This is a genomic window from Noviherbaspirillum autotrophicum (assembly GCF_000818395.1).
GTDB lineage: Bacteria > Pseudomonadota > Gammaproteobacteria > Burkholderiales > Burkholderiaceae_D > Noviherbaspirillum > Noviherbaspirillum autotrophicum.
Genome location: NZ_JWJG01000028.1, coordinates 406819 through 464489 on the forward strand (window position 1 = coordinate 406819; position 57671 = coordinate 464489).

The 57671-nt window shown below is 58.4% G+C and carries 39 protein-coding genes and 1 pseudogene (1 of these 40 running past the window's edge); 18 read left to right on the forward strand and 22 right to left on the reverse strand.

The genetic code is table 11. From position 1 onward, the window contains the following. Window positions 1-470 precede the first annotated feature (470 nt). Window positions 471-2825, reverse strand: a complete 2355-nt coding sequence (locus TSA66_RS03165) for a putative bifunctional diguanylate cyclase/phosphodiesterase (RefSeq protein ID WP_052452064.1) — start codon at window positions 2823-2825, stop codon at window positions 471-473. A 28-nt stretch (window positions 2826-2853) separates the two neighbouring features. Continuing rightward, entirely contained in the window at window positions 2854-4509 is a 1656-nt protein-coding gene (locus TSA66_RS27960) for a methyl-accepting chemotaxis protein (RefSeq protein ID WP_269748351.1), read from the reverse strand. A 294-nt stretch (window positions 4510-4803) separates the two neighbouring features. Here TSA66_RS27960 and TSA66_RS03175 point away from each other — a divergent pair, with 294 nt between their 5' ends. Then, on the forward strand, window positions 4804-8544 hold the full coding sequence (locus tag TSA66_RS03175; protein WP_157691580.1) for an AAA family ATPase: 3741 nt from the start codon (window positions 4804-4806) through the stop codon (window positions 8542-8544). A 44-nt stretch (window positions 8545-8588) separates the two neighbouring features. Here the strand turns inward: TSA66_RS03175 and TSA66_RS25320 are convergent, their stop codons facing one another. Continuing rightward, the gene (locus tag TSA66_RS25320; protein ID WP_084199240.1) at window positions 8589-8864 is read right to left on the reverse strand and encodes a nuclease-related domain-containing protein; all 276 of its coding nucleotides are present in this window, start codon (window positions 8862-8864) and stop codon (window positions 8589-8591) included. A gap of 419 nt (window positions 8865-9283) precedes the next feature. Here TSA66_RS25320 and TSA66_RS03185 point away from each other — a divergent pair, with 419 nt between their 5' ends. Next, window positions 9284-9736, forward strand: coding sequence for a bacteriohemerythrin (locus TSA66_RS03185; protein WP_157691581.1), 453 nt, complete (start codon window positions 9284-9286; stop codon window positions 9734-9736). A 66-nt stretch (window positions 9737-9802) separates the two neighbouring features. On the opposite strand, the gene TSA66_RS27560 is transcribed toward TSA66_RS03185, so the two are convergent. Beyond that, complete coding sequence (locus tag TSA66_RS27560; protein WP_232429600.1) at window positions 9803-9991, reverse strand: hypothetical protein; 189 nt, start codon at window positions 9989-9991, stop codon at window positions 9803-9805. Here TSA66_RS27560 and TSA66_RS25990 point away from each other — a divergent pair. Beyond that, a complete protein-coding gene (locus tag TSA66_RS25990; RefSeq protein ID WP_232429547.1) occupies window positions 9902-10222 on the forward strand; it encodes a tyrosine-type recombinase/integrase in 321 nt (106 codons plus the stop codon). The two genes, TSA66_RS27560 and TSA66_RS25990, sit on opposite strands and share 90 nt — an antisense overlap. A 26-nt stretch (window positions 10223-10248) precedes the next feature. On the opposite strand, the gene TSA66_RS03195 is transcribed toward TSA66_RS25990, so the two are convergent. Then, a complete protein-coding gene (locus TSA66_RS03195) occupies window positions 10249-11490 on the reverse strand; it encodes a type II toxin-antitoxin system HipA family toxin (protein ID WP_040038959.1) in 1242 nt (413 codons plus the stop codon). Next, the gene (locus tag TSA66_RS03200; protein ID WP_040038960.1) at window positions 11477-11806 is read right to left on the reverse strand and encodes a helix-turn-helix domain-containing protein; all 330 of its coding nucleotides are present in this window, start codon (window positions 11804-11806) and stop codon (window positions 11477-11479) included. Before TSA66_RS03200 ends, TSA66_RS03195 begins: the two co-directional genes overlap by 14 nt. 269 nt (window positions 11807-12075) lie before the next feature. Here TSA66_RS03200 and TSA66_RS03205 point away from each other — a divergent pair, with 269 nt between their 5' ends. Together TSA66_RS03205 and TSA66_RS26730 are read left to right on the forward strand one after the other, a co-directional pair. Continuing rightward, window positions 12076-12438, forward strand: a complete 363-nt coding sequence (locus tag TSA66_RS03205) for a hypothetical protein (protein WP_040038961.1) — start codon at window positions 12076-12078, stop codon at window positions 12436-12438. An 82-nt stretch (window positions 12439-12520) separates the two neighbouring features. Further along, the gene (locus TSA66_RS26730) at window positions 12521-12754 is read left to right on the forward strand and encodes a hypothetical protein (RefSeq protein ID WP_157691582.1); all 234 of its coding nucleotides are present in this window, start codon (window positions 12521-12523) and stop codon (window positions 12752-12754) included. A gap of 4 nt (window positions 12755-12758) precedes the next feature. Here TSA66_RS26730 and TSA66_RS03210 read toward each other — a convergent pair whose 3' ends face one another. Then, entirely contained in the window at window positions 12759-13094 is a 336-nt protein-coding gene (locus TSA66_RS03210) for a hypothetical protein (protein ID WP_052452067.1), read from the reverse strand. Between the two features lie 444 nt (window positions 13095-13538). Beyond that, window positions 13539-13859 carry a hypothetical protein gene (locus tag TSA66_RS03215; protein WP_040038962.1) on the reverse strand — a complete coding sequence of 107 codons (321 nt, stop codon included), beginning with the start codon at window positions 13857-13859 and terminating at the stop codon, window positions 13539-13541. A gap of 436 nt (window positions 13860-14295) precedes the next feature. Here TSA66_RS03215 and TSA66_RS03220 point away from each other — a divergent pair, with 436 nt between their 5' ends. The 3 genes from TSA66_RS03220 to TSA66_RS03230 are packed head-to-tail and all read left to right on the forward strand — an operon-like array spanning window position 14296 to window position 19271. Further along, complete coding sequence (locus TSA66_RS03220; protein ID WP_040038963.1) at window positions 14296-14499, forward strand: hypothetical protein; 204 nt, start codon at window positions 14296-14298, stop codon at window positions 14497-14499. 50 nt (window positions 14500-14549) lie between these two features. Further along, window positions 14550-15806: a metallophosphoesterase family protein gene (locus TSA66_RS03225; protein ID WP_040038964.1), complete on the forward strand. Its 1257-nt coding sequence runs from the start codon at window positions 14550-14552 to the stop codon at window positions 15804-15806. Between the two features lie 6 nt (window positions 15807-15812). Then, window positions 15813-19271, forward strand: coding sequence for an ATP-binding protein (locus tag TSA66_RS03230; RefSeq protein WP_040038965.1), 3459 nt, complete (start codon window positions 15813-15815; stop codon window positions 19269-19271). Window positions 19272-19762: 491 nt separating this feature from the next. On the opposite strand, the gene TSA66_RS25995 is transcribed toward TSA66_RS03230, so the two are convergent. From TSA66_RS25995 to TSA66_RS26000, 11 genes and pseudogenes are all read right to left on the reverse strand, one after another. Next, window positions 19763-20119 (reverse strand): PilZ domain-containing protein, encoded by a 357-nt coding sequence (locus TSA66_RS25995; protein ID WP_084199242.1) that lies wholly within the window; start codon window positions 20117-20119, stop codon window positions 19763-19765. A gap of 311 nt (window positions 20120-20430) precedes the next feature. After that, entirely contained in the window at window positions 20431-22257 is a 1827-nt protein-coding gene (locus TSA66_RS03235; protein WP_040038966.1) for a hypothetical protein, read from the reverse strand. Beyond that, on the reverse strand, window positions 22254-22748 hold the full coding sequence (locus TSA66_RS03240) for an ABC-three component system middle component 2 (protein ID WP_232429394.1): 495 nt from the start codon (window positions 22746-22748) through the stop codon (window positions 22254-22256). Before TSA66_RS03240 ends, TSA66_RS03235 begins: the two co-directional genes overlap by 4 nt. Continuing rightward, entirely contained in the window at window positions 22736-23803 is a 1068-nt protein-coding gene (locus tag TSA66_RS03245; RefSeq protein WP_040038967.1) for an ABC-three component system protein, read from the reverse strand. The genes TSA66_RS03240 and TSA66_RS03245 overlap by 13 nt, the downstream gene beginning before the upstream one ends. A gap of 240 nt (window positions 23804-24043) precedes the next feature. Next, the gene (locus tag TSA66_RS03250; protein WP_040038968.1) at window positions 24044-25243 is read right to left on the reverse strand and encodes a hypothetical protein; all 1200 of its coding nucleotides are present in this window, start codon (window positions 25241-25243) and stop codon (window positions 24044-24046) included. Window positions 25244-25250: 7 nt separating this feature from the next. Further along, window positions 25251-34928 carry an RNaseH domain-containing protein gene (locus TSA66_RS03255; protein ID WP_040038969.1) on the reverse strand — a complete coding sequence of 3226 codons (9678 nt, stop codon included), beginning with the start codon at window positions 34926-34928 and terminating at the stop codon, window positions 25251-25253. Next, complete coding sequence (locus TSA66_RS03260) at window positions 34925-38311, reverse strand: hypothetical protein (RefSeq protein WP_040038970.1); 3387 nt, start codon at window positions 38309-38311, stop codon at window positions 34925-34927. Before TSA66_RS03260 ends, TSA66_RS03255 begins: the two co-directional genes overlap by 4 nt. Further along, entirely contained in the window at window positions 38304-39248 is a 945-nt protein-coding gene (locus TSA66_RS03265; RefSeq protein ID WP_157691583.1) for a restriction endonuclease-related protein, read from the reverse strand. Before TSA66_RS03265 ends, TSA66_RS03260 begins: the two co-directional genes overlap by 8 nt. Window positions 39249-39901: 653 nt before the next feature. Continuing rightward, window positions 39902-40108, reverse strand: a complete 207-nt coding sequence (locus tag TSA66_RS27565; RefSeq protein ID WP_232429395.1) for a DUF1998 domain-containing protein — start codon at window positions 40106-40108, stop codon at window positions 39902-39904. 416 nt (window positions 40109-40524) lie between these two features. Beyond that, window positions 40525-41807, reverse strand: a pseudogene (locus tag TSA66_RS03280) (tyrosine-type recombinase/integrase). A 227-nt stretch (window positions 41808-42034) separates the two neighbouring features. Beyond that, window positions 42035-43096: a DNA-binding protein gene (locus TSA66_RS26000; RefSeq protein WP_084199243.1), complete on the reverse strand. Its 1062-nt coding sequence runs from the start codon at window positions 43094-43096 to the stop codon at window positions 42035-42037. Window positions 43097-43242: 146 nt separating this feature from the next. On the opposite strand from TSA66_RS26000, the gene TSA66_RS03300 reads away from it, so the two are divergent. Next, window positions 43243-44439: a tyrosine-type recombinase/integrase gene (locus TSA66_RS03300; protein WP_052452068.1), complete on the forward strand. Its 1197-nt coding sequence runs from the start codon at window positions 43243-43245 to the stop codon at window positions 44437-44439. 1329 nt (window positions 44440-45768) lie between these two features. Here the strand turns inward: TSA66_RS03300 and TSA66_RS03310 are convergent. From TSA66_RS03310 to TSA66_RS26735, 3 genes are all read right to left on the reverse strand, one after another. Continuing rightward, window positions 45769-46671 (reverse strand): tetratricopeptide repeat protein, encoded by a 903-nt coding sequence (locus TSA66_RS03310; RefSeq protein ID WP_157691584.1) that lies wholly within the window; start codon window positions 46669-46671, stop codon window positions 45769-45771. A 409-nt stretch (window positions 46672-47080) separates the two neighbouring features. Then, a complete protein-coding gene (locus tag TSA66_RS26005) occupies window positions 47081-47323 on the reverse strand; it encodes a hypothetical protein (protein WP_084199244.1) in 243 nt (80 codons plus the stop codon). Window positions 47324-48030: 707 nt separating this feature from the next. Then, window positions 48031-48495, reverse strand: a complete 465-nt coding sequence (locus tag TSA66_RS26735) for a hypothetical protein (protein WP_040038975.1) — start codon at window positions 48493-48495, stop codon at window positions 48031-48033. 383 nt (window positions 48496-48878) lie between these two features. Between TSA66_RS26735 and TSA66_RS03320 the strand changes: the two genes are divergently transcribed. The 9 genes from TSA66_RS03320 to TSA66_RS03360 all read left to right on the forward strand — a co-directional run. Beyond that, window positions 48879-49430: a cation transporter gene (locus TSA66_RS03320; RefSeq protein ID WP_052452072.1), complete on the forward strand. Its 552-nt coding sequence runs from the start codon at window positions 48879-48881 to the stop codon at window positions 49428-49430. 621 nt (window positions 49431-50051) lie between these two features. Further along, window positions 50052-50999, forward strand: coding sequence for a cytochrome c oxidase subunit II (gene coxB / locus TSA66_RS03325; protein WP_052452073.1), 948 nt, complete (start codon window positions 50052-50054; stop codon window positions 50997-50999). Window positions 51000-51052: 53 nt separating this feature from the next. Then, window positions 51053-52969 (forward strand): cytochrome c oxidase subunit I, encoded by a 1917-nt coding sequence (gene ctaD, locus TSA66_RS03330; RefSeq protein WP_052452608.1) that lies wholly within the window; start codon window positions 51053-51055, stop codon window positions 52967-52969. After that, window positions 52966-53562: a cytochrome c oxidase subunit 3 gene (locus TSA66_RS03335; RefSeq protein WP_040038978.1), complete on the forward strand. Its 597-nt coding sequence runs from the start codon at window positions 52966-52968 to the stop codon at window positions 53560-53562. The genes ctaD and TSA66_RS03335 overlap by 4 nt, the downstream gene beginning before the upstream one ends. Window positions 53563-53566: 4 nt before the next feature. Next, window positions 53567-53998: a hypothetical protein gene (locus TSA66_RS03340; protein WP_040038979.1), complete on the forward strand. Its 432-nt coding sequence runs from the start codon at window positions 53567-53569 to the stop codon at window positions 53996-53998. 26 nt (window positions 53999-54024) lie between these two features. Further along, window positions 54025-54900 (forward strand): cytochrome c oxidase assembly protein, encoded by an 876-nt coding sequence (locus TSA66_RS03345; protein WP_052452074.1) that lies wholly within the window; start codon window positions 54025-54027, stop codon window positions 54898-54900. A 67-nt stretch (window positions 54901-54967) separates the two neighbouring features. Then, window positions 54968-55315, forward strand: a complete 348-nt coding sequence (locus TSA66_RS03350; protein WP_040038980.1) for a c-type cytochrome — start codon at window positions 54968-54970, stop codon at window positions 55313-55315. A gap of 38 nt (window positions 55316-55353) precedes the next feature. Then, window positions 55354-56220, forward strand: coding sequence for a c-type cytochrome (locus TSA66_RS03355; protein WP_040038981.1), 867 nt, complete (start codon window positions 55354-55356; stop codon window positions 56218-56220). After that, window positions 56217-57671 carry the 5' portion of an amylo-alpha-1,6-glucosidase gene (locus TSA66_RS03360; RefSeq protein WP_084199252.1) on the forward strand. It continues 864 nt past the right edge of the window, so the window shows 1455 of its 2319 coding nt (coding positions 1-1455); it begins with the start codon at window positions 56217-56219; its stop codon lies off the right edge, out of view. The genes TSA66_RS03355 and TSA66_RS03360 overlap by 4 nt, the downstream gene beginning before the upstream one ends.

Consider the following 57671-nt stretch of genomic DNA (forward strand, 5'->3'; position numbering starts at 1 on the left):
GGATTGCCCAGGCTCGAGACGCTACAGGGAGAGAAGTCCATCCAAACGCCCAGTTTAACTATCCTAGAATTGGAATCGGGAGTGAGAGGCAGTTGTTAGAAGTTTTGAGTAAGTGGAAAGCTTTTTGCGAGAAGAAGTTGTGAGATTCTAAACCCGGCAATACAAGCGAATGAGCTTCAAGGCTATAACTCGGTTAATGGCTGCTGTGAGGTACGAGAGGCCAAACACGGTCAATGGCCGTATCCGGACAGCAGCAGCGCATCATATGGAACCAAGGTTGGGACGGGGGACTCGGAAAGTACTTGGAAGCCGGTTACCAAAATTTATGTACGATTACCGAAATTCCAATGGACTGACAAGCGATAAATGCAAATTAAGTAGTGGTCAAATAAAGTTTACATAACGTAATTTATGCGAATTTCTTCAGTTTCAGTTGTAGCGGCTCGATTAGTTTCGGTTTGCACTTCCGATCATCGCAGTACAAGGACATCTTCCAGCAGATCCCTCTTGAAAGGGCTATCGCACCAGGAGGGCCGCACGCAATCCGCGCAATTCCGCGAGGGATTTGCAGCGAGCCATTTGGCGAGTTCGGGCAAGGGCAGCGGCCTGCTGTAATAATAGCCTTGCCCGATATTGCAGCCCTGCCCTTTCAAGTAGGAGAGCTGCGCGTCGGTTTCTATGCCTTCCGCCACCACGTCAAAATTCAAGTTTTTTGCAAGCCCGATGATAGTGCTGCAAATAACGGCGCCATCTTCGCTGCGGTCCGCTTCCATGACAAACGAGCGATCAATTTTCAGCGTGTCGATCGGCAGTCGCTTTAAATATGACAAGCTGGAATAGCCGGTGCCAAAATCATCAATCGCAATTTTGACGCCGAGCGCACGAATGGCTTTCATGCTTTCGATCGCCTGGGCAGGATCGTTCATCACAGCGCTTTCCGTCAATTCGATTTCCAATGCATTACCCGGCAGATCATATCGAATTAATAACTCCCTTACCTGGTCTGCAAGCACGCCATGCCGCAATTGAATCGCGGACACATTGACGGCGAGACTGGAGAGCATCGTACCGCTTTTCCGCCACGCGCTCAGTTGTCGGCATGCCTCTTCCAGCACCCAGTTCCCGATCGGTTCAATGAGCCCGGTTTCCTCGGCAATCGGAATAAACATCATTGGCGAAATGAGGCCTCGGCCCGGATGGTGCCACCGAGTCAACACCTCAGCGCCGCATGGTACGCCGAAATGCAAACAAATCTTCGGCTGGTAATGCAGTTCCAGCTCGTCGTGTTCCAGCGCCCGGCGCAGATCCATTTCCAGGTGCAGGCGGGCGTGTGCGCGGTCGGTCATGGCCGTGCTGAAAAAGCGATAGATGCTCGTGCCATTGGCCTTCGCATCGTACATCGCGGCATCCGCATTTTTCAGCAGGCTACTCGCGTCACGCCCGTCATTCGGGAACACGGCAATACCGATGGAAGTGCCGACGCGCAAGGAAAGACCGCCGACTTCAATCGGGCATGCAATGCCTTCGATAATGCGCGTTGCAATTGCGGCAATTTCCTCCGGGCGTCCCGGGTTCGGCAGGATCATGACAAATTCGTCGCCGCCGACCCGGGCGACCGTGTCCGTTTCACGCGCGACAACTTGCAGGCGGGCTGCCACCACACGCAACAATTCGTCGCCCTTGTCGTGACCAAAGCCGTCATTCACATTCTTGAAGCGGTCAAGGTCGATGGCGATGACCGCAAGCGTATCCCCTGTGCGCTCCCCGAGCGCAATCGCATGGCGCAGGCGGTCGCCAAGCAAGGAACGATTGGCCAGGCCGGTCAATGAATCGTGAAATGCCAGATGCTCGATACGCTGGTCCTTACGCCATTGTTCTGTTATGTCGTTGAAGACGGCAACGTAATGGATGGCGCCCTCTTCGCCATTGACACGCCGGATACATTGCGACTCAAGGAAAACCTCTCCCCCCTTGCGCCGATTCCATACCTCTCCCTTCCATTCACCGGTCGCTTCGATGGACTGCCACATCGCCCGGTAAAACGCCTCGTCATGATGATTGGATTTCAACAAGCGTGGATTTTTTCCGACAGCTTCGTCGGCGCTGTAGCCAGTGATTTGCGTAAAGGCGGGATTGACAGAGAGGATGATTCCTTTCGCATCGGTGATCACGATACCTTCAATCGCGTTATGAAAGACGCTGGCTGCAAACTGCTGCTCGGTAGATGCGCGCAGCAGCTCAATATCGTCTTTTTCCATTCTCGCCGCGATGTAGCCGAGCAGCGAACATTGGCCCACAGCGGCAAGCGTATGGATGAACAAAGCATTTCGATCGAGGCAGGAAAACGCCACGACCGGAACACCCAATCCTTGCAGCGTAAAGAAACCAAGATGGTGCGAAACGATCACGCCGCACGCAATGGCGATCGGCCAGATGGCGCGGTAGTAGAGCAACAGCGAGGTGAATATAAAGAACGGTAAATGCGCTTCGCCATACCCGCCGCCAAAATGCATGAACAATGCCGAGAAAACCATTGCTGCTGTGGCGTTGTAGATACCGCCTATCGTCTCTCCGGGACGATGGCGCCAGATCAGCACCGATCCGCATGCAACGACACCGGCAATCAGAAAGGCGGCCAGCCAATTGCCGCCCATGATCGCTGGAGGGAACGTGGCAACGGAACAGGCGACAGCGGACGCTGCACCTGTTTTGTCAAAATAGGCAAGCCCAACGAGCGCCGGCGTCATGGCAGCAAACAAGACGGCAAAAAGCTTGTCCGCATGCGTACGAGTCTGCCGTAGAGAAGGCGATCGGTTGATCTTCATGGATAATTCCGGATAGTGCGGAATCGCGTCAGCAGTTTGGAGCGACGCGAATCGAGACAAGAGTCGAATCGCCCCTATATTCCGACAAGAGCTTGAAGGTGTCCACCAGGCCCACCAGCCTGGCCGCCTGTTCCTGCAAGCTGCCCGATGCGGCGGCGGCTTGCTCGACCAGGGCCGCATTTTGCTGCGTCACTTCGTCCATGTGCGTTACCGCCACGTTGACCTGTTCAATCCCTGCGCTCTGTTCAAGGCTGGCCTGGCTGATATCGCCCATGATGGTGGCCGCCTGCTTCACGGCATTTACAATTTCATTCATGGTCCGGCCAGCATCACCGACTGTCCTGCTGCCAGCCTCGACCTTGTTCACCGAGTCCGTAATGAGCTCCTGAATTTGTTTTGCGGCCGCAGCCGACCGCTGGGCAAGATGACGTACTTCGCTGGCGACAACTGCAAAGCCTCGCCCTTGTTCTCCGGCACGTGCCGCTTCGACTGCCGCATTGAGAGCAAGGATATTCGTCTGGAACGCGATGCCGTCGATGACACCGATAATGTCGACAATCTTGCGCGAGCTTTCATTAATCGAATCCATCATGTCGATCATCTGGGTGACGGCTTCGCCGCCGGCGACGGCAATATGCGCTGCCTGCGCAACCATATTGTTGGCGTCCCTTGCGTTTTCTGCGTTGTTTTTTACTGTGCTGGTGAGTTCTTCCATCGAGGACGCCGTCTCTTCCAGCGAGCTGGCCTGCGATTCGGTTCTCGCCGACAAATCTGCATTGCCTGACGCAATTTCGCGGGATCCGGTGCTGACGACTTCAGCCGATTCCTTGATCTGGCCAACAAGGAGCTTTACGTTGGTTTGCAATATGCGCAGCGATTGCACGACCTCGCCCAGTTCATCATTGCCGTGGTTGGCAATATGCCCGGACAAGTCGCCTGCGCTCATGCGCTCAACATTGCGGCGGACGAGGCCCAGCGCGTAAATAATGTCGCGGTATGACTTCATGCAGAACGCCATTGTCAGAACAACGCCTAGCACGGATATGCATGTGCCAAAATTGGCGAATGGACTAAAAACCCCGGCATTGGCGAGGGCACTGATGATGAACAGCCCGGCCAGAATGCCCGACGAGCCCAGCATCTTCGTTTTGATTGACATTGCGCGCAGAACGTTGAGTCGCGCAAGACTGCTTCGCTTGACTGCCGCGCCGTCGCGGATCAGGTACTCCTTGCTACCTGCCTTGATGGCCCGGTAAACCGCATCTGCCGCTGCGACGTTGTCTCTGCCCGGCCTGGTGCGAATGGACGTGAATCCAATAACCTGGCGCTCATTGAGAATCGGTGCCACCGTCGCCTCTACCCAATAATAATCGCCGTTCTTGCACCGGTTCTTGACTAAGCCAGTCCAGGATTTTCCGCGCTTGAGTGCCTGCCAGAGATCGTCGAACGCCTCTTCCGGCATATCGGGATGGCGCACGATGTTATGCGGCGCGCCAATCACTTCCCGTTCCGAAAATCCGCTAACCTTCAAAAATGCCTGATTAACGTATGTGATTTTTCCTTTTAAGTCGGTCTTCGTGACAATAATTTCATCATCATTCAGCACATATTCATTGACAGTAACGGGAAGGTTTGTACGCATCTTGGTTATTTTTTTGGTACGGGATAACTGGATGGAGGGCATGCTGGCCATTCCACACAACCACATCATGCTTGGGCGATATGGCAGCCTGATGACAACAGCAACTTACGTGCCTAGAAAAAATTGTTTTTCTTCACATTGTTACGCGCTTCTCATTCCCAAATGCTCGATTTTTGGTCACACTGCGCCATTGCAGTGCTTGCTTTCGTTGCGTTGTTGCTATGAGTTAAAATCCATGAAAACTTGATAACTATGAATTATTGGGCGCACTGTACTAACGCACCGTCAAAAAAACGCAAAACCGGGTAATGAGTACTTCTTGAAGGTGTGCTTAAGGTGATCGCCAGAACTGAACAAGCCAAGGGCTCGCTCGCCCTACTGGGCGGATGGGAACTGACGCAGGCCAATGGCGATGGCGTCAACTTTCCCGCCCATGAAAAAGGGCGGGCGCTGCTGGCCTACCTTGCCACGGAAGATCGTTGGCACTACCGTGAGAAGCTCGGCGAACTGCTCTGGCCAGACTCGTCCACCCCGCGCGCCAATTTGCGCCAGGCCGTATCGGTTCTACGTGCTGTCCTGAATGACGCCGCCGCCGCTTATCCTTGCCTGCTAACCCAGCGCAACATGCTGCGGTTTGCCCCCAATGCCTCTTTCGTGCCAGATGTCGCCGGGTTTATCAGGTCGTCTCCTGGCTGTGCCGCACATGACGCATCCGAGCAATGCAGTGCCTGCATCACCGTTCTCGAACAGACGGCCGCCCGCTACCGGGGGGAATTTATGGCCGGCTTCTCCTTGCCGGACTGTCCGGAGTTTGAGGCCTGGCTGCAGGTTAAGCGGGAAGTCTTCCGGCGCCATGCGTTATCCCTATTTGCGCAGATAGCGCGCTGGCACGAAAAAAACAGCGCACCCGGTACTGCCCTGATCCACGCCCGGCGTTATACCGAGCTGGAACCTTGGGATGAATCCGGGCAACGCCGCTTAATGACGCTTTACGACACAGCCGGCAATAGCAGTGCTGCAATTCAGCAGTTCGAGAGATATCGCCGACTGCTGAGCACCGAACTAGGTGCGCTTCCCGATGAAACGACCTGCGCGCTTTACGAGAACCTCTGTAAAACAAGTAGTGCGAAGGCAAGGCCGTTCGCCCCGCCGCCCGCACACAACGCGCCCGAACGACGGCAGGTGACAGTGTTGCACGTCGAATTAAGCGCTGCCGAAAGCGACCCAGAGGAAATCGTCGCGTTGCTGCAAGCACCCAGGCAACTGGCTATCGAACTCATTCGCGACGGTGGCGGCTATCATGTCCAGAGCCATGGCGCAGGCCTGCTCGCTTATTTCGGCTATCCTCGCTCGATCGAAGGTGCCGCCGTACTGGCGGCACGTACAGCACTGGCTATCTCCCGAAACATGCCCGATAAAGTGAATGCGCGACTCGGCTTGCATACTGGATTGATCGTCACCGGCACAGACTTGGCGATACCGGATGCTGCCGGTCAGAGTTCGGCGGCTGCCATCCGGCTGTGCCACGGCGCCAAGCGCAGTGAGATACGCCTGAGCGGGGCGACCCATGCGTTGATTACGGGCTACTTCCACTGCGAAGCGCTGGATGCGCATGCCCTGAACAGAGCCGAATTTCCAGGTACAGGATTCCGATTGCTGGGGGAAACCGGTGCCGTAGCGCGCCTGCAAGCTGCGGCATGGCTGGCGCCCTTGGTGGGGCGCGTGAATGAGGTGGCGTGCCTGACGGCTTCTTGGCGCAAAGTTACGGGTGGAGCAGGACAACACACCATCCTATTACGCGGCGACCCGGGCATCGGCAAATCCCGCCTGGTCCGACACTTCACAGAACTCGTCGATATCCAGCCATCCATCGTGCGGGAAATGTACTGCCGGCCCGAATACCAAAGCACCGCATTCCATCCGCTGATCGGCTACTTGGTAAAAGCCAGCGAGTTTTTTCCCGGGGACAGCGACGACGTTAAACTGGACAAGCTGGAACGCCTTCTCGCCGCCAGCCACACTGAATTTGGGCGAGATGCGTATCCTCTCCTCGCCAGCCTGCTCGCCATCCCGAGCGAAGGCCGTTATGTAGCACCCTCTTTGTCTCCGCAACAGGAAAAAGAAAAAATCATCGAGCTACTGCAGCAGATGGTCGCCTGTCCGACGGCGCAACAACCGCTCGTGCTCATTGTGGAAGACCTGCATTGGGCCGATCCCTCCACATTAGAATTGCTGGAAACGCTGGCGACACAACGCCGCACGCTCCCTTTGTTCTTGCTGCTGACGAGCAGGCCGGAATTTCGGCCGCTCTGGCAAGATAAAGTGCAACAGATCGACCTGCCGCCACTCTCCGACCAAGAGGCAACTGCGCTGGTCGGTTTGGTCGATACGCAGAACAGTGTTCCTGCCGCCACGGTGGCGCGCATAGTAGCGGCGACTGATGGAATCCCCCTGTTCATCGAGGAAACGACGAGAATGCTGGCGACGGACGAAAAATGCTCGTCCATCGATTCGGCCGTCATTCCGGCTACCTTGCGCGAACTGCTAGCTGCCCGACTCGACCGGATCGGCGATGCCACGCGCCTGGTGCAGATATGCGCAGCGATCGGCCGCGAGTTTCGCAGCGACCTGCTCGATGCAGTGACGCCGCTGACACAGGCCGAAACGGCCGCGGCCCTATGCAAGCTGGAGGAATCGGGACTGATAGGGCGCTCCGGTGCCCCGGGTATACCTGCTTACCAGTTCAAGCACGCGCTGATTCAAGAAGCCGCTTACCAATCGCAGACCCGCGCGGCACGACGCGAAGCTCACCGTCGAATTGCACATGTGCTCAAGGAGCATGCAGCGGACCGGCTCGAAGCGCCTGAAGTGCTGGCCAGTCATTTCTTTGAAGCGGGAGAAGCGCAAGAGGCGATTGAATGGTGGCGCAAGGCCGGCACGGGAGCGGCTAGTCACGGCGCCGTTTCCGAAGCCATCGAACACTTCCGTCGCGCGCTGAGCGCGACGCCTGAATTGCCGAACGACGGCGAGAGGGACAAGCTCGAATTGTCTCTTCTGGTGGAACTGGGCAACGCGCTCATTTCCAGCAAAGGTTACGGATCACCTGAGTCCGACGAGGTTTATTCGAGCGCCCTCGCGTTAAGCGAGAAGTGCGGCGTGTCCCTGGACCTATTCCGTTCGATCTGGGGCCTCTATCTCGGGTGTAGCTCCCGCAGCACGCACAGTGACGCCATGCACCTGGCGGAACGACTCCTGCAACTGGCTCGTCAGGACGGAGATCCTGCCCTGCTGATTACGGCGCATTATGCCTGCGCCAACTCCTCCTACTCTCTCGCGCGCTTTGCGAATAGCTACGAGTCTATGGAAGAAGCGCGCCGGTTATACCGCCCCGAGCTGGATACAAGACTGCTCTCGTTGTTCGGCGAGCACACCTTCGTTTCGGCACTATTGTTTGGGGCGTGGGCGCTCTGGACGCTCGGCCGCTCGACAGAGGCACTGGAAACTGCCAAGCTCGCGATTTCGATTGCACGGCGCGTCAATCATCCGCAGACATTAGGATTTGCATACTGTTGCACCGGTATTTTGCATCGTTTGCGGGGAGAATCCGGCAAGGCCAAGGAGTTCGCCGGCGCGCTCTCCGATTTGGCAACAAAGCATAACTTCGCGTTTTGGCAAGTGACGAGCGATTGCCTGCTTGGATGGGCTCAAGCCGCCGACGGCGATACGCAAGGGGTGGATCGCATTGCGATCGCCATCCAAGCAATGCGATCCGGAATTTTTGACGGTGCTGTCATGTATTTTCTTGAGATGCTGATCGAAGCGTACAAGATGTTGAACCGTCATGAAGATCAGCTACGGACGATCGACGAGGCATTAAACATCATGCAAGACATCCACGACCGTCATTTTGAAGCCGAGCTTTACCGACTGAAGGGGGAATGTTTGCTGAGCTTATCTGGCGACACGCGGCTTGCCCGGGAATGGCTGCAGCGTGCGCAGGCCGTTGCCCGTTCTCAAGGTGCGGCCGAGCTCGAACGCCGTGTCGCCGCAAGCATAGGTGTTTTGCAGGAAAATTAGCGTGACACGAGCCTATCAATAGAGGCTGTAACCTGCTTGCCCCGCTAAGAATCGTGTCGCCACCCGTTGGATGAGTCTTCATGTGGTTCGATAGCCTTGCGCGGTAAGGCCGCGTGCCGCTCGTTTTGCTGCAGCGGCGACGGCATGCCTTCGTAGGACTTCTTCCAGTCATTCCAGCGCATGAATTCGACGGATTCAGTGATTTTCAGACCATGGGAGACATGCTTTGGTTCTAGAACAAAAAACCGGTACGTGCGGTGAATGGACAGGTGATCGATCTGCGCGACCCCGCCCATCGGCCAGTTCCAGCCCCAAGTCATGAATGATGGCGGTCTTTGTTGAGTCTTTCAGGTGAAAATCAATGAGATAGGCCGCTTTCCGTTCACCCTTGAGTCCTGCTGAGCGCATGCTGAGTTCACGTTCGATCAGCGGTCTCTTGTCGGCCCCGGCTCTTTGCAGCAGCGCCTCGAGCTGGACGATGATTCCTCCCTTATCGTCACTTGGCAACTGCCCTTCTTCTTGACGCTTGGTTCCGGGGACGCCGGCACAATGCGCCAGCTAAAGCGATGCCGTGCAGCGTACTGAGGTGAACTGGCCCACCGTCGTGAGGTGGTCCCACCCCCGCACGGTGCATTTCACCCTGTTCATGGGAAGTCGCCGGAGTGCCAGCATGTTTTAATAATTGGTGCCTTGTAAATCGCGTTCCCCTTTGAACAGGTTCCACAATCGAATGAATGCCATGTCGGCCGCACTCGCTTCGTCTCGCAGACCCATCAATTCCTGGAAAAGCACTCTATCTGTCGGCAACGAAAATATCGACAACGATCACCGGTATCTTTTTTATCTCGCGGCGAAGGTTCGTGCTGAAGTTCTGGGAGCCAACAACCCCAACGCGGTGCGCTTTGTGCTCGACGCGCTGTTGACGGACGCGCAGGAGCACTTCCAGCGTGAAGAAGCACTGATGAAAGAAATACGCTACGCCGATCAGGACGAACATGTCATGGAACACCGGCTGCTTACCTACCATTTGCGCAAGTTGTATTACCGCAGTGCCGGCGGCGACCGTGTAACAAACGAGGACCTCGACATATTTTTGGACCGGTGGATGGCACGTCACATCCTGACCGCGGATCTTGACTTGGCCAAGTCCATCCATGAAGCGCATCCGCATCCCGCGCAAATGCTTGCCTGAGTCAGCGGGAACCACCTTCATGACCGCACCCTCTACGCTCGCGGATGGCGTTGCCACGGCACCGGTTTACCTATAGGCGCCGGCCGGTTCGTACATCGTCTTCAGTTGGGCCGTGTTACCGTGGCGCATGCCGGCTTCCAGGTCCTGCGTGACATGGTCAGGCGTATGGTGTACCGTGCATTCGTGTATACCCGCAACGTGGACGGCCAGTTCCAGGAAGCGGGATTCGACGCGTCGCGAGTCGTTGCATGCCATGGCGCCATCCATTGGCTGCGGCATACCGCAGGATCGCACATGGCTAACCAAGACATCGATCTGCGCCATGTCCGCGACAACCTCGGACATGAATCGATGGCACGACCAGCCATGACCTGCACGCATCCGACGATGAGCGACACCGGGAAACCGAGCAACGGCATCAGCTCCGGTGGTAATTCCCTCTCTTCCCCTCTGCGAACCGTCCGCAGCGGGCAATCCTGCCTGTAGCCAAGCGAAACGCGTGCCTGTTGCGCTCAAGCACGAAGCCGATCCAGGTTTCGGCGCATACGGACAGCCATCAGTTCCCGCAAGGCCTCGGTCAGCTCGTGCGCCGCCGTGACGAAACTGTGTTCAATTTTGTGCAGTAGGTTGTCGAGGAAAGCGGACGCTGCCTCACGGTTGTCGAAACCGAAGCGCACTGCGTCCGCCAGAACCGCATCGCGACAAATATCGGTGCGCCCGATCGACACCTGCATCGACAGTACCGGCAGCAGGTCGGCATCCGGATTGGGCACGACATCAAAGGCGGGCGACAGGCGCCAGCGGTTCTCCTGCGGCTGGAAAACCACCGCATGGTTGCGCGGATGGTCGTCGTCGTTGCCGCAGACGGCATTGAAGACCATGCGGCCAAACAGTTCAATCCTGTCCTGGTCCGGCGCGCCGATCATGCGCAATTCCTCGGCCAGGCGCGGATAACTCCACTGGGCCGCGGCTGTTTGGCCGGGATATTCGGTCTGCAGCAGCGTGGCGCCGCTTAACGTCATCAGTCGGCGCTCGCCCTGGCGATCGAAGCGGCGCACTCGCACCGCCCCCAGGCCGCTGCCGATCGGGTGATAGATGGTGTGCGCGCAATTGAGTCCGGCCAGGCGCCCCCAGGTCTGCGCAACATGCTCCAGCAATGGGATGTTTGCGAGGTCCGACGGCAGATACGGCTTGACCAGCCAGTAATCGTGGCCATCGCGTATCGTTGCCTTGGGGCGTGCCCCGCCCATGCTCGGCGTCGCTACCAGCCGTTGGCGCAGTTTGGCATCGACAGGCGGCGCGTGCTGGGAGAGGGCAACCAGTTCCTGCGCCAGCACCGCCAATTGCGGCAGCCTGGGGCTGGCAATGTGCGCCACCGATGCTTTGGGGGTACGGCCAACGGCCAGTGCGCCCCAACGTTCCGCATTGCTGCTCGCTTCCAGAAAACGCCAGTCGGCTGCCTCGTCGGGAAGGTGATGCTGCCGGCGCAACAGTGCTCTGCCCCATGCGTCTGGACAGGCATCACGCAATGCGTCATGCAAGCCGCGATAGCGCGGGGCTCCCCAGTCATGATCGATGCGAAACGGCAGGTTGACCGGATCGATGCTCCAGGCCAGCCCCGCCTCTGCGTAGCTGGGCGCATAGCGGAACAATCCGGTGCGCAGCGTTTCGTCGAACCGGTAGCGGCCGACGGTGACCCATTCGCCATTGTCCGGACGCTGCAGGTAGACGAACAGCGGCTTAGAAGTAGTCATCGGCGTGTTCTTTCGTGGACAGCCTGACACGCCGTTGACCGCTGTCGTGCTGCCAGAGTGCGCTGGGGGGCTCAGGCGCTGCGTCCTCGAACAAGCCGAGGATGTGGAAGGCAATCAGGTACAGGCCGGCGCCGGCACCAGCATCTCCCTGCTCGAGCCGGCGCAAGGTGGCTTCGGAAATCCCCATCCGGCGACATAAGTCGGCCACACGCAGCTTCTGCATCAGACGCTGTTTGCGTATGGCCATGCCCCAGATGCGTAGCCGCTCCTGGACCAGCGTCGGCACGGCAGCGGCAGAAAGGTTCTTTTTGGGCATATTATGGGCCGATCATAGATAGCAGTTTAATCTATTTAATCTATAGTCTATGATGGTTTATTGAATGAGGCAAGCATTCATAGATGATGGATTAAATTGCGCAATACGTCATCTATGATGGAATTGGCTAGCGCCGCCGCGGCGGTTAGTACGGTAAGTCCGGTGGCGCGCTCAGGCGCGGCTGGCGCGTAGGCTGTCCCCCATGTTGATGGGATGCACAAACGCCACGCAGACGTGGACAATGGCGGGTACTGAATCCACTAGCGTCTATGCTCATCCGTTTCCTGCGCGAGGCACTCGCCACATTCCACCATCGAGATACGCCGACGTTACGCGGACGGAAAATCCTGCTCGCCCATCTGCAACGGGCGAAGGTCGACTTGTCGCTCATTCCTGATGCGGCCATACACGAACTGGTGGACGACGCTTACCAAAAGTGCCGTTTTTTCAGCGCCGGTAGCCACAACAGCCCTGAAAAGGCGTTCAACGACATGCTGGAGTTGTATGCTTTTCAGATCCGCCAACTCGTGTGCAACCCGCTCTGCACGCCCTTGGAGCGCCAGTACTACAGCGGCACACGGGCAGTGCTGGAAAAGCACGGCGTCGCGCTATCCTCGTACGAAAGCCAGTGAACGCCATTCCGGACGCAGTTCCCGCGAACCGCTTTTCAATTGGCGACGTAATACGGCGCATTCCGCCAGAGCGCATGTCGGCGTGACCGAAAAAATCGAGATAGCCTTCCCTGTTTTGCGGCCGTACGATGAAATCCGGCTTCCCCTCTCCATCGAGATCCCCAACCCACACCCCAAATCGTCGATCGGAAATGGCGATCCCGGGTCGTTTCCGCTGCGTGTCGCGATCATCCTTGCCACCTCGCCAAAGCGAACCCGCCACGTCACTGAACGATATGTCGGGCAATCATCGCGCTTCGGTGACGGCGTCGGTTGACTGGTCAGTCAACCGCACCCTCGTCTTCCGGTGGACACCTCTCCCAAGGCGCATCGACCGAGTCACGCCAAGCCTGCCATCCGCGCGGGAGATCGGCGAGTTCACCGATGGTCCTGTCCCTCTCGTACGCGCATCCGAGGCAAATGAGCAAGCACTCGTCCGCCTCGGTCACGTCACCGCAAAGAAATTGCCAGTCGCCGTCTTGATCATGGCTCACGAACAGAATCGGCTCACCGTCTCGCAGCGCGCGAGACGTCGTATATGCGACGGTATTGTCCGGATCGGCGAACGGCCAGCTCGAGGGATCAAAACGGTGCGGGTGCTTTTCGACGGTATCCATGATGGTTAACGGCGAGTGTTCCAGCGCTGCCTGGCAGGATCGGCGTTGCGCGTCGAGTTAGCCATTTCTGATTCTCCTCCTCGCAAAAGAGCTGATGAAAGAGGTCACCCCCCACCACAGCACAGCCCAGAAAACGGCGACTGTCGCCCACCCGAGCAACGAAGGCGTCGCCTATCCGCCGGACTCGGCTGCTGCAAAAACGGGAAGCCCCATCCCTCGAAAGACCGCCAGCGGCAGATAGATCGACCCAGCGGCAGCAGGCGCAACAGCTTCGGGGGGAAACGCCACGACAAGCAGCTGCAGCATCAAGAGCAATCCCCAGACGGTCAAACGTAGTCGCATAGTCGCAAAGGTTAACGTTCAAGTTCACAGGCAGCCATGACCGCGAGCGCCGAACAGCAAGTGCCATTAGCGCTGGCCATGCCTGGCTTCACCGTAATCACGTCATTGCCAATCGTACGTCACCGCCAGCCCGTTGGCGCGGGCAATCTCTCTGATAACCCGGCGTGGCCCCTCTACACTGCCTTCCGTTGCGTTATCCCATTCGAGCTTGATTCGCGTGAAACGCCGGCGGAACGTGATGCGTCCATAATCAATCCAGGCATCCGGACCGGAATATTCGGAAGTCTTTTTCCAGCCATAGGTAGGGAGCCGGCCCGCCAGCTTCCAGAATTGCTCTGTTGGTATGTCCTTTATCGTGGCCAGCCCAAGCAGAGAAAACCGCAGTTTGGCAAATAATCGTAATGCTTTTGTCAGTTGTTTCATCGCCAAAGTATAACGGCTCCGCCGCCCGGCGAGCAGGCTCGCCGGTGTCGAACGACGAAGATGTCTCGCGCCCCCACTGGACGCGCTCCCACGATTAGGCGAAGCCGATCGCACAGCAGGGGCAAGCGCATCGTTTTGCCGTGGACTTGGCCGGTGCTTTGCGGACGTGCTCTTTTTGGTGTTGGCGTCGCCGCAAGCCTGACCCGCCCCACCGTGCACAAGTGACTGCACGCGGCGCACGCTGGCTGGCGCCACACGCCGAGACGATCCGCCATGACTGCCTGGCCAGGAGCGAATCTGCGCCGCTTCCGGTGTATCATCCATGCCAGTATTCCGATAGTGCGATGTACCACGCAGCGCGTTGGCCAACCTTCACGCGCAGTCCGCCTGACGCACGTTCCAACTTCAACCCTTGCCCTTCCGATTGAGGACAACGATGACTGCCACGCGACCAGGATGGACGCCCGTTAGCAACCCGCGCATCCGCGTGCACGTTGAACAGCTCACCGAACAACTGGGGCTTGCCGCCCGTGATCACTTCGAAGAGCGCGCCGGCATCCTGGAATACGAATCCGGCATGGACCGCGCCGCCGCCGAGGAATTGGCGTTGCAGCAGATACGGCTCGCCTTTTGCCGCTAAACGTTTCCCGTCCCGACACGCTCTGACCTTGCCCCTCTAACGACCGCCCCATGCGATTCATTCATGCCGCCGACATTCACCTGGACAGCCCGCTCACCGGCCTGAGCGCCTATCAGGACGCACCCGCCGACATGCTGCGCGGCGCCACGCGCGACGCCTTCTCCAACCTGATCAACGAAGCCATCGAGTTGCAGGTGGATTTCGTGGTGCTGGCAGGCGACCTGTACGACGGCGGCTGGAAAGATCACAACACCGGCATTTACTTTTGCCGGGAAATGGGGCGCCTGAAAAAAGCCGGCATCCCCGTGTTCGCGGTATTCGGCAATCATGATGCCGAAAGCGAAATGACCAAAAAACTGCAACTGCCCGACAACGTGGTCCTGTTCGACTCGCGCAAGGCCAGTACGGTCACCATTGATCACCTCAAGGTGGCGCTGCACGGGCGCAGCTTCAAGGAAGCCGCCACCACCGAAAACCTCGCCCGCAGCTACCCGGATCCCCGTCCGGGCATGTTCAATATCGGCGTGCTGCATACGGCGCTGGGAGTGCATTCCACGCACGCGAACTACGCGCCGTGCAGCATCGAGGAACTGTACGCAAAGGGTTACCAGTACTGGGCGCTGGGCCACGTCCACGACTTCCAGGTATGGCAAGGCACCTGCACCGTGGTGTTTCCGGGAAATCTGCAGGGCCGGCACATCCGGGAATCCGGAGCGCGTGGCGCGGTGCTGGTGACGGCCGACGAGACGGGCGTGCAGCAAATCGACCGGCTGTATGTCGACGTGCTGCGCTGGCATTGCCTGGAGGTCGATGCCGGCCCCTGCGGCACCCTCGCGGAGGTGGTGCGCGCCATCGGACGGGAACTGGAAGGCTTTATGGCGCACAACACCTGCACCCTGCCTACGGCGATGCGCATTATCGTGGCCGGCAAAACGGCGGCGCACGGCGAACTGTTCGGCATGGAGGCGCAATTGCGCGCGGAAGTGCTGGCGCTGGCCGCCGCACATGGCACGGACCGGCTCTGGATCGAAAAGGTCAAGACGACCACTACCGCCGCCGCCGACAGCGAGGTGATTCGCGCGCGCGGGGACGCCCTGTCGGACCTGGCGCAACTGCTGGAGCAGGCGGAACTCGATGATGACTTTATTAAGAGCCTGCAGACGGATCTGATGCAAATGGTGGGCAAGGTGCCGCTGGAGTTGCAGCAGGCCGTACCGTATTTCAAGGATATCCGTGCCGGCGAGCTGGCCGGCCTGGTTCACGAAATCCGACCGGGCTTGTTATCCCAACTGGCCAGCATGGAGTAACCCGCCATGCGACTGCATCGACTCGAGCTGATCAAGTACGGCAAGTTCACCGACCGCGCCATCGACTTCCCGGCGTCCAGGCGGGATTTCCATCTGATTATTGGCCCGAATGAAGCCGGCAAGTCAACGCTGCGCTCGTCCATCCTCGACCTGCTGTTCGGCATTCCCACCCGCTCGCCGTTGGCGTTCATCCATCCGCTCAACGAATTGCGCCTGGGTGCGCTGATCGGCCATGCGGGCGACGCGCTGGCGTTCCATCGTGCCAAGGCCGCCCGGCAGACGCTTCGCACACCCGCTGACGCCGTGCTACCCGACGCGGCGCTGGCGTCTTATCTGGGCGCGGCAGACCGCCATTTCTTCGACCAGATGTTCGGACTCGATCATGCCCGCCTGGTGGCCGGTGGCAACAGCATCCTGAACGCCGAGAACGACATTGGCCAGGTACTCTTCCAGTCGGCCGCTGGTGTGGCCAGCCTGGGCAAAATCCGCGACGCCTTGCTGGCGGAGGCGGAAAAGCTGTGGGCGCCCCGCAAAGCCGCCGACCGCGCCTATTACATTGCCGCCGACCTGCTCGACAAGGCCAATGCCGCACTGAAGGAATCGACGGTGCGCACCAAGGTGTGGACGGAAGCCCATGCGCGACTGGAAGCGGCTGCCGATGCGCTGGGTCAGGTAGGCGACCAGCTGCGCGAGCTCGACATCGCGCGCACCCGCCTGGAACGCATCCGGCGCACCGCCCCGTTCCTGCGCGCGGTGCGTGACATCGAGGCGCAACTGGCCGCACTCGCGCACGCAGCGGACCTGCCGGAAGACGCGGCCGTCATTGCGGCCCAGGCCGAGCGCGACCTGGCCACGGCCACGCAGTTGCTTGAATTGCGCAGCGATGACGTCCACCAGGCGAAGCAGGCGCTGGCCGCGGTTGAACGCGACGACAAGGCCCTCGGGTGCGCCGAGGAGATTGTCGCGCTGGATACGCTGCGCACGCGCCTGTCCAACCATGAACGCGATATCGGGCGGCGCCAGGAGGAAGTTGTCGCTTTGTTCAAGGAGATCCGGGCAGCCTGTCGCCAGTTGGGCTGGGACGACGAATCGGAAGAGACGCTGCGCGAGCGCCTGCCATCGCTATTGACCCGGCGCGAGCTGGGGCGCCTGTCGCGCGCCCGCAGCGGTCTGGCGCAGGCGCTGCGCACCGCCGAACAGGCCGAACAGGCCAAAGAAGCCGAAGTCACGCGACTGTCCGAGGAGCTCGGGAACCTTCCGGGCGTCGAGATCACCCCGGCGTTGCATGCGGCCCTGGCGGACGCGCGTGCGCTCGGCGACACGGAATTCGCCCTGCAAAAGCAGCGCAGGGCGCTGGCCAAGGCAACATCGGCGCTGGACGCGGCGCTGGCCGGGCTGGGCCAATGGCGCAAGTCGCCGACCGAACTGGCCGCCATGGCGGTGCCGGGCCAGCAAACTATCGCGCGGCGCGTCCACGAGCGCCAGACGCTGGCCGCCGAGCGGCGCTCGCTGGGCAAGCGGATCGACGAGCAGCAAGCGCACGTGGCGCAGCTCGAACTGGACATTACCCAATTCCATGAATTACACCAGCCGGTCACCCAGCTAGACGTTGCCGGCGCACGGGCGGAGCGCGACGCTTCCTGGCACGCGCTCAAGACGGGCACCAATTCGCTTGCACAGGGAGCGCAGCAATTCGAGACCCTGCTGTCGCAGGCCGATGCGCTGGCTGACCGCCGGCTCGACAACGTGGAGGCAGCGACCGAATTGCAAACCCTGCAGCACCAGCTGCAGCACGCGCGGTTGGGCGTTGCGGAACTGACCGGCCAGCTGGTCCGACTCGACGAGCAGATCCGGGCAGGCGATGCCCAATGGGAAACCATCGCGGCGGCGATGGGCTTGTCAGGCCTGGCGCTGGACGACGCGGCCGACTGGATGATCCAGCGCGACAAAGTGCTCGCGACGGCCGCCAGCTGCCGCGACGCGCAGGAAGACTTCGCGCAGCTCGAACGCACCGTCGACGCGGCGCGGCAAGCGCTGGCGCAGGCTCTGTGCGATGCCGGATTCGATCGCGGCGGCAGCAGCAGCGTCGCCGCGCTGCGCCTGGAAGCGGAACAGTGGATCCAGGCAGCCGACGCCGCCACCGTCAAGCGCGAAGCCACGACGGCGCAGCTGAACGCCGCGCAGACCATGGCAGTGACGCTGCAGCAAGCCACCGCAGCCGCGCACGCCGATATCGCTCAGTGGCAGCAGGAATGGTCGGCGGCGCTGTCGGCGGCAACGCTGGATCCGCAAAGCGCCATCGGCACGGTGGAAGGGGCGCTCGAACTGATCACGCAGATCGGCGACAAGCTGGACAAGGTGCACCAGATCCGCACCGAGCGCATCGATACCATGACGGTCGAGCTGCGCCAGTTCGAAGACACGGCGCGGCACCTGGCTGCCAGATTGGGGGAGCAACTGAGCGCATTGCCGGCCGTCGACATCGCTCAGGCATTGGCCGAGCGCCTGGCGCACGCGCAACAAGACCACACGGAAGCAGCGCGGCGGCAGGCGGCGCTGGAATCGGCCACGGCGCAGCGCAATGCCGCGCAGGAGATGCTGCAGGCCGCCAATGCCAGCCTGAAGCCCTTGATGACACGCGCCGGCGTCGACGATCCGGCCGCGCTGGCCGAAGCGATCGCCCGTTCCGACACCCGGCGGCGCTTGCTGCGGGAGCTGGACCAGGCCAAGGCCCAGGCGCTCGACGGCGGGGACGGGCTGACGCGCGAACAGCTGGAACAGGAAATCGACGCAGTGGACTTGTCGCAGCTGCCGGCCGAGCTGGTGCAGACGACCAGCGCGCATGCCGAGGCGGTGCAGCGCAAGGCGACCTTAACGGCGGAATACGACAAGGCAAGCAGCGCACTGGCCGCCATCGGCGGGTCCGACGCGGCCGCACGGGCCGAAGCGATGCGCCAGGAAGCACTGGCCCAGATGGCTGATGCGACGGAACGCTATGTGAAAGTCTTTACGGCGGGCCGCCTGTTGCGCTGGTCCATCGACCGCTACCGGGAAGAAAAGCAGGGGCCGATGCTCAGCCGGGCCGGGGCGATTTTTTCGGGCCTCACGCAGGGCGCCTACCAGCGCCTGGTAGTCGATTTCGATGCGCAGCCGATGACGCTGGAAGGCCAGCGCGCCGACGGCAAGCTGGTCGGCATCGGCGGCATGAGCGACGGCACGCGCGACCAGCTGTACCTGGCGCTGCGGCTGGCCGCGCTGGAACTGCACCTGGAACAGGCCACGCCCCTGCCGTTCATCGCGGACGATCTCTTCATCAACTACGACGACGGACGCGCCATGGCGGGATTCGAGGCGCTGGCCAGCTTGTCGGAGAAGACGCAGGTGATCTATCTCAGCCACCATGACCACCTGACCGAATCGGTGAGGAAAGTCTTCGGGGAGCAGGTATCGATCACCCGGTTATGACCAGCCGCGGCGTCGCGCCTGCCGCTCAAAATGAAAACAGCCCGCGTTCTTGCAAACGCGGGCCGCTGGAATTGACCCTGCCGCACGGTGCCAGCACCCCCGAACCCTGGGTCCAAGGAGGTCGGAATCGGCTTGGCTTTGGGATCATCGACAAGCGACAATCGCTCCCGCCAAGGCGCGTTTCCAACCAATGCGCGTAGATCGTCCAAAGGATGTTTTGGCACGGATGAGCGCGACAGGTGATTTACATACTACGCTCTTGACGCATGCTGTCAAGAAGCTGAAACCGCGTTGCGAACGAACATCGACGATAGCCGGGAATGACGCCTGGACGATCGCCTGCCGCGTTCCATCGTTCCAGTGCTCGCTGCGTCGACTTTCGCGCTGCGCGCAGGCGCCCCTGCAGCAGGATCTTCTTTTTCATTGCCGGTGATCGAGCGACGGACTGCGCATTGGACGCGGTGCAAAGACGGTGGCCGGCGAGCGTCAAGCTAGAGGCTTATTGGTTTATTGGCGCTAAATGTTCTGATGAGAAGGGCGCTGTACGGATCCATGTCCGTGAAGCGCACGCCGACCCGAAATCCCTGCGCAACACCAGCTCCCCGCGTATAAACAACTTCGCCCCATACATTAATTCGTTTTTTTCTGTTGTATGCGTCGACATCGAAGGCAATCACACAACGCGTCCCATCTCGTAGTGGCGCGCTCATATATAGCGCAGCTCCACCTTCGGATAAATCTACGACCGCGCAATCATGATGTTCTGTTCCAGAATACATGATGCGCCCTCCCTCGTTCAAATGCCTTCTCGGATGTTTTCGTACATCACGCTGCCCGCGTTCTTGCATGAGACTTTGTCGCTGTATTCAATAAGTCGGGGTATCTTCGTATCCCGGACAAAAATTTCCAACAGGAAAATATCTGCAAAATTGCTTTGGATCAAGAAGACTGGTCTCTTGTATAAAACAAAGGTCGCTTAAGCTCCCCCTTATCCGATGCACATCTTTTTACTGTAACGGTCCGCGCATGCCCGCAGGCAGGCCGATTCAGGCCTCGATTTGTCCTATTGACGCTGTTTGGACTGATCGGAAATGGTGCGATTTGCCGCCGCCAACAGTAGTGCGATGATTAGCGCTGCGAAGCGGCCGCCGTTAGCGTACTAGGCGGAAGCCTCATCGGTGTCCTTGGGCATTCCAGGGTAGAAGCCTCGACGACCCTCATCATCACCATCCCCGACGAACTCCAGTGGTTTCAACAACACCTTTGATTCCGTCTTGATCTCTTGATTCTCCAGGATGATGAGCTGGCCAGAGCCCTCCCACTGGGCAAGCCATGCGTAGAAACGATCCGTGACGGTCGACGCTTCGACCTCCCGCTGCTCCCTGCTCTTCGGGTCGGCATATGACTTAAGTGGTGAATCGATGACGACGAAGCCAAGGTGCGGGTAACCACTGCCGACAGCATGCTCCATGACAGCAATTGTCAACGCTGCTAGAAAGATCGCGCGCTTGCCAGCACCAAAGTCCAAGCGAGCACGGCTGTCGAGGATGAGGTCACAAGCATCGGCATCAAGCAGCACCGACTGGATGCTGGTGAAGCCCCAAGCATGCAGGTAGCGCTTGGCGTGCCCCGCGACCTGGGTTGCCGCATCGCCAATATTTCGGCTTAGCGGGATTTTCTTTTGCTTCTTGGCGTTGGTAAGGCGGGTAAGCTCAGCTATGAGCTGAGCTTCCTCATCGAACTTGGCCAGTTGCTCGGATAGGGCGCTGCGGCGCACGGCGAGGGATTTGGGATCGCCGGAGAATTCGTAGCGCGTTGTATTCACACGCGCCTTCTCAGTCGCCTCAAGCTCATTGAGCTCCGCATGGATATCCTGAACGGCCCGCTCTAAGCGAGCGGCACGCTCGTGCTCGCGAGCAAGCGCCACGGCGAGCCCTTGTCGCAGCACGACGATCTTCTCAAGCTCGGCCTTCAATGCCTTTCGGTAACTATCCTGAGCGCCCTGGCGCAGTTGCCACGGGTCGACCTGCGCCTCGGGAGGAGTCCCGCATAGCGGACATGGAACCTCCTCAAGCGCCTGGAACATGGCAACGCCTTCCCAAGTGGCGCCAAGACGTTCACTGTCGCTCTTGTACTTCGCATTGAGCAAATCAAACCGCTCGATCATGGAGAGGCTGTGGTTCTGTTCTTGCTCGGCAGCTTGGAGTTCGGCGATCTTTCTCAGGATGCCGTTGCGGACGTTTTTAAGCGAGCTGGCACGGGTCTCGTAGTGACTCGTCATCGCGCCCAGCGCGACATCTACGCGCTCGAGAGCATCGGCAACCTCTTCCTTGGTCTGGTCGTCGGGCAGATCTGCACGGACGCGACGCAGTGCTTCTTCGACTCCGAGAATCTGTCCAGCGATGCGATCCAACTCCTTGGACGTTTTGACCAGCTCGATGGCGGAGTCGTCCGTGCCGGTGAGGAACATGTGGAAAGCCGCGATCCGCTGCGTGGCATTGGCGACCGGACCGGCAGTTGGGTCTTCGCTGATCATAGCTGGCTGGGACAGCAAGAACCAATGGCGTAGATCCCCCCCGGTGACAACGCCGCGCTTGGAACGTGACCTAAGCAGTTGCTTGCCAGCCGCACCGGCGTGACGCACAAGAAAGTCCCCGATGTCTTCCTCAAGGATCTCGCACACCGACTCGCCGTCATTACCCGCGCGGATCTTGATCAGACTCGAATCGCCTCCCGCATGAGCGCGACGCACTTCGTATTTGCCGTCATCGGCTTCAAGCTCCAGCGTGAGCAGGTCGTAGCCGGATGCCTCGGGAATCTTCTTTGGCAGCTTGTCTCCACCAAGGAGGTACCACAGACAGTCTCGGATATATGACTTGCCCGTGTCGCTTGCACCGCGTACGAGCATTGCAGGATCACGAAAATCCACCCGAGCCTCGGGCTTGTCAGGGCTGGTAGCCACCAGCGAAACGAGCTTGACTGTCATAGGAGATACGGCTGCTTAACGGTTTCCAATTCCGCGCCCCAAAGGTGCCCGCTTTCGGAAAAGAGCTTCAGAAGCTCAGTCGAGCTGGCGCCGCCGAACTGCTCGGCCACCCAAGCGCAGCGCTCTTGCAAGTCGCGCCAGTACTTCGACGACAAAGATCCGACCATGGTGAAGCTGCTCGAGCCAGCGATGTACGTCATGCCTCTATCGTCGAGGACAACGTCGACCAGACCACGCGTGCTCATGATGTAAAGGCCCTGCTCAATCCGTTCACGCCTGCTAAACAGTTCTGCGTTTCGGTACGGCACCGGCGTGTGGAGGCTGGCAGGACCGCCAACGTCTTGGGAGTAGACGATCGCGTAGTCGAGCAGCACGAGCTTTTGTAGGTCTGAGCCGCCCGGCCTGAGCGCGAACAGCAGGTAGACCATGCGTAACCCGAGCTCGAACGGGGTATTGAACAGTTCCGGATGCTTGCGATTCATCGAACCCATGTGAAGCGTTTCTCGTTGACTAGATGATGGCAGGTGCCCGGCAAATCGCCGCCTCGCAGCCGGACGTGCAACACGCTGTCCGTCACGGTGAGCCCCTGGGCAGCGTCGATGGCCGCGTCATGCCTCTGAAGGCCTGTCTTCAAGAGCGGGCTATTGACCTTGAGCCGGATCCCTTTTCTGACCATCTCGAGCAGCTTCGCGAATTCGTCCTCAACATAAATGTCGCGGCTAAAGCGCTTAAGTCCTTCGGCCGCATAGAAGGCTTCGCGAGCTGCGTCGAGGTGCTCACGATAAACCTCATTTTCTAGCACCTTGGCCAGATCCGTTGGATCGCCTTCAGCCTCTGCGTATGCACGAACGAGCTCCTCGACGTAGGTCATCTCATAAGGCTGGGCCTGCGCCGGGACAGTCGGATCGTCGCCACGTTCCGGCTCGATCCCGAACAGTGCACAGTGAGCAATGGAGTCTTGTGCGTGCCAGTCCAGCAACTCCACAACCTGGCACTCCTCGAAACGTCTGAAGTCGAACGCATTGATGAACGCTTCCATTGCAGGGGTGAGCTTAGCGGCATGCTCTTTAAGGCCATGGGTGCCGCCCTTCCAGGCGCGGAGAAGGCCCGTACGCAGATTGTCAGGGTTGGCCAAGAGGTCGTGTAACTCGGGGCCGACGTTTTTCGGCGCACAGAAGTAGTATTTCCTGGGTACAGGAAAGCTCCCTGCCAGCAGATGGCCGAAGAACTTCACGAACTCAGGATAGGCGTTCCCTGGCGTCAGACGATGTTCATAGTGCTTGGCCTGATACAAGTCCCAGCCGTCCGCAATCAAAGCGGCTTGCAGCCGCGCTTCGACATCGCGCCCTTTGTCACCGGCGTTTCCAAGCACTTTGACGGAGATATACTTGGCGGTACCGAGCGTCCGCTGACGACATGCAGCTGCGATGAACTCCTCCCACTCCTTGTCGGAGACGGTGTGCAGAAAGACGGAGGGTGGAACCGTGCCTCGCTTCACTACCAAGCGATTGGTCTTTGGCTTTTTGAGCTTCGCTTGGACTGACATCCCGTTTCTGTTGGAGATTGGAGAAGAATTTGGAGCCTAGTGGGTCGGGTGGAGGCACGTTCCACTTAACTCATTGTATATAATTGCATCTTATTATATTTCTATTTAGCAATAAATACGATCGCACAAGGGGCTTTGCCTTCATCACAAGACGAAGTTCACGTCCGAACCAACATAGCGCCCCAAAACGACCGCTGCATCGAGCGTGCCGCAATTACCGTGCGTATACGTGTGGTCTATTTACACGCGACTAAGGCCTTTTAATAGAGTATCCATTTGATCCACCAAGTGGACTATGTCATCCTGCCGCGGTGGTCGCATGTGCGCCAGCTCGTTACGCACATCCTTGGCGTATTTGCATACCTGGAATGCGCGCTTGGAGATAGGATCGTCAGGAATCTCCAGCTTGTTCTCCCGAGCGAAGTACATGCCAACAATATTGTTGTATTCCAGGTCGCTACGCGATAGATGTATGGCTCCTTTTTCGGTGATCCGGTAGAAGCCACCATACTTCCTTTCATACTCGTCGAGTGGACGCTTGAAAATCTGCATGACTACATTCAGGCGCTCTTCCAGCCAAGGGGTCAGAGATTTGATACAGGCACGCCAGTACCTGCTGCGCAGGTTATCCCGCATCAGCTCGGCTTGCCTACCCCCTTGACGAACGAGGTACCATTCACGCAAGGGGTGGCATTGGGTCTTCCCGTCGCATAAGTGAATAGTGCCCTCTGCCCAGCTGTCCTTTGTCCAGCGAATGGCGTCGTGGTCAAGCAGTGGCGTCAATGATTCCGGCAGGCTCAGGAGCTCGCCATCCTTCAAGCGCATAAGCTGCTCGGCCATTATCGGATCGAAGCCAGAAAATTCGGTCACGAGAGACGCCAAGAGCGTTGTGGATCCGGGACCCGGCCGCTCGATCATGCGCAGGGTCACATAGGCATCCATCTCTGCGCGCGATAGGCCGCCATTAAAGGTAAGGACCTGCACTTGGTCGTTGCGCATGTCGGAAGTGCATGCGCCATCAGTCAAGGCGATGAACAACCGCGCACTGCCGATGGAATGTTCGAGATTTGTCATGTATTCCCGGAAGTACGCGTTGCACAGGACGGCCCCTTCTTCGTCAACAGGACGGAGGATAACAGCGGCAATACCATCATGTTTGAGGTGAGCGAGCTGCGCCGGAGTAATGGCCGCCCCGCCAAAGTGGGCGCCGATCTCGGATGGCAAGTTCGTGGAGCCATCTGCCTTGATCGTGACGTGCTTGTCGATATGGGCGTTAGTCAGGCCGTCTCGCACCTTATCCCAGAGGCCCGGCACGTCGTGACGCGTCAGGGAAAGCGCAGTGGCGCGTGCGCTCTTGGCTTGCATCGCAATCCGGTGCATGAAGCCCTTGGGGCCGGGAAGGCTCCAATAGAGCTGGGCGGAAAGATGTGGGGCGTTCATCAATGACTCACTTGAGCAGGCGCATATAGAGGGACGGCACATGCCAGGTATTTCCAGCTGATTGCAGGAGACCCATCCACTGAAGGAACTCGAACATCGCTTCGTCGATGTTCGAGTATGTCAACAGATCCTGGAATTCCTGCGAGGAGCGCACTGCCGTATGTGCCAGCGAGAGGAAATCTTCGGTTCTTTTGCGCAACGTGGTGTTGGTAATGAAGTCTTCCGGCATTCCGATGTGCTTGTAGAAGGTATCGAGATTGGGCGCAATGCTCTTGGTCGCGGCATCATATCCAGCCATGACGGTGTCGACCGTCGAGTTGCTACGGCAAAGCTTCTGGATATCCCCGCCGAATCCACAGGTTGCTTCCAGAATGGCGCGGCGAGCATCCGCGTTGTCGGCGAGTGCCGGATTATCTCGAAGGTAGTAGTACAGCGCGTCATCACTCCAGCACGGCACCGGCTCGATCCGAAAGCGCTTGCCGGGGGGCTGGTCGACCAGTGATAACGATCCTTGGGCAATTTCGCGCGAGAGTTTATAGGCAAGATCGGGCAGAGCAATAAGAACAAAGCGCACCCCTGGCTTGTGGTGCTTGGCCACCGTCTGAAATTCGCGTGCGGCCAAGGAAGCGTATTCGCCGATTTGCTGCACTGTCCAGCGGTTTGGCGTGACGGCAAGGAGACGGTGCTTGTCTTCATGGATTATGTCACGCCGATTTGCCAGAAGGTACTGGGATGCAGTGCGAGGTTGTGAGAAGGACACGGCAGAGTAGACGTAAGACTGCGATACGCTCCACTCGTCAGGCATGGAATACATGTTGACGAGGCCACTGGCGTTGTTGCCGGTGACGATGATGAGTTCATCATCCTTGCAGTCGGCATTGGCGCGCAGCCATCCCATTGGCATCGGGAACAGGCTGACTGGCCTCTGGTCGGACGACTTCGCTTTGACCATTGCGGGGCGAAGCTCGCCCTGGCTGCGCTGGTCGACTGGTTTTTCCAGCTCAAGCGCCGAGAGGAGGAACATGACGCGCTCACGGTCGCCGAGCATCATCGCGATGTTCTGGTTGCGCAGAACGTAGCGCGACCCAACCTTGTCCAGCACGTTCAGTTTCTGCATCTCGTCCAGGAGTGCCTCGTAAGCATTCTGGCTGGTCTTCTGGAAGAGGATCGGCGTGTATGTCTCGCAGCATTCACGAATTTGCGACGCCGTCATGCCCTTCATCGTCGTCGAATCAGAGTCGGCATAGTAGTCGTCCGCAAGGATGAGTGCGATGGCCTTGTAGCGCTTGTCGAGCTCCAGATTCAAGCCGAATTTGTGTTGCATGTCCTGCAATAGCTTGTCGCTGCGCTCGATTGTATCGAGATCGTGTTCTGTGATGTACGTGATTGGCTCACCTTCGCCTCGCTTGTTGTAGAGCGAATTCAGCAGCTTCTGACAATAGATTTGGATGAAGGCCGGGTAGAAGTTGCAGACCGAGAGAATCCGGTACGGAAGTTCGTCGGAATCCTTGTCGAAGAAGAAGCCCAGAGCGTTCAGTGGCCGTGTGATCAGTTGTATACCACGGCGGATGTCGCTGTCGCTATTGAACGGCTCCAGGGCAATTTCCTTGGCTTTGCCCAACGGGGAGTTCTCTTCGCTGGCCATGCGCGTCATGTTGTGAAGACCGGCGATGACATAGCGCACCTTGCAGTTGTCCTTGACCCGCTCGCACATTTGCTGCAGTCCGCGGACAAAGCTTGCATCTGTACGTGTCAGTTGCAGCTCAAGCCCCATCAGATCGTCTGCTTCGTCAATTAGGAGGAAGCAGGAGCGGCAGGTCTTGCTCGTGGACAGCTGAGTTTCGATCCATTCCTGGATCTGTTCACCTGACCGGATGTCCGTCGAAATCTTCTGAATGATGTTGTTGTTGGTAAGGGCGTTGTAGATCGTCCGCCACGCAAAGAGCACATGGTCTTCTGTCGATGCGGCGCCTTGCATTTGAATGTAGACCACCGATTCGCCTGGAAGGCCGCGTGAACGGCGCAAAATTTGGTCGAGCAGTGAGCTCTTGCCAAGACGTCGGCCGCCGTACAGGACGCCTGCCGATTCGATGTTGTACAGTTCATTGAATTCACGTTCGCGCCCCACGAACATTTCCGGCGGCGCGGCCGAACCTTCAGCGGTATAAGGATTCGTGTGGAAGGTAAGCAGACCCACTTCTAGCATGCGGCGGATCCGTTTGCCGGGCGCCATGGCCATGTAAGCCACGAGCTCATCATCGACAATGATGACTGGATGCTCGCTGCAGGTCTTCGAGCGTTGCTCGAGGTCTAGGGTGGTATGGGCAAGTAGGAAGGTCGGTGTATTGCCGACCTCGGTCACATGCACGCGCAGATCGGTTGCCTTGGGCCTGCCATTGATGACAAAGCCCTGGATCAGATTGCCACGCGAGCCAAGCAGGGGCGGCACGAAAAATTCATTGGAATGCTCATAGGCGAATGCACGGTCGGGGAAATGGAATGCGATACGGTTCGACTGGTAAGTCGCGCTAGGGGCCAGTGTCGGCGGATTGGACATGCCGGCTAGTTTGAAAAAGTTAGCAATGGGCTCCTCCGCCTCGCGGGGCTTTAGGTTGCGCAAGGCAAGCCATGCATCAATGAAGTGTGCCGCATCGTGACGATCCTCCTCGGAGATACCTGCCAGCGCCAGCGGATCATTGTCCGCTGATGCCTCGAGAAGCTTATCTCGCAGATTTTCGAGAAACGGCTTGTTGCCACGACGAAGGCTCTTGATAGCGCCGATGAATTCCCGGTAGATCTCCGGAGCAATTCGTTCGCGCGGCGGCTTCGGCGGTAGACGTCCGTCACGGCGCAGGATCGTGTACTGGTCGTTGGCGGCCAACAGCATCGAGGCGCTATGTGAATTGAGCATGGCTCCAATCCGGTCGGCATGCGGCAATATGGAGGTCCCGCGTTCACTGATAAGGTTATCGAGGCCAGTACGGATCTTCACGCGCTTTTGCTCGAAGCGTTCGTCAAGCACACTGAATACTTGCGCATTGAGTGCTGCGCGTGCGTGAGGGAAGTCAGGATAGAGGCTGCTACCGTTGGGCCTGCCGATAGGTGCGTCAGGGGAATTATTGGCTTGCTCGATGCTGGCGATGACATTTTGCAGGCGGTTCGTTTCATCTTTCTGAAGGGCAGACAGGGCCATGGCGTGAGCCACGCGCTGGCGAGCATCGTGCAGGTCAGCGCCCAGTTGGGATTTTGCGTCCTGGTACAAGCGCAGAAGATTCGGGTCCTGCGGTGCGCCCGCCGCAGTCAGACGTGCGCTGATGGTGAAGGTCGGAAGGAAACACACATTGGCCAGGTGACCGCGCATGGCGTCGCGCAAAGCGTTGGTGAGGTTCTCCTCGCTGCCGACTGCTTCGAGGTCGATTGGTTCATTGGAGAGGTCGACGGTCTGGCGCAGGACTTCCTGGGGATCGCACACGCGCGGGTAGGCGTGGGGATCACCGAGCTGAGGCCGGATCATCGATGGACGGAAATCCTGTCCGAGCGGAACCTGGATCAGGAGAAGCTGGTCATTGTAGGGAATGCAGGCCCGGGGCGCCTCGTTGACGTACAGGTGCAAGAGGCCATCTATGACGCGCATTGCCGCGAGTTGATATGCGCGTTCCATCTCGTGTTGGACGGGAAGCGTAGAAATGAAGCCCTTGGCTTCCTGCAGCAGCTTGTGCAGCGTAACCAGAAAGTGACGCGCGGCTTTCGGGAGTTCCGCGGCCGGCTTGGCCTTCTTGTCGACAAGCTCTAGGTAGGTCTCGATGAATTTGCGGGTGGTGGTGATGTTTTCGATGAATCTCACTCGTAGTTGTCCATCCAGTTTGCCGCGTTCATGCACGCGCTTCTGGATTTCCTCCAGCACCGAAGTCGGCTTGTCCAGCCGGCGCAGCAGCTGGGGATTCATTGCCTGCAGCTTGTCGTTGTCGCCGCGAGCAATGTGGATCAGCGCCTGGCCCACCAAGTAGTTCGGCCGATGCATATCGATGTGCATTTGGGTAAAACCACGGTGATTCCAATTAGAGAAGATTTCCGGATCATGCTGCCAATTCGCAGCACGATTCTGCATGCGTTTGATCTCGGCTTCGGTGGCTGCAACAACGCCGGCCTGCGATTCGATGAAGTGCTTGCTGGTGAGTTGCACGCCCAGATTGTCCAGCGAACCGATGTGGTCGATGAGCGCCTTAAGTGCCGGACTATCGACAAAGCGCTGGTTCAGGAAGTTGAGGGCGGACCAGCGTTGATCCGACATGGTGTCGTCAAACAGCATCGTGACGACACTGGCCGCGAGAACGCCGATTCCAATAGGGAGCGATCGACAGAGGTTGTCGTCGGTAGTCGTGTAAGTTTGCAGAAAGTGATTGAAGGAGCCGTCCTTCAGCGCGATGGCATGAAAACGGCAATCGATGGAGTCGAGTGTTTTGCAGGCCGCGCGCAGCACGATCTCGTGCGACTTCATCGCGGCACTTGGGTAGGCTAATGTCATGGCCTGCGCATGGACATCGGCCAGTGCATAACGGCGTTTGTCGAACAGGCGATTGAGTGCCTTGAGTGCCTCATCCTGGTCGACGTGGAGATCTCCGCTATCATCGTTCGTTTCTTCGATGACGAGCGGCGTCTCCATCATCGGCTTCGATGCCGTAGCAGTTGCCAGCTTTGCGGCTGGCGCGTCTTCCTGCTTTGCCATGATTTTCCCTATGGCGACAGTAGCCTGCTGTATAACAGTCTGCGCTGCTTCTGCTGCCGACTTTGCAACCTCTGCAGGATCACTGGGCATTGCCATGGTGGTCTGCATCGGTTCAGGAACTTTCATGGCAGTAGTCTCGGCCGGCGTGGCAGCATCCGATTTGACCGGCAATTCCGGTTCGTCGATCGCAGCAAGGGCGGCTACCGGTTGTACGGACAAGGGGGCCGCAGGCTCTGCATGGCTATTATCGACCGGAGTTTCGACGCGGCCAGCTTCGGTCGCTGGTGTCGGCATAGTCGTTGTGACAACATATTCGACCACAATCTCGGACGGTACGACAGCCGTAGTGGATACCTCGGAAGGAGAGGACGACGCGTCAGGCAGACGGAAGTAGACGGAGGCGCGCACATCATCGGCAAGAGTTTGCGACAGGTAGAGCGCTTGGTCGGTAGCTTCGGCGATCTGCTTGGAGCGTTGGGCGCGCTCACCAATGGTCAGCTTGCGCTCAACGGGGGCGTCAAGCGCGGCAAGATGCTCTTCCGCCTCTAGGAGAGTTTTTAGAGCGACAGAGAGGCGATGCAGTTCACTCTGCGCGCCATCAAGGATGTCCGCTGTAATGTCGAGCGCCTGCAAGTCTACGAGATGTAGATCGGCATGCTCGGCCAGCTTAGCAGCCATCTCGTGCGCCATGTGATTGGTTTCCTCGAGTTGCCTCGCCACCTCTTCATTGCGCTTGGCCACCTCTTCCTGCTGGCGGCGATGTTCTTCGTACATGGTGAGGAGAGTGTCGACCTTCGCATGGATAGCAGTGACCCGCTCCGGCAGATCATCCATGGAGATGTCCAGACCCTCGATCATCGAGAGGATGTCGTGTTTCGTATTCATGAACGTGCTCCCATCATGGCCATCGTGCTTGTGTCGGCTTGCAGATTGCGGGTAAGGGTTGACCGGCGCCGCAAAGACACCAGGAAGCGGCGACTGCTGCGCAATGCTTGAGAGGGCGAAACTCAGTGCGGTGCGAACCGGGGCTGCTGGAGCCGCGGCTTCCGGAAGTTCTTTTCGCCAGAGCTTGCGGATCGGCCGGAAGGAATTGATCTTGCCGTTGGCGAATTGATCAAGTGCATCTTCCACAGCCTCGGCGCAGGCGATGTAATACGTCAATGCCTCGGTGGCTAGCGGTCCTACCACATCCGGTGTGATCTGACGTAGCACTTGGCGGCCGTAATCGAGCCCCGGGCACTGTGCGACATGGAAGATTAACCAAGCGAGCTTTTCGTCGTCGCCTTGCGCGACCGTCCAGCGGGCGAGATCGACCAGCTCCTTGCGCTCCGCCTTGCGAGTGCGGAAAGGCTCTGGAGCGTCCACGTTGTAGGCGTCAATCAAGGCCTGGATTTTCGGAAACGGTAGTTTGCCGTTGAATAACCAGTTGGAATTGAGGGAAATGGCTGACTGTGGCGTCACCAGACGTTTGTGCATCCAATCTTGGAAAGTTTGAGAGGTGGGGATTTTGGCGCCAGGGCCGCTTTTTGGTACATAGCCTGCATAGCGTTGCGAGTCCCAAAAACGTTTTAGGTCGCGCTTACGCGACATGTCGACCACTTCGATGGTGTTGGGCGATGTGGCGAAGGATGGGAGGTCGACAAACACCTTGATCCGGTCCTGCTGGATCATTTCGCAATACAGGCGCGAGTTCTTCAGGTCGCGCAGCGTGTACAGCGCGGGCACGCGCAGACGCTTTGCTCGTGCAAGCACACTCTGGTCATTCGGGTCGTCGTTGGGGTCGATGTCCTCTTCGTGGACGTCTTCATGATCGACAGAAGCGTCTTCATGCGATTCCGAATTGTCGACGTCCCGCGTGCACTGGTCGGGCCTACTGCCTCCCGGGTCATCATGCGGATCGTCGTCTTCATCGTCGTCATTCACGGCCAGAGTATCGGCCTCGCTTGTGGGTTCTTCCGTAATAGGCGCTGAGGGGCTTCCCTCGAAGACCTTATTGGCGACCACACTGAAGACATCGAGTTCGGTGGTGGCCTCGCTGGCACCATCGACCGAGTCCGGGATCATTTCGGCAGCGTCACTGCCGTCATCATCCTTCGGATAGCGGATGACGAAGTCATCGATTTTGCGCTTGAAGAAAAGAGGTGCCGGCAGTCGGGTCCAGTCGTTGTAATGCGCATATCCTAGGCGCAAGCCCATAACAGTCGCGGCTATGTGTTGCGGTTCGACTTCAGTTGGGCAGTGCATGACCGTGATGTCCATTGTGGCCGGGATGGAGCACTCCTTCGTGGCCGGCGCCAGCATGGTGTTGTTGTAGTACGTCGACTCGTCTTCCTTTGCCTTTTCCTGCATCGGTACCATACGCGGCATGCTGCGATAGCAGGACTGGCCGCGTTTCGGGTGTGACGTCTTGGAATATCCCATTGACAACAGAAAGTGGGCGGCCCGCTTGTTCGTCGGCGGATCGGTCATCGCGATCTCTACCAGCTTTTTCTGGGTGGTGAGATATTCGTCTACGCGTCTCTCGCCAGTGGGCTCCAAGTTTGGCACCTGAATGCCTTCGTAGATCGTGCGCGACACGCCTCGCAGGGTCACCGTGTCATCGCCACTGCGGATTCGTACAAAGGACATGTCCGGGAACGCGATCGCAAGGTTCACAGCCCCTAAGCGCGGCGGACTGTAATTGACGAGATCAGCGTCACGAATGCCTTTCCACAGGCCTGCCATCGTGAACCAGTCGACCATGACCATGGCACGTGGATCTTCAGAGTTGATATCGTTCAGAGCAACCTTCATCGCAGGCTCGAAGATCGTCTTGAGCCAGTTCTCGTCACCTTGCAAGTTACGCTGGCTGCCTAGCCAACGCAGGCCGTCTGCAAGTGAGGACCAGCCAGTCATAGCGAAGGTCGACTTGTCCTTGTAGATATAGCGGACATGCGTAACGCCCGTTGCCACTACGAGCTTGGTGACGATTAGAAAGCAGACATTCGATTCACCGGAATAGGCGCGTGCCTTGGAACGCATCGCTTGCAGGCCATAGATCGCCGCTGGAGGTATGCCGGCAAATTGCTTGTCGATGAATTTGGGCAAGCCAAACACGAGGCCCGAGTGTGCAAGGAAGACATCCATTAGGGCGCTTTGCACCCGATGGACGAAGCTCTGCTCCGCCTTGTCGACCGACTTTCCTGGAGCGATTGGCAAGACATGGTGCACGTTGGCGTTGCCAATAGCGCACATAGCATGCAGCCCGGCGTAGTAATTAACCGGATCCTCCGTGCGCATGTTTTCCTTATCCGGCGCGCAAATGAGGACATATCGCGGGCCTGTTGCACCGGCAATTTGGCTGGCCGCATTTTTCCATTGTTTGACGCGGGTGTCGAATCTCTCGGTTGCCTTTGCCTTGTTGTTCGGTAGCCGACTTCGCAAGCCATGTGTTTCTTCCGGGAGCTTCGCATGGCTGACGTTGATCGCATTCCCAAACAGAATCTCAGCGACCTTTTTGATGAGATGAGCTTCCCGTTCTCCCTCGGTAAAGACGTAGAGGGTCGGCGTCTGAGAGCCGTGCAAGGCCTCGAGCGCCGCAGCATTTTGCGCGAGCAGACCATCAAGCTTGGCGGTCACGGTGATACCGAATTCACTCTCGTCTTCTTCAGTCGCCTCCTGCTCGAGCGATTGACCGGCGATGCCATCCTGAATCGGCAAGGCGATCTGGCGGCTCCCAACCGGCGCTACGGCCCGAACGTTAATCATGGCAATATCCGTCTTTGGCCGCGAGGCTGTTGCTGAACATTCGACATGCGAAATCTCGCCAGCGAGGGCGTCGGCCAGAAGGAGCTCTACGTTCTTCAAGAGGTCGGCCTCATCGGCTTCGAAGACCGTCCTAAGGTGCACTGACTTATACAAACGTGTGGTTTCTGGAAAACCAGCCCACCATTCCGGTGGTTCGTCCTCGAAACGCAGCTTGATTGCTTCCGCCAGCGTCGCTGGCAACATATTGGCGGAGGCGCGGCGCAGCGCAGAATAGGCGTCGCCAAAAATCCACTCGTATTCCGGTTCCTCATCGCTTACGCTGGGCTTCTTGGCTTGCAGTGTTGCCACCATCATGACCGGATGGTTGGTGTGGAAGACGTAGGCGGTCGCATTGCGCGGGGTGCCCGGGCGCTGCTTTGGTAATTCGTTCGCCCATACACGCCGCATGGCGGACACTTTGAGAAACACTCCGCTTGCATAAGGAATAGAAACCGCGGCGATCCGGGCTACCATCGAGAAAAATTCGCCAGAAGGCGCCTTCTGAGGTGGTGTCATTAAATCGACGACATTGTTGGGAAATTCCGGTTTCGCAATCAGCTGGCAAGGCGGAAGCCCATCAAAGAGTTCCTGCGAGACGAGGCGGTCAGCAAGATCCCTGGCGATCAAGGTGAAGTCAGGGCCGGATCGAATATCGACAAACGCACGCCGATGAGGGGTGATAGTGATACACGACGGCGAGATTGCCTTGCTGACCCGCACGGCAATGGCGTCCATGCCATGCTGCTTGAGCCACGGGGCCAGTTCCAGCTGGAACCAGGTCTTGAAAACATTGGCAATCTGTTCCGGCAGTGCGGCTTCTGTCGCTTCGTCATGTGGCGGATACATCTCGATGGCCGGAGCATTGTGGCGCTTGTGCCCGTCTGGCGCGAGCCCGAGATCGGTATCGACCGAGATGACGCCTGGAAGTCGCGCGATCAATGCGGCGCGGAGTGGCGTCATTGGCAGGTTGATTTTCTTGCCATTCTTGTCGTTCCGGGACAAGGTAAGCATGTCGGTCAAAGTTGCGGCCAGTTCGCCAGTAATGCGAATTCTTACCAAATCTAGCGAGCGGTCAAGCCAAGAATCAGCCAGCCGACGCCCTAGGATCAGGGTATCCCGGTCGCTCTTCATGCGGCGGCGCCACAGTGTCTTGTTGCTGTTCGTATCCATCATGGAGTATCAACAATCAGGTCCTCGATCCGCGACAGCGGCTCGTGGAAGGATTCATAGAGGTTGCTGTAGCATTCACGCGTTGCTTCGTCTTCATGGCGCAAGCACTCTTCGAGAATACGTTGCATCATGACCAGCATGGAGGTTCTCGGGGTGTCGGGCTGGCTGAGCGCCGATCGAGGGGCCCAGGCGGAGTCGACGAAATAGACAAATGCCGGGCAGTCCCCGCGCATGGCACGACCAATTGTTTGCAAGATGATGATCATGAGGTCCGCCACAAAGGGAATGGCATAGTCCCCGAGGCGCTGCACTGACAATTGCAGGCGCAATAGGCGCTCCACCATGGAGGTGACGCGTCGCCGCGCTTCGCGCAGTTCGAGCAGGGCCACATCCTTGGCGGGAAACCGCTTCTGGTCGAATCGTTCGGTTTCCCTGCCAACCAAACCTTGGATCAGCTGCAGGCTGTCCGCGCGCGGGTGAGGACGGGTGAGGAAGAAGAGAGAGCCGATCATCGCTTTGTCAATCCTCGGGCCGAAGCGGTAAACGATGTTGACGCCGCGGCCGATGGCGTTCATCGGGAAGATCAGGAGATCCCAGCCGCGATCGCTCCCGAGCTGTTCAACCTCAGATGCTGTGACGCCATGGGAACCCGCCAGGTTACCGTTGGCGGCATTGGCGCGCACAAGATAGCGGATGCGGCCCCGCCAGTTCGGGAAATTGGCTTGGATGTGTTCGTACAGCAGAGTGCATTGCTCATAGCTGTTGACGACGAAACCGGCCTTCCGACCGTGGCCGTCGACCACATCGTTCTGGAGCATGGCAGTTTCCACGGTCGACAGCGTCCCGTCGCGTAACAACTGATCCGCCATCGCTTTAAGGATGCGCTCGCGGTCGGAAAGCCGCGCGCCGCTGAACTGGAGGAAGCGTTCACTGTCGAGCGGATCAAGGAGCGGCAGGCATCGGTAGACTGAATTGCGCCAACCGGATCCGGCATTCGGTCGGCGAAGCACATAGTGTGGGCCGACATCGACATGAAAGCTGGGGCTATGCTCGAGCAGCGACGTGGCGCTGGTCAGCAGAACGGCCAGTTCACCTCCGGCTTCTTGTGCCAGGTCCATCATCCGGCGTGGTAAGAGGCGCGGGGTGCCGGCAAAACCGACCTGCGAGATGTCCACATTCCCTTCGTCAGAGACGGTATAGCGCACGCCGGACAGGCGGCCTACCAAGGACTCCGGCAAGATCGCCATCTGGTCCTTGGACGGGCGTGAATCGAACACGCCATCCGAGACAAGGCCTTCTGCATTCATCAGGCGCAGGTGCGGCGCAAGGCCGAAGTGCTGTAGGACAAGCAACGTGATCGTTGTCAGCAGGGCGGCATAGGCATGGAATTCTGCTTGGTTGGGGTGGGGAACCAAGCCCGGAGAACTGGCGAGCACCCGGGCGATTTCTGCAATCGCCTGCTCCGATGCGTCGCGCTCCCAAGTGGACAGTACCTGGATGAGTCTCGCATGGAAGGATCGAATGGTCGCTTCATCCGTGCGGCAGAGCCACGCCAACTGCGGGATGTCTCGTTCAAGGCCGGTCACGACCTCGACTTCATCGTCATCATCGTCGTCATCGCCGTGGTCGTCGAGGCGTTGCTTGGGATGGCGGAAGGCGACTTGTTTGGCTGCGTCGTCCCAAATTATTTCGATGGCCGATCGTGCATCGCGATGTTTGTCCATCGCGGCTTCATCATCTTCATCCCCTTGATACGGGTACATGTCGGCGATTATAGACAGTGCAGTCAGGAGCTGGTTGGCATTGCGCTTCCGGAATGTCTCGTCGAAGTGTGTGATGCGGGCAACCAGCCGTTCATTAGCCAGGCCGAAACGGGCCGTCATTTCCATAATCGACGGGATCGTAAGGCCAGCGACAAACGCATTGCGTCCGGATGCCGCCTTTGCATGCAGCTCCTGGAGTAGAGTTCCCCAGACGGATTCTGTGTCGCCGGACAGTTTCATGAGCGGGGTGCCGCGCCCATCCAGGGCACTTTGGGCACCATCGCATTCGTCAATAACCAAGAGGTCGAACGTACGGGCAATGTATTCAAAGTGACGGACTCGCTGTTCGATAAAGAGCCGCGAGACGGTTCGATCCATGGACAACACATGGCCGATCCATAGGCGCCGGCCGATCAGCTCCCGCTCGGCGTACTGTCGGCCGCACACAGAAGACAGGCAGCAGCGCTTCGTACGGGCTTTTTCGCCTTCCGGCCTTTGCAGCAACGTATCGCACGGAGGATTCGCATGCGGAAAATCCTCGTCTTCATCGCTGGCAAAGCCGGCAAGTGCGCAGTTGGTCGAAAAGAACGGTGCAATTGGACGCGTCACTGCAAAGCCATGGTTGTCGGCCGCCATGCTGGCGGCAAAATTGAGGACGTGCTTATTGCGCGCCGACTCGCCCTGGCCATACAGCAGGCCAGCATCGATCCCGTACTGCGCCAGTTTTTCGATGAACCCGGTTGCCACCTCGATCGACGGGAACAGGAAGCAGGCGTTGAATTCGTGCGTGTGAAGCCAAGAGGCCAGGAGGTAAAGGATCGTCGTTTTGCCGGCGCCCGGCAGGCCGATGAGGTGCTTGATGCCGGACAGATCTAGCCCGCGTGCGGTAATGAGACCAGCCTGGCTTGCCTCCATCAGGACCGCCGTGGGATTGCCTGCGTTATCATGCAGACGCCGATACCAGCTGCGTTCGCCTTCTTGCTGGCGGCCGGCGGCAACATCGACACGGTCGAAGCGGTTGGCCTCCTCGACCAATTCCTCCCAAGGAATGAAACCTGGAGCGTGACCCGTGCGTACCGGGTTGTACTGAGGCGGGGCCGGTGGAATAAACCCCAGGGGGCTGATGATGCCGTCGTAGCCAACATACTGCGCCTTGACATTGGCCGACAGCATCGGGTCCTGCAGAGCTGGTGAGGTAGCGACGCGTAGCGGAAGTTCACCTTGCATGCAACCCGCGGCAATAGAAATATCGTCTGGGACAATCGACGTCCAGGCTGGGTGAATGCCGAGATCGTCGTCGATAGTGTAGCGCCAAGACGTGTACTCGCCATCCCCGTTCCGGGCGTCACCACAGCGACGCACCGCATCTAATCGTTCGTGGTGCATACGATAGGATTCCACCATCACACGCAGCTCCCGCAGCGTCGCAGGCGCAATACCGGACAGCCGCAGGTTGTGGATGACTTTGGCAACGTTTGGCGGCAGCGTGGAGGAGATAGACGCAAACCCGGCCATCAAGGCCGGGATGTCGCGCAGGTGACGTTGGCCAAGGAATTCGGAGGCCAGGATGCAAAGGTAGTTTAGATTGTTGGGCCCTTTATAGGGCTGCAGCTGTTCACGCACCGGCGATCTCCCGGAAAGCATCGCTCGCGCGCACGCAGCATACTGAGCGGGAGGCATCTTCCATGGCCGAGGTCACACGCTCAAGGTAATTGGGTGTCATGTCGACCAGCCAGTCGGGGATGACCAATAGCTGGCGTGAATAATAAGCCAGACCACCCTTGCTCTTTCGGATTTTCGTGCCGAGCAGCTCCGGACTTGCATAGGACTTCAGGTCCAGCCCGAACTCACCCACAGCAATGTCTACTCGGTCACGGAAGGGATAAAGCTCGGCCGGCTTGCCGGTGGCAAGAAGTTGGTCATACAGACGGATTTCGTCTACCCCCGGTTCAACCCAGTACTGATGGATTGCACGAGTGACGCGCATGAGGTCGGCGGCCGGCCGGTAGCCACCATGCCGAGTGCCGTTGCCGTGGCTGCAGGCGGAGCTGCGACAGACGAGGCCGGCGGGAGCGCGCTTCATCGCATTGCCGCAGTGTGCACAATGCGGAACGCCCTCTGGTGTTACCCATGATTCTGGAATAGGCTCATAAAAGGGGTGCACGCATTCCCAAGCCGGCGGCGGAATCTCATCGCCCAGAGCAAAGATGTCCTGCCTCGTGGCGATCGGGTTGCGAATGATGAATTCGCGGATCGTGGTGTAGTACTGGTTTGCCAGTGCTGCGGGTTGCTTATCGAGCTGTTCGCGCAATTTCTGAAACAGCAGTTCCTCAATACTCGTGCCAATACCAGTGAAACCATCGGCCAAATCCCAAGCTTCCTCCGTGGGTGCGGCATCATCGGCATCGATCAAGCGAACGGTGGATAAGCCGTGCTCGTCCAATAGCCTCTTCGGCAGCCAATGGCCAAGGGGCAAGGTGCAATGCCAGAGCAATTCATGGATTTCGCTGCCATGGTCTGGAAGACCGTGGATCAGGCACAACCGGGATATCAGTGCCATTGCCTCGCGATCATGGCGATCGAGCCCAATACTGTTGCCAGGAATCCTAGGCGCGCCGCAGATAAGTCGGCTATGAAGTGCTTGACGAGCTTGTCGGGCAACTAGCGCAGCCAATGCCTGGATGATGAGGCGGTTATGAGCAGGCGAAACTGTGATTGGAAACATATCTTGAGGTTGCGTAACGTTTTTCTGTACGTCAATCTCATATTGTCTTGCTCATATTGGTTGGTGCACATCCCAAATTTATGGGATTGCAGGTCCTGCGGCATTATGCCTCAGGCGTCGGCATGAGGCCTTTAGATGTTGGCGCAGAGGAAGATAGGCAATTAACATGAAGACTCACCCAGCGGGCGCCTACACGATTCTTAGCAGATCATCTGGACATACGTTCCAAAATAATTATTTGAGTTCTGATGAGTCGGGTTGGCTAGGCGCCTGAGCACCATTGTGGCGATGGAGATTGCGGTCAGCTCCACTGATCTCTTTGATCATGCCGTCGGACCGGTTGATCAGGAGCGATGGATTCCGCAGCCGGATCGTGTTCGGAGCAAAGCGGATCGGACGAGCAAATCTTCGTGCGATTGAGTGCTTGCTCGAGCAAGCGCCCGAGGTCTCTGGTTTCCCCAAATCGACGAGTCCGCCGAGCGTTCCATCTATACCGCAGCTGCGGTATAGATGAGAATGCCGGCCTGCGGATCGTCCCCGTTGGTATCCGCATAGATACGCTCCCGAATGCTGGCCGCGTTATAGCCGCACTCCAACGCCAGCTCACGGATCAGCAAGTGCAACAGCGTATGCAGCAAGGCGTAACGTATCCCAGGATAGCCATCCTCGGATTCAGATGCCGCGCATTTCGCCATCCACGGTGGCCCTCCCGCAGTCTGTGTTCGAGCCGTTTCACCGCTTCCCTCTCCTCCCATGTTTTCAGAGCCTGCTCATCGAACTGAAGGAAAATTCTCTCACCATGTACTTGGCTCGCAGGCACCCAGTCGGGTTTACTGCGAGCCAAATCGGCCATCGGTGGATGCTCATCAGGGTCGGAGGACTCCTCTGGTGCCTCGACTGGCGTAAATGCCAACAAGGCGTTCACTTCCCGTAGGCGCTCCAGCAACAACACCCTTGCAATGAGCTTTTCGAATCCAGAAGGAACCTTCTCCTGCTCGCTCAAGAAGTCGGGGTAGTCAGCCGGAGGGATGGCTTCGGTCAGGACTGCCCATTCGGGGCCTTTGATGTCCGATTCGGTTACGACGGCCGGGCGTACCCGACCGATGAGCCCCTATAGCGGCCCGGACAGCCTTAAATGACGACCTAGACCCAGCGTCGCACAAAGGTGGCTATTTTTTCCCGCCTGCAGCGGCACCACGTCAGCACCTTGGCGTAGTTGATCCAGATAATCCGCCCAACGCTGCATCATTTTCCGGCGCGCTGGCAGGTGAGCTGTGCGATTGTATGCCCGCCCGTTCGGATCTTTCACCGCATGCGCCAGCTGATGCTCGATCAGATCGACCCGCTCGTCGAGCACTTCATCCATGATCGTCCGGGCCATAGCCCGGAAACCGTGTGCAGTCATCACTTCCTTGCTGTAGCCCATGCTGCGTAAGGCCGCATTGATCGTGTTTTCGTTCATGCACCGCTCGCCAGTGCGAATACTGGGAAAAACATACTTGCCGTGCCCGGTAATTAGATGCATCTCGCGCAGGATTTCAACTGCCTGCCTCGACAATGGCACAAGGTGGTCCGCGCCCATTTTCATTTTGGGGCCAGGAATATTCCACTCGGCGGCGTCAAGATCAATTTCGGCCCATTCCGCAGATCGCAACTCTCCTGGCCGGACAAACAGCAGCGGCGACAACTTCAGCGCCGCGACGGCATAGGGGTGCCCGTTATATCCATGAATTGAACGCATCAGCGCCCCAACCTGCCTTGGATCAGTGATTGCGGCATAGTGGGTCCGCCGGACCGACGACAACGCCCCCTTGAGATCGGCAGTGACATCGCGTTCCACCAAGCCGGCGGCTAAAGCATGGCGAAAAATCTGACCGCACATTTGCTTTACCCGGTGCGCGGAATCGATTGCGCTACGCGCCTCCATCTTTTGCACGGTCAAAAGTACGTCCCTCGGGCCAATGGTGGAAATGGGTCTCTTGCCAATCGAGGGAAACACGTCCTTCTCCAGCCAGATCGTTATCTTCTCCTGCGTGCTTGCCGCGCGGTCTGCTTCCGTTTTTTTCAACCACCCCCTCGCCACAGCTTCAAAGGGGGCTGGCCGCCGCGTCGAGCTTTGCGTGCTTTTCCAGCCGCTTGGCCTCCCCTGGGTCTATCCCGTCCGCCAGCAGCTCCCGCGCCTTGTCGCGCCGTTGCCTGGCTTTTGCCAGCGACACCGCCGGATACACTCCGAGTGCCAGTGTCTTGCGCTTGCCAAGATGGCGGTAATCCATGCGCCAGTACTGCCCGGCAGCCTTTCACGAGGAGATACATTCCCTGTCCATCTGGGAATTTGTCGCCAGCCGGCTTGCCGGAGTGCTTCACGTTTCTCACGAAGGTATCTGTCAGCGCCATTGTTCACCCTTGACGGTATCTCAGTTTTCCGGGTAGAACAGGTGCCGTCAAAAATGACGGTATTTTTGTGCGCTTCCATGTTATCGCGCGAAAAACATTTAGACAAAAAAAGCCCGCAATGCTAATCAACATGCGGATTTCGAGAGAATATGAGATGAACTGAGACAGTTATTTGGTGCTCGAGACCGGAATCGAACCGGTGCGCCCGCTCTCGGGTAAGTGGCGGATTATAAGTCCGCTGATTTAAGACTCTTTGAGGCGCGAGCTCCGCGTGTTGATCTGCCTGTCTTCATCAGTTCGTCGACTTTTTGCCTCGCTTGTGCGAGCTGAGTTTGCAATTCTGCGGCTTCCCCATCAATACGCGCAATATACGCATTTTTATCGCCCAGAAGGTTGCGCATCGTGCTCAAATCCTCCAAAGCAAGGTCACGGCTTGCAGAAACCGCCTTCAGGTTCCCTTCAAGCTCGCCAGCCTTTTGTCGATAGTTGCCAAGCTGTTCCTGCAGGGTAGCCAGTTCGGCGCGGTGGCGCTCCGCCATCTGCGCAGCGCTGGCGCGAACGGCGTTTATCTCCGTGAGTAGCTTGCCAGCTGCGGTTCGCTCGCGGTCGATCTCCATAAGTGCGCGCGCCTCCGAAGCCCGGAAACGCTCTTCCGCGAGACTCGCGGCTGACCGCAGTTTTTCGAGCTCCAGCCCGAAATCCCGCCTGGCGTCGTCCAGCTTTTGCAGCAACCCGGCGTTCTCGCCGCGCGTGTTGTTGAGCTGACTCTCAAGAGAACTGACGGTGGCGTCCCGCGCCGCGACCGCTCGCTCCAGTTCGCCGATTCGCGCATGCGCCTGCTCCAGCGTCTGGCTGACCAGCGCATGGGACGCGCGCATCGCATCGCGCTCACTTTGCGCATCTGCCTGCGCCTGTCTGGCTTCAGCCACCTGGGCCTGCGCGTCGCTGCGCAATGCCGTCAGTCCTTCCTGCGCCGCGCCCTGCGCCGTCGACCACAGCGCCGCCACGAGTTCGCCGGCCGCAGTCTTCAACGATTCCGGAAGGTCTGGATGTTCGATACGTACCCGGCTCTTGTCCCGCAGATCTTCCCAGAACTTGTTGAGCGCCTCGGCCGGCGCACTCATGCTGCCCTTGCGCACGAGCTGGTACAGCTTGTTGGTGGTTGGCGTGACGCCGTAACGGAAAAACAGCAGTACGCAGGCTTCGCGGTACAGGTCCTGCGTCTGCGGGAACTGCTCACGCAGCTGGTCGATATCGGCCAGCAGCTGTTTTTCGTTAAAGTCGGCCATAATCGTGACGGAAGGAAAGGGTTAAGAGAGCCAATAATATAACGTAATACATAATAAAGCTAACTCGGCGATTCAGAAATATGACATTAGCGCTATAATGTCTAATTCATTGGAGTGGACGCGTTAATGCATGCGTCACCGTCTATATGCCGTCCGACTCGCCGGAATCCCTCCCCCTCCTGGTCCTCGACGCGACCGAGCGCGTGCCGCTCTTGCCCGAACTGGATGGCCGCAACGGCAGCAACCGTGCGGCGGGAAATCACGCGCTGATCACTGCCGATAACGATCTCGATGCGCTGCACGCGTGGCTCGCACGCTTCGTCGACACGAAAACCACGTTCGACAACTACCGCAAGGAAGCTGAACGCCTGCTGCTCTGGGCCCATGTCGAATTGCACAAGCCAGTCTCGTCGCTCACGCACGAGGATCTGCTCGCATACCAGCGGTTTCTCGGCGACCCGCAGCCGGCTTCGCGCTGGATCATGCGCAAGGGCCGCAAGGTCGCGCGCTCGCATCCGAACTGGCGCCCGTTTGCGGGGCCGCTCGCGCCGTCGAGCCAGCGGCAGGCGATCCTCATTCTCAACGCAATGTTTTCGTGGCTGGTCCATGCCGGCTACCTGGCTGGCAACCCGTTATCCCTTTCCCGGCAGCGTGCGCGCAAAGCCAAGCCGCGCATCACGCGCTACCTGGAAGAGGAACTGTGGAATGAAGTCAAACGCACGATCGAGCAGTTGCCGAAGGAAACGAAACGGGAGCGGGAGCATTACTTCCGCCTGCGCTGGCTGTTTTCACTGATGTACGTGTGCGGACTGCGCATTTCAGAGGTGAACGGCAATACCATGGGCGGCTTCTTTTGCCGACGCGACAAGGACGGGCAAGAGCGCTGGTGGCTGGAAGTGACCGGAAAAGGTGATAAAACCCGGATCATCCCGGCCACCAATGAGTTAATGGTTGAGCTTGCCCGGTATCGTCGTGAAATGGGGCTGGCGCCCTTCCCTCTGCCTGGTGAATCCACTCCCCTGCTCTTGCCAATCGGCGGCAAGCATCGAGTCTTGTCTCGCGGAGGCCTGCATGCAATCGTCAAGCAAGTCTTTGAGCGCACGGCGTTGCGACTACGCCAGCATGGTGAAGCAAATGCCTTTCTGGCGAATCGCGTCGAGCAAGCGTCCGCGCATTGGCTGCGCCACACCGCGGGGTCGCACATGGCCAATCAAGACATCGATTTGCGCCATGTCCGCGACAACCTCGGACATGAATCGATCAGCACGACCAGCCATTACCTGCATGCATCCGACGATGAGCGACATCGGGAAACCGAGCAACGGCATAAGCTCAGGTGGTAATTCCCACTGCGCACCGCATCGAACCGCCGGCATGAGGCATGGACATGATTTTTGGTTGACGTCATCCCTCAGCCTGCGGCGGTCGCGTCGGGCCGCACAGCGCGGGAATCTGGATGGTGATATGGAGGTGCCAGCGTCCGCGCGCATCTTCGCTAAATGCCCCCGGCCCGAGCGCGGGTGCAAGCCATACGAATTCCACGGCGAGAGCGGCACGCCTTGATACCAGAGCTGCCCGAGCGTGCAGCGGGTCGCGGATGCCTTGAACGGGATCCAGCCGAGATGGCGCTGCGCGCCGCCAGACTTGCGCCAATTTTGGAAACATCGAACGGTAGCCTGCCAGAAAACTGCCTCGTTTCCGACGCCTGTTGGATTCCTCTTGACGGGAGCCACACGCATGGCGTCCCTGCACGCCACGAGCGGATGCGTATTCCGGAAAATATCGGCAGCGTGTCCAACGCTCTCAGCAGTCAATCCGGTGCTCGTGAGCGCCGGCAGGCATTGGCCCGCCTCAGCTGTTAAGCACGCGAATCCAACTGACGGGTAATGCTGGGATGACGCAGCCAGTACAGGTCATCTATCGAAGGTGCGTTGGACCGAGAGCATCCAGGTCGACATGGAAAGCAGCCATAGCTCCGGCAATAGGTTCATGACGCAGGAGTGATGCCTAAGCATCCCGGCAGCTGGGGCTGTCTGAATTCCATATCCGCCCTGTCCAGCTGCCCAGAAAAACCCAAATAGATCCGGGTCGTAACCGCCAACCAACTCGCCCTCGGCAACCAAACGATCGCAGCCCGGACCAAACATGCTTGGGCCGACGCGTCACCATCATTGTCTGCGTCTGAATCACATCAATCGCCGTGGCAATGTCTAGTTCTTCCGGTTGGACGTCGTGCTGTTCGACCGGGTCCGAATTGAATGGTGAGCCGAGCAGAAGTCCTGTATCGGGCTTCTATAAAAGGAATGGCGGGTATCCATAAACAACGGCCAGCGATCGGTCGAGCCCCCTTCCGGGGGCGCAAAGAGTAGTGCCGACCTCCGCATCCAGGGCCAGCCCGGTAGGACGCACGCCAGCCAGGCGGCCAATCTCGTCCGCCCAGGCGCCAGCAGCGTTGACAATAATATTGGCGGTGACAACGCCATGGTTGGTGGTCATCTGCCACTGACCATCGTATCAACACAACGCTTGCACCTGCCTATCGAATAACACGGTGCCTCCATTGGTGCGCACGGCGCGTCTTACCCGTGGCCGACTTTGCGTTCGCGGCGGGACATGCCAGGAAAAAGTGCACCTCTCGTGGCTGTCACTTCCAGCCGATGCAGGATGGGACGTCACCACGTGCGGACAGGACTTGGCGCGCTCAGCGCGAGCGAAAACTGCACCACGCTGCGCACAGGGTTTTCCCAACGCGCCAGCGCCCGCCTTGCCCGGATCTCGTCCGGACAGGCCAGCCCCAGCCGGTGCCGGTTTTCCCATTGCGCCGCCGGTACGTGTGAATGTGCGTCGTGCAGATGCCCTTCGCTACTTTGTTTGCATATGGCCCGCAACGAGGTCGTCCAGTCTTCCATCTCGACCCCGAGTTCGTGACAAATTTCTTCGAAGGCGGCGAGGTCCTTCTGAGCGCTCACCTGCAGGTCGACCTCATAAGTGTCGTAGCCAGAGGCAATATTGAGTTCGAGCACGTTGAACACGGGGCGTTCCGCGCCTTCCAGCATGCGCGCGCCGACCGGCGCGCCGTCATGCAAGACTACATCACCGAAGCGAAATCCGGAATCCGGAAAAGGGATACTTAAGAGTTGCGCGCGCACCGGATCGATGCGCCGGCTCCAGACCAATTCGCCGTCGCGCTCGGGATTTAGCCGCACCGGCGTCCAGCCGAAGTCGGCGAAAATTGGCTGGTCGCCCCCTTCGATCGGCAAGCCCAGCCGATGCCAGACGGCACGTGCCGTTTTCCAGTCGCATAGTGCCGTGGCCGCAATGCCGAGGTTCCAGTTCGCGGCCTCGTCGTCAGGCGCCAGTTCGACGGCACGCTTGTTGAAGCGGAACGACTCCGTCCACTGCCGGCGGTACTTGTAAATCAACCCGATGTTGTAATGGGTGACCGCGCGGGTAAAGTCGAGCTGCAGTGCCTCGAAATACTTTTTTAGCGCAAGGTCGGTTTGTCCCACTGCGGCCAGCGCCCTGGCAGACTGGTGCAATGCTTCTGCGCGCAACTGGGCATACTCTATAGCCACAACACCTCCCGCATGAAAATTCCTGCAGCGTCGTCAACCGTGGTATCGGTCGAAGTCGTCGATTGACTGCCATGCTGCCACGCGCTCGCATTCCACGCAATCGACTCGGAAGTACTGCCCCTGGAGTCGTCACGCCGACAGTGCCTTGTGAGAGGCCGCGCTGTGGACGAAATACACCGACTTTGCATGACGCTGTGGCGAGGAGGTGCAGCACGTTCTGGAACCTTCACACCTGCAGCGCACCAAGGCGCGCATCGCGCAGTCAGCCGCGGAGCGATGATTGTGCTGCATTCGCACCGAGCGAAAAAAAGATACACAGCCATGCGCGGGCAATGACAACGCACCTGGATGTCGCTTGAATGAAAAAGGCTCGCCTGAAGGCGAGCCTTTTTCCAATTATAAGGGCAAGTTATTTTGCCGGGGTAGATGCAGCATTTTGAGCTACGGAAGCATCAGCAGCTTTGGCCTTCTTAGCAGCGTGCTTTTTAGCGTGCTTCTTGACGTGGACCTTTTTGGCCGGAGCAGCCGCCGGGGCGGATGCTTGAGTCGACGCAGCCGGAGCAGAGGCTGCAGTGGAAGCAGGAGCTGCATTCTGGGCGCTAGCAATACCAACAAAAGCAAACAGGGCTGCGATCAGGGCGATTTTTTTCATGGAAAGACTCTCTTTCTTTGTGAGTGCAAGGGAAAATCTCCCTTGTTGCCCTCAATAACGAGGCCACAACGCATTCCGATGACATGCTTACAAATTGTTGCAAAGGTGAAAAGTGATCGTCCATGATTGATTCACCTGCGTCCGTCTGTGGTTGCATCGCCGATCCGGAACTGCCGAACGCAGCTATCGTACGGCCCGACAGTGCAGTTCCATCCCATGAACATCGGGGTACCCTGCATGCCGCTGTGAGTAATCGCAGGCGTGAATTGGAAAGCCGGACGCATCCCCGCATTGCAGCGGGAGCGACAGATCCCGGCGACCATCCAGAAGGAAGGACTCCGGCCGCCCTATGGGCGCGGCCGGGTTACCTCGGTAATGATCCGCTCGATCATTTGCATTTGCGGCGCCCTATTGGAAAGATACAGGTACTGATCCGGCCAACCGCCATCCAGATCCCCCCAACAGTCCCAGCAGCTGTTGGGATTGGGGTCGATCCACGAGACGACGCCTATCGGATAAGCGATGTGCTCTGGGAACAGATCGGGCCATTGCTGCCAGCGCCGACACCACTTCCGCCGGGACGTCATCGGCCGCGCGTATCCAATCGTGCGGCCATGAATGCCATTCTGTTGGTGGATGGCCTGCAGACAGGCGGCCGTCGACCTGCGCGTGACCTGCCGAATGTCGGCCGCAGTTTTGCTGCTCGATTACTTTGGCGACTGGCCATTACCGGCGTTGGGGGACGCTTGCGTGGAACCGTGCCTGTCGTTCGATGATTGTGATTTTCCGGATGCATGCGATCCACCTGACGAACTGCCGCTGCTCGCGCCACGGCGCAATGTTTCCTCGTAGGCGAGCTGCTCCCGTTTCACCTTACGATTAAAATCTGCATTCGCCTGCTTCCGGCAATTCGCCTTTGCGTTGCCGGTTTCGTTTTCGCAACGCGTCAATGCAGCATCGCGTTCGTTCTCCAGTCGCTTCTTTTTCAGTTGTAAATCCTCCTTCGCCAGCTTCGCGTAGCTTTCGTTCATGTTGGCGGCAGGTGCAATCGACAGGGTGGATTGATTCGAGCCGGTTGACGATTTGTTGCTCTCGGTTCCCGCTGCATTGGCTGCCATTGAGATCGGTCCTAGGCACATTGCCGCAATCAGTACCGTCTTGAAGGTGTTCATTTCAGTCTCCTTTCGCAAAGTCCGTTGGAACCGCAGTCATGCGGCTGCCGCTGAAATACATTTGATCAAAGCTATTTGACTATGCATCCCGAGCGAATGTTCTCGTCCGCAGTCGCTTGGGCAGTTACGGCTGTTGCATTTGAGAGTTGGCTGGGATTACGGTGGATCACCCAAAGCAGGTTGTCCACTCTCGAGTTCATCGCTCGGTGAAAAGAATGATCTTGCCGAAGGCAACCCCTTCCCCCCCGATACACTCCATAAGTATTCATTTCAGCGGGAACCAACCGCAAAATCCATCTTGTAAAACGAATTGGCACGAATTTCGCGCGCGGTGACTTATTTCAAAAGAAAATATGGCGAATACGACAGTAGACCGGCGACGCATGGCTATCGCTTTCATCGCCAATATCGCAATGTTTTTGACGGGCATGCTCGGCTGGTATCTCGCTCACTCAACAGCACTAATGGCCGATGCCTTTGACATGCTTGCCGATGCGTCCGGCTATATTGTGACCTGGTTGGTCATCGGCCGAACCAAGCGATTTCACCGGCATGCTGCACAATGGAATGGCGCAATGCTGATGGTGCTCGGCGCAGGCGTGCTGATCGACGTCATTCACCACGTCATTTCGGGCAGCGAACCCCATGGGCTTCTGATCTTTGCGTTTGCTTCCCTATCACTACTTGTAAATAGTAGCGTCCTGGCGATGCTGTCGGGATATCGGAATTCTGAGCAAGTTCATTTAAAGGCGACGTGGATCGACACACGCGCTGACGTCATCGTCAATGTCGGAGTCTTGGTATCCGGGATACTTGTTGCGGTCAGCGGCTACCGGCAGATCGATTGGATTGCAGGCTTGGCCATCGGAGCTTACGTGATCCATGAAGGGCGTGAAATTCTTGAAGAGGCGGGAAAACCGGAGTTGGAACCATGACATAGCAACAGATGCATTTGCGGCCAGAACCATGCTGTAGCTTTAACGTATCGCTGTCGGCCCCTGAGAGAGCGTGATGAGCTTTCAACGGGCCGACACAAACTGTGTTCATGCGTGACGACGAGTATCCGCTATGGACACTTCATTAAAGCTCGCCAATTGCTGAATGGAAGCAGTACCGGGCGTGCTGCGCCAACGAATTGGCTCGCGCTCTAATTTACGTCAAAAATATATTCCCCTAAATTGAATTTAGGGCGATTGTGCACTCTAATGGAGATTGCTGGTTTTGCAGCGTATATACATGTAACGCCGGCAAGGCAAGGCGTGAGCAGTAATTTTCATATAGCGATGGAATAGCTGTCCGCTCTTTCGCCACGCTTGCAAAGATTGTTCTTTCGCTCTGGTATCGCCGTGTTTTGTGCTCCTCAGTAGGGACTCGCCTTGCCTCAGCAAGCCATCGTTTTGTCGAGTCGGCCCGCGTTGCAACACTGTGACTGCAAACGCACAACGCTTGCCCGTCGTGTAGCCATGCAAGAGATTCTTCTCCACGCCCGCCGGGTGATACTTGGAGCAAGCAGCGTCCTTGTGGCTGCAACGCTACCCGCTCAAGCCCAGGCTCCCATGAGTTACCTGCAGACCGCCGGACCGGCAGCCGATCCGGTCACGCATCTCAATTGGGGTCTGCTTGCAATCTCACTTGCCGTTGTGGTGATCATCTGCATCCTTGTTTTGTGGGCCACGTTTCATCGTCGTCCCCCGGCACAACAACGGCTGGATGGTAGAACTGCTCTTGAAATAGCGCGCGACGGCATGCCATGGATCACCATTGGCGTTGGCATCTCGACCGCGGTTCTGCTGGGCGCCGCGGCATGGACCATGATTACGCTGTCCGCAGTGGCGGCTCCATCGGCCAACGAGGCGTTACATATCAACGTCATTGCCCACCAGTGGTGGTGGGAGGTCTCCTATCCAGGCAAGCAGCAATCGGAACTAACCATCGTCGCCAACGAGATCCACATCCCTGTTGGCCAGCCAGTCTTGCTCCGGCTTGAGAGTGACGATGTGATTCATTCGTTTTGGATTCCGAAACTTGCGGGTAAAACTGACATGATTCCCGGCCAGACCAATCGCGCCTGGCTGCAAGCAAACCAGGCCGGCGATTATCGCGGTCAATGCGGCGAATACTGCGGTGCCCAGCATGCGCAGATGGTTATGCACGTTATCGCCGAACCGCCGGATGCGTTCGCCGCCTGGCTGCGCCGACAGCGGCAGCCGAGCACAACGCCGACGGATGCCCAGGCATTACACGGACAACAGATTTTCCTCGCACGCTGCAGCATGTGCCATACAGTAAATGGATCCGACGCCGGCGGCCGCGCCGGCCCCGATCTGACGCATTTGATGGGTCGGCACACGATAGCGGCCGGCGTTCTGCCGAATACCGTCGAAGAGTTGACGCGCTGGGTGGCCCACCCACAGGACGTGAAACCAGGTGTGCGCATGCCTGTCATCGAGCTGAACCAGGACGACCTTCATGCGCTGGTGACGTATCTCGAAACGCTGAAATGATGTCTGGATGAGCGGAGCATACCTTGGCAGCTGATCATTATTCGCGCGTACCCATCACTGTCAACAGCAGCACCGACCCCGGCATTGCGGAGCGGCTCGAACGCATCTGGAAGACCGAACCCGGCCTTCGCGGCTGGTTCGCTACGGTCGATCACAAGCAGATAGGACTTCGCTACCTCGTGACTGCCTTCCTCTTCCTCCTCATCGGCGGCATCGAAGCGCTGTTATTGCGCTTGCAGCTCGCAGGTCCAGGTCGTCACGTACTTACCCCTGACCAGTACAACGAGTTGTTCACCATGCATGGCATGACCATGATTTTTCTGTATGCGTTACCGATCCTGTCCGGCTTCTCCAATTTCCTCTGGCCGCTGTTGCTCGGATCGCGCGATATGGCGTTCCCGCGATTGAATGCGTTCTCCTATTGGGTGTTCCTATTCTCCGGATTATTCATGTACGCAAGCTTTCTGGTCGGACGCCCTCCCGATGCTGGCTGGTTTAATTATGTTCCCTACAGCGGGCGCAATTACAACCAGAACGTGGGCATGGACCTGTACGCGCTGGGCATGGTGTTTTATGGCATTTCGACGACGGTCGGTTCGATCAACTTCGTCGTTTCCCTGCTGCGCACCAAGGCGCCCGGCATGTCCATCAATCGTGTTCCGATCATTATCTGGGGCACATTGACCGCTTCGGTCGGCAATCTTTTTGCGGTGCCGGCAGTAAGCCTGGCCTTCCTGCTTCTATGGTTTGACCGGAATTTCTATACCCATTTCTATGACGCCACACTCGGCGGCCATCCGTTGCTATGGCAGCACCTGTTCTGGATGTTTGGCCATCCCTGGGTATACGCAATTGTGCTGCCGGCCATGGGAATTGTGTCCGATGCCTTGCCAGTATTTTGCCGTCGTCCGCTTGTCGGCTACACGCCGGTCGCGCTATCGACCGTGACCACCATGTTCATCGGTTTTGGAGTCTGGGTGCATCACATGTTTGCCACCGGGTTGCCACCGTTATCACTCTCATTTTTCTCGGCAGCAAGCATCATCATCGTTCTCCCCAGCGCTGTCGCCGTTTTCGCATGGATCGCCACCATCTTTACCGGGCGCCCCGTGTTCAAGACGCCCTTCCTGTTTTTCGCCGGCTTCATCGTTCTGTTTACGATTGGCGGCGTCTCCGGATTCATGACCGCATCAGTGCCGCTCGACTGGCAGCTGACCGACACCTATTTCGTCGTAGCGCATATGCATTACGTTCTGCTCGGTATCAACGTCTTCCCTGTGATTGGCGGGCTGACATTCTGGTTTCCTAAGTTCACTGGCCGTATGCTGAACGAGCGGCTTGGCAAATGGAGTTTCTGGATCATGTTTATCGGCTTCAATGCTGGCTTTTTCCCGATGCATATCTCTGGGCTGCTCGGCATGCCGCGCCGCATTTACACGTATCCTCCGGGCCTGGGCTGGGATCTTCCGAACCTGGTGACATCGGTCGGCTCCTTCCTGTTCGCCGCAGGAATCCTGCTGTTCCTGATTAACGTAGTGCTTAGTTTGAAATCCAAAAGGATGGCCGACGCCAATCCCTGGGATGCGCCCTCCCTGGAATGGACGATATCGTCCCCTCCTCCCTCGTACAACTTTGCGGTCATTCCAACACTCGCCAGTCGGCATCCGCTATGGGAAGACCGGCTCGATAACGGCGGGGCGAGTTCGTCGCTGAGCGAAGGCCTGCTGCTTGACCATGGCCGCGAAACTGTCGCCACGACGCCCCTCGACGCCGAGCCGATCGCCATCCTGCGCATGCCAGAGGATTCCTTGATGCCATTCACGACTACCATCGTCCTGACTGTGTTGTTCGGCGCGCTGCTGCTGCACGCCTGGTGGATTGCCGGGTTGGCGGCGATTCTGACTTTCATTGCGACGGTAGCGTGGCTCTGGCCGCAAGCCTCGCTCGGACAAACTGCAGAAGCGATATGAACGTCGCCCAACTCGTCACCAAGCCCCTGCCGGTCGGCAGTGTCGATCACCGAGCTTCCGGCTGGTGGGGCATGTGGTGCCTCATTGCCACCGAAGCCGCGTTATTCGCTTACTTGTTATTCAGCTATTTTTACCTGGGATCCCAAGCACACGGTCATTGGGTGCCGGAACTGCCGAAGCTGGCCTTGGCGCTGCCCAATACCTTTATCCTGATTGCCAGCAGTTTCATACTGCGCTGGGGTGAGAACGGAATCCGGTGCGGTAAGCAGAACCGCCTGGTCTGGGGGCTTGGCGGGACAATCGTGCTTGGCATCGTGTTTGTCGGCATGCAAGTGCTCGAATGGCATAACAAGCCTTTTGCCTGGTCGACGGATGCCTATGCATCGAGCTATTTCGTGACGACTGGCTTTCACATGATGCACGTCATTGGCGGCCTGCTGGTGCTGGGCGTGCTGCTGCTTTGGACGACGTTCGGCATGTTCAATGCCAAACGCTATGCCGCAGTCTCTATTGGCAGTCTGTACTGGCATTTCGTCGATGTCGTGTGGCTCGCTGTCTTTACCTCATTCTATTTGCTGCCTTATCTGCATTGACGCCATGCATACCTATCCCGATGCCGCCTTGTTCGAGCCCCAGGCGCCACGCACCGTCCGTCCGCTGCGACTCTGGTTCGGGCTGCTGGCTGCGCCGGTCGCGTGGATGCTTGACGATATGCTGTCGTACTACATTGCAAGCCTGGAATGTCGGATCAGACCGTCCGGTGATGCACCACTGTATGCCGGCACTCTCTGGTTCTGGGTTGTCTTGATAGCCAGTCTGGCGGTAGCGTCGGCGGGGACCTGGGTCGCTGTCGGCAATTGGCGCAGGACTCGCAGCAGTCAACCGAGCGCTACGCACGCGCAACCATGGAGGCATGATGGCCATAGGCGTTTCGTCGCCACGGCCAGTGTGTTGAGCAGTATCGGATTCCTGACGGCTTTTGTATTCATGGTGTTCAACGTTGCCTTTGCCCCGATATGCGGATTCTGATGCTCGTCACAACACTGACAGCGCTTATGGCTCCCTGCCTCGCCTGGAGCCACGACGGGTACGAGCATGACGTGTCGCACTGGATCGCCGATCCATGGATGCTGGTCCTGCTCCTTGCGTCAGCCGGGGCCTATCTGCTCGGCTGGCGCAGCCTGCGCCGGGAAGGCAATGCGTCCAAGGTGCTGGGGTGTAGCCGTATATGGATGTTCAGCGGCGGCATGTTCGTCCTCGGCATTGCCCTGGTATCGCCAATCGACATCCTTGCCGAGCGGTCGATGAGCGTCCACATGACCCAGCACATGCTGCTGATGCTGGTCGCGCCGCCCTTGCTCGTATGGGGACGGCCGGTAGTCGCATGGCTGTGGGCATTCCCGTTGGCCGGGCGTCGGCGCATCGGGCAGGCCTGGATCGCAAGCAGGTTTCATCGAACTTATGGATTCATGATGCGGCCGATTGTGGTTTGGGCCTGCGCCAGCATTATGCTGTGGTTCTGGCACATTCCCTTCGCCTATGACCTGGCGCTGGAACACGAGAGCGTGCACGCGGTGGAACACTTGTGCTTCTTCATGACCTCGCTGGCGTTCTGGAACTTGACGCTCGCGCCTTGCGGCAGGCGGCAAACAGGACATGGTGCAGCCCTGGTCATGGTGGCGACGTTCTTTTTCCATAGTGGATTGCTTGGCGCGCTGCTGACCTTCGCGCGTACTCCGTTGTACCCGCCGTATGCGGGTGGCGCATTCGGCCTGGCAGCGCTCGAAGATCAGCAGCTGGCCGGTCTCATCATGTGGGTGCCGGCCGGCACTGTGTATCTCGTGGCCATGCTTAGTCTGTTCGCCAGCTGGCTGTCCGCCGTCCATGCCTATGACGCCTCCGCCCACAGTGCTGGAAAACCGCCTACCTGAGCGGGCCTGGCCGGAGATTCTCAATCAGACACATGGAAATGAAACAGTGAATGCGAGTGCCTTACGAATGACAGCGACTTTTTTCCTGTTCTGGGTCACAGCCGCTTCATGCCAGGATGGCCGCAACGGGGAAAGCGGCAATGCGGCGCGCGGCAAGGCGGCAATCGAAAGACATGCGTGCACTGCTTGTCATGCGATTCCGAACATCCGGGGTTCAGGCGGCAACGTCGGACCGCCGTTGGGCAGGATGGGCGAACGCAGCTACATCGCAGGCGAGTTGCCCAATACACAGGCCAACATGGTGCGCTGGTTGCGTAATCCCCCAGCGGTCGTACCGCATACCGCGATGCCGAATCTCGGCATAGACGAGACAGAAGCCAAAGACATGGCCGCCTTTCTCGCAACGCTCAAATGACGCAGGAGCCTTTTATATATTGACAGTCGGATTGGGAAATGGATACCTATCAACCCTTGCGCACCGCGGTGGCGACCGTCTTCGCCCTTGTCGTGCTGGCAGCGATCGCCGGCGGCATCGTCGTCTATTTTGGGTTGTACAACGTGGCAGCCACGCATGAGCATGCCAACGTCCTTTACCATCTCCTTCACACGGTCATGCGCAGATCGGTCGGCGCGCGGGCCGACGATATCCCGGTGCCAAACCTCGATAGTCCGCATCGACTTGATAACGGCTTTGTGCTGTTCCGTGAACATTGCGTACAGTGCCATGGCGCGCCGGGGGTCTCGCCGCGGGCATTCGCATTCGGCTTGCGCCCCGCGCCGCCCGATCTCGTTCCCCCGGCAAAGGATTGGCCACCATCTCATTTGTACTGGGTCATCAAATATGGCGTCAAGATGACCGCGATGCCCGCGTGGGAGTACCAAGTCAGCGAGCAGGAACTCTGGGACCTGACCGCGTTTATAAAACGATTGCCGACTCTCTCGCCGGCAGACTATCGCCAGTGGAATACACGCCTGCCGCCGACCGGCAATACTGCTGTGGCCAATGCGCTCCCCTCGAGCAGGATTGGCAACGTAATGGCAGGACGCCGCGCCATTGATGAATATCTTTGTGCGACCTGCCATCAAATACCGGGTGTGGTTGGTGGAGATTCCACGGTCGGACCGCCGCTCGCCGGCATTGGCACACGCAAGTACATTGGCGGCACGCTGTCGAATTCGCCGGAAAACATGTTGCGCTGGCTGCGCGATCCGCAGCAGGTCAAGCCCGACTCTGCAATGCCGAATTTGCACATCCGAGAGCAGGACGCCCGCGATATAGCCGCTTATCTCTATACCCTCAACCAGACCTCCCCCCAATGAGCGTGGACATATCGGACAGGAAACAAGCGGAGCTCACAAAACCCCTTTTCATGCAGGCCCCTGGAAAAACTGAAGGAAGAGAAATGTCTAGAAAAACTCATGAAGACATACGGCACGAAGCAGGAAGCCGCCGTATCGTTCAGCACGGCCGCTCCTCAACAACTTCCAGTATCGCCCACGCCATCGTCATCAAAAGCGACGAACTCTTCTTCCTATGCGAAGCGAACGGCGACGTACCATTCGACGGGTCGAACGGCCTTGGCTTCTACTATCATGACTGCCGCTATCTGAACGGCTATGAACTGCGACTGGACGGCATGACGGCCGACCGGTTGGCATCGACTGCGGTGGAAGGATCATCGGCCACCTTCGTGCTGGCCAATCGCGACGTCAAAACTGCAGGCAATGATCTGCTGGAAAAGGAAAGTATCGGCATCAAATGGGAGCGCACGCTCGACGCGAACACATGCGCACTGCATGACAGCATCGCGTTCAGCAATTTTGGCGTCAAACCAGTCGACCTGCCACTCACGATTCGTCTGCGTTGCAAATTTGAGCCGATATTCGCTGTGCGCGGCGCTCCGCCGAAGAAGCGCGGAAAACTGGAGCCGACACGGTGGGAGAATTCGGCGCTGCATTTCGAGTACGAAGGTGCCGACAAGGTGCGCCGCTCGCTTTCCGCGCTATTCCACCCGGCGCCGCACCAGACGACGGACACGACAGCGGAGTTCAATCTGTCGATCGCGCCGCATGCCACCGCGACGATCCGATGCTCATTGCATATCAGCGAGTCACCAAATGACAGCCAGCGTCGAGCACCGCGCATGCCCGCCTCGCAGGATGAGCACGACGACGATTTCAAGCGCGTACGGCAAGCACATAACCAGGCGAGTGGTGAATGGCTGAAAAATGCCACGCGATTGGACTCGGACGATCCGCGCCTCAATCGTGTCGTGGATCAGTCACTGCGCGACCTACATTTGCTCAGCACGCCGATGCACGGACATCGATACTTTTCCGCGGGTGTGCCGTGGTATGTGACGCTGTTCGGTCGCGACGCGATTATTTCGGCGCTTGAGACGCTGGCGTTCCTGCCTGGGCGGGCCGAGGATACTCTGCGGCTTCTGGCGTCATTCCAGGGAACGCGAGAGGACCACTGGCGCGACGAAGAGCCGGGAAAAATCATGCACGAGCTGCGCGTCGGCGAGATGGCGCACCTCGACGAGATTCCGCAAACGCCGTACTACGGCACGGTCGATGCGACGCCGCTGTTCCTCATCCTGCTCGCACGGCATGCCGAGTGGACCGGCCGCCTCGATCTGTTCACGGAACTTAAGCCGCATGTGCAGGTGGCACTGTCTTGGATCGACCACGCGATCGCTCAAAGCGGATCAGGCTACCTGACATACGCAACCCTGTCGGGCAGCGGTCTCACGAACCAGGGCTGGAAG

What these genes read in the sequence shown, in the direction of transcription:
- TSA66_RS03165 (WP_052452064.1), bottom strand. Translation starts at nt 2,825, where the DNA reads ATGAAGATCAACCGATCGCCTTCTCTACGGCAGACTCGTACGCATGCG.
- TSA66_RS27960 (WP_269748351.1), bottom strand. Translation starts at nt 4,509, where the DNA reads ATGCCCTCCATCCAGTTATCCCGTACCAAAAAAATAACCAAGATGCGT.
- TSA66_RS25320 (WP_084199240.1), bottom strand. Translation starts at nt 8,864, where the DNA reads ATGACTTGGGGCTGGAACTGGCCGATGGGCGGGGTCGCGCAGATCGAT.
- TSA66_RS03185 (WP_157691581.1), top strand. Translation starts at nt 9,284, where the DNA reads ATGTCGGCCGCACTCGCTTCGTCTCGCAGACCCATCAATTCCTGGAAA.
- TSA66_RS25990 (WP_232429547.1), top strand. Translation starts at nt 9,902, where the DNA reads ATGGTGTACCGTGCATTCGTGTATACCCGCAACGTGGACGGCCAGTTC.
- TSA66_RS27560 (WP_232429600.1), bottom strand. Translation starts at nt 9,991, where the DNA reads ATGGCATGCAACGACTCGCGACGCGTCGAATCCCGCTTCCTGGAACTG.
- TSA66_RS03195 (WP_040038959.1), bottom strand. Translation starts at nt 11,490, where the DNA reads ATGACTACTTCTAAGCCGCTGTTCGTCTACCTGCAGCGTCCGGACAAT.
- TSA66_RS03200 (WP_040038960.1), bottom strand. Translation starts at nt 11,806, where the DNA reads ATGCCCAAAAAGAACCTTTCTGCCGCTGCCGTGCCGACGCTGGTCCAG.
- TSA66_RS03205 (WP_040038961.1), top strand. Translation starts at nt 12,076, where the DNA reads ATGCTCATCCGTTTCCTGCGCGAGGCACTCGCCACATTCCACCATCGA.
- TSA66_RS03210 (WP_052452067.1), bottom strand. Translation starts at nt 13,094, where the DNA reads ATGGATACCGTCGAAAAGCACCCGCACCGTTTTGATCCCTCGAGCTGG.
- TSA66_RS03215 (WP_040038962.1), bottom strand. Translation starts at nt 13,859, where the DNA reads ATGAAACAACTGACAAAAGCATTACGATTATTTGCCAAACTGCGGTTT.
- TSA66_RS03220 (WP_040038963.1), top strand. Translation starts at nt 14,296, where the DNA reads ATGACTGCCACGCGACCAGGATGGACGCCCGTTAGCAACCCGCGCATC.
- TSA66_RS03225 (WP_040038964.1), top strand. Translation starts at nt 14,550, where the DNA reads ATGCGATTCATTCATGCCGCCGACATTCACCTGGACAGCCCGCTCACC.
- TSA66_RS03230 (WP_040038965.1), top strand. Translation starts at nt 15,813, where the DNA reads ATGCGACTGCATCGACTCGAGCTGATCAAGTACGGCAAGTTCACCGAC.
- TSA66_RS25995 (WP_084199242.1), bottom strand. Translation starts at nt 20,119, where the DNA reads ATGCAAGAACGCGGGCAGCGTGATGTACGAAAACATCCGAGAAGGCAT.
- TSA66_RS03235 (WP_040038966.1), bottom strand. Translation starts at nt 22,257, where the DNA reads ATGACAGTCAAGCTCGTTTCGCTGGTGGCTACCAGCCCTGACAAGCCC.
- TSA66_RS03240 (WP_232429394.1), bottom strand. Translation starts at nt 22,748, where the DNA reads ATGGGTTCGATGAATCGCAAGCATCCGGAACTGTTCAATACCCCGTTC.
- TSA66_RS03245 (WP_040038967.1), bottom strand. Translation starts at nt 23,803, where the DNA reads ATGTCAGTCCAAGCGAAGCTCAAAAAGCCAAAGACCAATCGCTTGGTA.
- TSA66_RS03250 (WP_040038968.1), bottom strand. Translation starts at nt 25,243, where the DNA reads ATGAACGCCCCACATCTTTCCGCCCAGCTCTATTGGAGCCTTCCCGGC.
- TSA66_RS03255 (WP_040038969.1), bottom strand. Translation starts at nt 34,928, where the DNA reads ATGATGGATACGAACAGCAACAAGACACTGTGGCGCCGCCGCATGAAG.
- TSA66_RS03265 (WP_157691583.1), bottom strand. Translation starts at nt 39,248, where the DNA reads ATGGCACTGATATCCCGGTTGTGCCTGATCCACGGTCTTCCAGACCAT.
- TSA66_RS27565 (WP_232429395.1), bottom strand. Translation starts at nt 40,108, where the DNA reads ATGGCGAAATGCGCGGCATCTGAATCCGAGGATGGCTATCCTGGGATA.
- TSA66_RS26000 (WP_084199243.1), bottom strand. Translation starts at nt 43,096, where the DNA reads ATGGCCGACTTTAACGAAAAACAGCTGCTGGCCGATATCGACCAGCTG.
- TSA66_RS03300 (WP_052452068.1), top strand. Translation starts at nt 43,243, where the DNA reads ATGCCGTCCGACTCGCCGGAATCCCTCCCCCTCCTGGTCCTCGACGCG.
- TSA66_RS26005 (WP_084199244.1), bottom strand. Translation starts at nt 47,323, where the DNA reads ATGAAAAAAATCGCCCTGATCGCAGCCCTGTTTGCTTTTGTTGGTATT.
- TSA66_RS26735 (WP_040038975.1), bottom strand. Translation starts at nt 48,495, where the DNA reads ATGAACACCTTCAAGACGGTACTGATTGCGGCAATGTGCCTAGGACCG.
- TSA66_RS03320 (WP_052452072.1), top strand. Translation starts at nt 48,879, where the DNA reads ATGGCTATCGCTTTCATCGCCAATATCGCAATGTTTTTGACGGGCATG.
- coxB (WP_052452073.1), top strand. Translation starts at nt 50,052, where the DNA reads ATGAGTTACCTGCAGACCGCCGGACCGGCAGCCGATCCGGTCACGCAT.
- TSA66_RS03335 (WP_040038978.1), top strand. Translation starts at nt 52,966, where the DNA reads ATGAACGTCGCCCAACTCGTCACCAAGCCCCTGCCGGTCGGCAGTGTC.
- TSA66_RS03340 (WP_040038979.1), top strand. Translation starts at nt 53,567, where the DNA reads ATGCATACCTATCCCGATGCCGCCTTGTTCGAGCCCCAGGCGCCACGC.
- TSA66_RS03345 (WP_052452074.1), top strand. Translation starts at nt 54,025, where the DNA reads ATGGCTCCCTGCCTCGCCTGGAGCCACGACGGGTACGAGCATGACGTG.
- TSA66_RS03350 (WP_040038980.1), top strand. Translation starts at nt 54,968, where the DNA reads ATGACAGCGACTTTTTTCCTGTTCTGGGTCACAGCCGCTTCATGCCAG.
- TSA66_RS03355 (WP_040038981.1), top strand. Translation starts at nt 55,354, where the DNA reads ATGGATACCTATCAACCCTTGCGCACCGCGGTGGCGACCGTCTTCGCC.